Source organism: Lacrimispora xylanisolvens (assembly GCF_002934545.1).
In the GTDB taxonomy this organism is placed as follows: domain Bacteria; phylum Bacillota; class Clostridia; order Lachnospirales; family Lachnospiraceae; genus Lacrimispora; species Lacrimispora xylanisolvens.
Window position 1 is genome coordinate 1 of the sequence record NZ_PTJA01000006.1, and the last position, 57,671, is coordinate 57,671.

Sequence of the window (57,671 nt, forward strand, 5' to 3'; positions counted from 1 at the left end):
TCTTGTATGCTTTATTAAGTGAACCCTTTTATAACTAAAACATATCAAAATCTTTTCTAAGTTATTCTTGACATATCACCAGAATGCTTATTTTAAAATAAAAACATCCCTGTTCTGTTTTATTTTACAGAACAGGGACGTTTTTAACTTTAAGAACAGCTGGAGATTTTCCTAAGAAAATCCTAATATGTGATTGATTTTTCCTAAAATCAGGCGGGAAGTGATACCACAAAGGTAACTGTTTCCGATTCACTTTGCACAGTTATTTCTCCGCCGTGCAGACGGACGATTTCATCAGCAATGGATAACCCCAGCCCGGCACCTCCGGTATCTGTTTTACGGGCATCATCCAAACGGTTAAACTTTTCAAATATTCCAGATAACTGATCTTCTGGAATTGTGGGTCCATGGTTTTCAAATGTAATAAGAATAAATTCCTTCTGCTTTTTTGCTGAAATTGTTATTTCCGTATCCGGGTAACTGTATGCAGCAGCATTTTTCAGAATATTGTTAAATACACGGGCCAGTTTTTCCGGATCTCCATAAACCGACAGTGTCTCATCTCCATGAAGTACTGCATAATTTCCCCTTGCAGACAGAACCGGAAAAAACTCATCCATAAGCTGGACCAGCATATAGTATAAATCAACCTCCGCTTTCTTCAATTTAATCTGCTGGGTATGATACCGGGAAATTTCAAAAAATTCGTTAATCAGTTTCTCCAGGCGGTTGGCCTTTTTTAAAGCAATCCCCACATATTTTACCTTTTGTTCAGAAGGCATATCAGGCGCTTCCTCCAGCAGGTTTAAATAACCGATTACGGTGGTGAGAGGCGTTCGAATATCATGTGCAAGATACATGATCAGTTCATTCTTTTTATTTTCAGCCTCTTTTACAGACTGCTGGCTGAGAAGAACCGACATTTTAATCTGATTCATCTGTTTTTCCACCTCTTTTAGAGGTTCCGATAATTCAATGGTGCTGTCATTTTGCTGATATACCGTTTTAGCAGCATTGACTACTTCCTCCAAATAAGCCCATGGTTTTTTCCAGTAATGATAAAATATACAGCAAAAACCAGCAACCAGATAAAGACAGTAGATCAGTTCTATTCTTAAATGAAGCCACTGGAATAATGAATCAGAATATTTACTTAAACCATAATCAGCCAGAATTGCCAGTATATAACCTCCCAAGGTATAGAGAAGTAAAGAAATACAAAGTTTCACCCCAAGCTTTTTTTCCATACTGTTAACTTTCATTGCCATCACCTTCTGTTTTTTTATATCTTGTATCCCACTCCCCATATGGTTTTGATGTATTTGGATTCCTCACCCGTATCTCCCAGTTTTTCACGCAGATGCCGGATATGAACCGTTATAGTATTATTACTTTTGCTGTAATACTCGTCCTGCCAGATATCACGAAACAACTTCTCAGAGCTTACTACCTTGCCCATATTTTCCAGCAGAATACGGAGTATGGAAAATTCAGTAGGCGTCAGCCAGACAGGTTTCCCGTTAAGCAGACATTCGTGGGTATTGGTGTTTATTTCAAGTCCCGAGTGACATAAAACCGGAGATGATTCCAATTCTTCTTTTGCCCCATTATACTTTTTATATCTTCGCAGCTGTGCCTTTACTCTGGCTATTAATTCCAGCGGTCGAAAAGGCTTTGTAACATAATCATCAGCTCCTAATGTCAGACCTGTGATTTTATCAACTTCCTCATCCTTTGCGGTGAGCATAATAATCGGATAGGTATCATGCTCCCGAATTTTCCTGCAAAGTTCAAACCCGTTTATGTCAGGCATCATAACATCTAAAATGGCAAGGTCTGGTTTCGTCTTTTCCATGCAAGCCATAGCAGCCCTGGCAGAATAAAATTTGTATACCGTATAGTTCTCATTGTTTAAATACACCTCGATCAGATCAGCAATTTCCTGCTCATCATCTACCACAAGTATTTTGTCATTCAAAACCGGCTACCACCTCTCAGATAATTTTAAGAATTCAAAGCTATTCTATTATTATATCAAATACAACTGCTTTATTTATAATTTTTTGCATTAGAATTACCTAAGATTTTCATAAGATTATCTCTTGTATATTCCAAATTTTATTGCTTTCTTTGGGCAACCATCCACACATTCCAGGCAGTTAATACATTCTTTACTATCTACACGTCCTGATTTAACCATCTCAGCTATATCCAGCCCCATTGGACAGATTTTGCTGCATTTACCACAGGAGACGCAGTGATCGGGTTTCGCTTTCAACCGGAATCTTGGTATATGAAGAGCGTCTGCAATTGTTTCGCCAATTACCATAAACGGAGCCATCCAGCAAAGGCTGTGGCACATTCCACGTTTCCCAGTCATTAAAGTGAATAAATAGATGATGGACATTACAATTACATAAATGATAAGGTATAGCGTATTGATGTCAATGAAATACAGAAAATCTGCTTTTAGGGGACGATTATGTATCCAAAGAAAAACGATGAATGAAAACCACACCAGCCAGACCATATACTTGGTCAGATTCTTCCACCTGCTGTTCCAGTGGCGGTTGTTAGCACCGGAAATATAATCCTGAACAGCTCCTCCGGGGCAAAGCCATCCGCAGAAAAGCCGGCTTCCAATGACCGAAAATATCAGGAGAAAACCAAAAATCATGGCACTTCCATTCAAAACACCTTGTGTGGCAGATAAAACAATTACAAAAGGGGATAAAAGAAAAAATGTCATTGGAAACATTAAAGCAGAGAAAACCAATATCCCTTTGCGAACTCGTTGTCTCATTATAGTATACTCCTTTTTAATAATCCGCCTGCTATTGCTATATTGGCAGTTACCGGATCTATTTAATATATTTTAATGATATAACATTATGATATGTTAGTCAATACAGATTTTTAATAGCTTGTATTAATTTGCTTTTAATAAAACAGGCTGGCCTCCTTGTTCCGGAGTCAGCCTGTTTTACATATAAAAGTAAAAGCTATTCACTTTCAATAATTTCTAATATTTCTTTCATGGATGCCTGAAATTCAGTATCCGAGGAGTTTTTAAAGATTAACAGATCATCGTTACAGTCTGGATCATCTAATTCTTCTGGTATGTCAAAATTAACACCTGCAATATATTCTTCCCAATGGTCCAGCTTCCACTGGTCCCGGTCACTGTTTCGCTCAATCATCCTCTGCCTGCATACTTCCACATCCGTCTGAACCCATATTACGGTAAGCTTTGCATCTTTTTCTGCCAGTCTTTTCCGCAGGGCATTCATATACCCGGTATCTCTTATTTCTCTTGTAAATGGAGCGTTAATCAGAACAATATCATCATAGTCCAAAGCTTCCATGGCAAGATCAACGATTGCCATATACTCATAATCCCGGATATTCGCCTCAAAAAAATCAGAACTTCTGTTGTATTCCTGACCCGCTGCCACAAATATCTGCTTGGATAAAACGATCAGAGTATCTTTATCAAGATAAACCACGTGCTTTAAATTCCTGGCAAGCTGTTTGGATATATATGTTTTTCCGCTTGCCGGAGGGGATGTTACTAAAATCAGCCGCTTCATATTTATCACACTCCTGTCCTGTTTTCATTTATTTCCTCTGCCATTCGGTATCCTACTCCCATTTCCGTTAAAATATATTTAGGGAATCCCGGATTTGATTCAATTTTTCTCCGGATATTTGCCATATTAACACGCAGAGTATGGCTGTCATCGGCATAAGCTCCCCATATCTCCTTGATAATATAATCATGGGTAAGCACTTTTCCTGGGTTTTTTGACAGCAATGCAAGGATTTTATACTCTACCGGCGTCAGATGAACCATATTTCCCTCAAGAAGAACCAGCCGTTTTCCGAAATCAATTTCAAGATCACCAATGGTTATCTTCTCAGTTCCATTTGATTCCCCTCCCATGCTTTGGGGGCTGTGGCGAAGCGCTGTCCGTATGCGGGCAAGCAGTTCCGATGTCCCAAATGGTTTTACGATATAGTCGTCAGCACCGTAATCAAGTACTTCTACTTTCTCCCTTTCATGCCCCCGGGCGGAAACTACCACCACCGGTATTCTGGACCACTCCCGTATGTTCTTTAACACATCCACACCGTCCATATCCGGAAGCCCTAAATCAAGGAGAATCACATCAGGATTATAAGAAGCTGCCATTGAAAGCCCTGTCTTACCGGTGTTTGATTTTGCAACCCGATACCCGTTGGAATTTAAGATTGCTGTAATAAAGTTGCAGATGGCATTTTCATCTTCTATAACCAGAACCATTGGTTTAATATCCATACGATTCACTTCCTTCCAGCGGTAAAGAGAATTGGAAGACTGCTCCGCCTTCTAACCGGTTATACGCTTCCATCGTACCGTTATGTGCCTTTATTATTGTCATGCAGATAGAAAGACCGATCCCCATGCCCCTGGAAGAATCAGAGCTTTTGTTTCCGTTTGGTACATAACTTGTAAAAAGATAAGGATAATCCTCGTCTGCAATTCCTTTTCCATGGTCAAGCACCTGAAACATGGCATTCTCTCCTGTCTTTTTTAAAATGACTTCTACAAAAGAGTCATCCGTTGAATGTTTAATGGCATTTTCCAGTAAATTAATGAGTACCTGCGCAATCAGGGTTCCATCCATAGGAACTTCCAGCAGCTCATCGGGCACACGGACAATCATTTTACGCTGTGGGAACCTCTTTTTAATCCGTCCAACAGCTTCAGCGATCACTTCCTCAGCGGCTTCCGGACTTTTTGTTACTTTGGAGGCACTCTCATTAATACGGGTTACGGACAGAAGATTTTCCACCATACGCAGGAGCCATTGTGCCTCCTCCTGAATATCCCCATTCAGCTTCTCACAGGTTTTCTCATCAAGAGTATTCTTATTATCACGAATGGCAGAGCTGGCACCAAGAATTCCGGCAAGAGGTGTACGAAGATCATGTGCAATTGCCCGCAGTAGATTGCTCCGCATTTTTTCTTTTTCTGCCTCGACAATGATACTCCTCTGTTCATCTGACAGGCGCTGGCGTTCCAGGGACATGGCCACCTGAGAGGCTATCATGCGCAGAAACAGCCGGGTATTGTGATCCAGTGTGCCTTTTAAACAGGAAATACCCAAGACAGCAAGCACCTTTCCCTGAGAAATAACCGGCATGTAAAATGCAGAGGCGCCCATAAGTGTATCCGTTCCGGCTCCCGCCCGTTTCTGATTAAGAAAAACCCAGTGAGCCACAGCCTTCTCATCTGCTGAGTTAAGTACAGAGCCATCTACATCACCCGGTCCCTGCATCATACTCCCATCGTCTCCCAGTTCCGGGTCAGTAGCAAAAAATACAACGGAACGGCCAAACAAATTAACAATGTATTCATTTGTCAGGGCAACGATCTGTTCAAGTCCTCTTGTTATAAGAAGCTTTTTGTTAATTTCATAAAGAACCTCCGTTCGGCGTTCCCTTTGTACTGCCAGACTTGCCTGTGTCTTAATTCTCACCGTCAGAGTACTTGTAATCAGAGCTGCCAGCAGCATGATGAGAAATGTAACAGAATATCCAGCCTGTATGGTGTTAAAAGTGTAGTAGGGTTCCGTGAAAAAGAAATTAAAGGCCAATACGCTTATCACCGACGCAATCACTCCATATACATGCCCTGTGGTAATCCTTGAAATGATCAGGACGGAAAGAATATAAGCCATTATAATATTCTGATCACCGATATCCAGCCTCCGAAGTCCCAGACTCAGAACAGTGGCAGCCGTTAAAAGGCCCATAGTCTTAGTAAAATCCAGCCAGGTAAAGTTGAATTTTTTAATGGGGATTGTTTTGCGGGGCTTTTTATAATTCCGGCGGATTGTGGTGCCAGGTATAATGTATATCTCAATATTGGGCAGAAGTGAAATCAGCTTATCCTCAAAGTCCAATTCAAACAGACTGCTGATGGATTTTTTATTCCGGCTTTTTCCTACGACTATGTTGGTGATTCCTGACAGCTTTGCGTACTCGGAGACCGTTTCCGCAATATCATGACCAGAAAGAGTAACAACTTCCGCGCCCAGTTTTTCAGCCAGATCCAGGTTTGTACGGATTGTTTTTTGCTGCTCTTCTGTCAGATCATTGTTTTCAATACGCTCAACGTAGAGAGCCACCCAATGTGCATGGAACGCATCCGCCGCCCGCGCCGTCCACCTGATACATCTGGCGGAGGAGGGAGACGGTCCGATACAGACTAACATCTTGGTATTGGCCAGTTTTTGAGATAACCGCCGTTCATTCTGATTTTCATTGCTGATTCTGTCAGCTGCTTTTCGCATTGCTATTTCACGCAGCAGCTTTAAGTTGGCAAGGGAGAAGAAATTGAGCATGGCAGTCTGTGCCTGATCAGGTCTGTAGATCTTACCTTCCTCAAAACGCCGGAGCAGCTCCTGTGGTTCGATATCAACAAGCTTTATCATATCGGCACGCTCAAAGATATAGTCAGGAACCGTTTCTTTTACCCTTACCTTTGTTATATCCTCAATCACATCATTCAGACTTTCCATGTGCTGAACATTGACCGTGGTATAAACGTCAATTCCTGCATTCAAAAGTTCCTCTATATCCTGAAATCGTTTTCTGTTTCTGACACCTTCCGCATTTGTATGGGCAAGTTCATCTACCAGAATCAGCTCCGGTCTGCGTCTTAACGCTTCGTCCAGATCAAATTCCTGAAGTTCTATATTGCGGTATAATATCTTTCTGGGCGGAATTGCAGGCAGCCCCTGCAAAAACTGCATGGTATCCGGACGTGTATGTGGTTCAATATAACCAACCAGTACGTTCTTCCCGCACCGGTACTGTTCCTGTGCATCGTCAAGCATGGCATAGGTTTTTCCTACTCCTGCCGCATAGCCGAAAAAAATTTTAAGCTTCCCACAATCTGTTTCCTGATGAGCCCTGATTTCATCTAAAATGGCATCGGGATCCGGACGCACTTCCTCTATTTCCATTATTTCTCACCTCCCTCCTATTATATCACCATTGTATTTAAATTACAGCAATCCATCAAGGGCTAAATTTACTTTCAGGACATTAACAGCCGGCTCACCCCAGATACCCAGAAATGGTTCTGTAGTATATTTTTCAATCAATTCTTCCACAGCTTCCTCACTTATATTTCGTTCCCTGGCAATCCGTGATGCCTGATACTGTGCGGCTTCTGGTGAAATATGGGGATCTGCACCGCTTCCCGAAGCTGTTACCAGATCCATTGGTATTTTTGCTGTATTATCCGGATCAATGGAATGCCACCAGTCTATCCGTTCCTGCACCAGATCTTTTTGCTCTTTCCCTACAGGCGAAAGGTTAGACGTACCCATAGGCCTTCCTATTAAATATTCCGGCTTTGTAAACTCCTGGGCGATCAGTTCAGATCCGTACTCCTTTTTGGAACCATCCTTTAATGTAACTGTAATCATACTTCCGTTTGCCTGTTTTGGAAATATAATCTGTGCAATCCCTGTAATGGCTGCTGTATAAAGGATTCCGCACAATACTGTCATTACGCAGAAACAGATAAAAGCGGGTCTCAATAGATTTGTTTTTCCCATCATGGTTTCACCTCACACAATTTTCCCGGCAGTCAGCAGCATATCAATTAGTTTTATTGCAATAAACGGTGCTGTAATTCCGCCCAGGCCATAAATCAGCATGTTTCTTTTCAGCAGCTTCCCTGCAGGCAGTTCACGGTATTTTACGCCTTTCAGTGCCAGTGGGATGAGCGCTATAATAATCAGCGCGTTATAAATAATTGCCGAAAGAATGGCAGTTTTTGAACTGGTCAGTCCCATAAAGTTTAAGGCAGCCAGCTGGGGGTAGATCCCAAAGAATAAAACAGGGATTATGGCAAAATATTTCGCCACATCATTTGCCACACTGAATGTGGTCAGAGAACCTCTTGTCATCAGCAGCTGTTTGCCTATCCGTACAATATCAATCAGCTTCGTAGGACTGGAGTCCAGATCCACCATATTGCCTGCTTCCTTCGCTGCCTGTGTACCCGAATTCATTGCCACGGCCACGTCTGCCTGAGCCAGAGCCGGAGCATCGTTGGTTCCGTCACCGGTCATGGCAACCAGATGCCCTTTTAACTGATAGTCACGGATGAGTGCCAGCTTGGTTTCCGGTGTTGCCTCTGCAAGAAAATCATCCACTCCCGCTTCAGCGGCGATTGCCGCAGCAGTCATGGGATTATCGCCGGTAATCATGATTGTTCTGATTCCCATTTTACGTAAATCTTCAAAACGTTCCTTCACGCCATTTTTCACAATATCTTTCAGATAAATTACACCCATGACCTGGCTGTTTTTTGCAACAACAAGGGGGGTTCCTCCTGCACCTGCAACACGTTTTACAATCTGCTGGCATTCCTCCGGATAAATACCACCCTGTTCCGTCACAAATGCCTTTACTGATTCTGCCGCGCCTTTCCGGATCTGGGTTCCCTGATAGTCAATGCCGCTCATCCTGGTTTTCGCTGTAAATTCCACAAATTCTGCATTCAGCCGGGAAAGTTCTCTCCCACGTATTCCAAACCTTTCCTTAGCCAGAACCACAATGCTTCGCCCTTCTGCCGTTTCATCGGCAAGAGAAGAAAGCTGGGCTGCGTCTGCCAGTTCCTGCTCCGTCACACCATTTACCGGAATAAATTCACTTGCCTGGCGGTTTCCCAAAGTGATTGTTCCGGTCTTATCCAGCAAAAGTACATCCACGTCCCCTGCGGCTTCAATCGCCCGGCCGCTCATTGCCAGTACATTCGCCTGATTTAACCGGCTCATACCGGCTATGCCGATGGAGGACAACAGCGCACCGATGGTAGTGGGGGCAAGGCAGACCAGAAGGGCGATCACATTTGTGATGGAAATAGCCGAACCCCTGCCGGCCTGAAGGCTTGCAAATCCTGAAAAAGGCAAAAGAGCCGCTGTTACCACCAGAAATATAATGGTTAAAGTCACAAGCAAGATCTGCAGCGCGATCTCATTGGGTGTTTTTTTTCTGGAAGCACCCTCTACCATGGCAATCATCTTATCAAGAAAGCTCTCTCCTGCTTCCGCTGTCACCTCAATTACAAGCCAGTCAGATACCAGTGTGGTTCCTCCTGTCACCGCGCTTCTGTCACCGCCTGATTCACGGATAACAGGAGCCGATTCACCGGTAATTGCACTTTCATCCACAGATGCAGCACCGTCGATTACTTCCCCATCCATGGGAATCTGCTCTCCCGCTTTTACATATACGATATCCCCTTTTTTCAGCTCAGCAGACAGTACTTCTGTAAATTCTTCTGCATTCCCTGGGGATTTAAGCTTTCTCGCCCTCACATCCTTACGCGCCTTACGAAGAGTATCGGCCTGAGCCCGCCCCCGCCCTTCTGCGATGGCTTCTGCAAAATTGGCGAATAAAACGGTAAACCACAAAATCAGCGATATGGCCAGAATATAGCCTCCGTTCTCATCTTTGACTCCCATAAATGACAGGATATAAAGAACTGAGGTGAGAATTGCCCCCATATAGACTACCAGCATAACGGGATTTTTCACTTGTATGCCGGGAGCCAGCTTCACAAAGGACTGTTTCAGGGCATCGGCTAAAATATTTTTATTTACACTTTTCTTTTCCATATTGATCACCTCACTCTGTTACATCGTAAAATAATCGGCAATCGGTCCCAGAGCTAAAGCCGGTAAAAAGCTCAGCGCTCCGATGATAAAGATTACTCCGATTAAAAGCCCTGCAAACATGGTATCACTGGTTGATAATGTTCCCTCACCGCCAGCAACCGTTTTCTTCCCAGCCATATTACCGGCGAGGTAAATTGCAGCAGTCATGGGTATAAAACGGGCAAGCAGCATGATAATACCACCGGTTAAATTGGTGAAAACGGTATCCGCATTGAAACCGGCAAAAGCGCTGCCATTGTTATTTCCCATTGAAGTGAAGGCATATAAAATCTCAGAAAAACCATGAGCACCTGAATTGGTCAGCCACGACGAAGCGGCAGGTATGGAAACTGCTGCTGCGGTACCAATCAGTGTTACCAGGGGCGGAACGAGCACAAGCAGACAAACCATTTTCATATCATAAGGCTCCACCTTTTTCCCTAAATATTCCGGAGTCCTGCCCACCATCAGCCCTGCAATAAATACGGTGAGAAGAACAAATGCCAGCATTCCATAAAGACCGCTGCCCACACCGCCAAAAACAATTTCTCCCAGCTGCATCAGAAACATTAAGACCATGCCGCCAAGGGGGGTGAAGCTGTCGTGCATGGAGTTTACGGAACCGTTTGAAGCGGCAGTAGTCGCCACCGCCCATAAGGATGAGGCACCTGCTCCATGAATCACCTCTTTCCCTTCCATGCTGGCAGAAGCTGCTGCTCCCGAAAAGTATGGAGCGGAAACCTGCTCACTTGCTGTTACCCCAATCAGGGAAACAGCAAAGAAAAACATCATGACGATATAGATAACTCTTCCCTGGCTGCTGTCCTTTACCGCTTTTCCAAAAGACACGCAAAGCGATGCAGGAATCAGAAGAATGGACAGCACCTGAAGAAGGTTTGATAATGCCGTGGGATTCTCAAGGGGAAATGCCGAATTGGCTCCAAAAAATCCGCCGCCGTTTGTTCCAAGCTGTTTAATGGCAATCTGACTTGCCGCCGGTCCCAGGGGAATGGTCTGGACCGCCCCGTTTTCCAGCATGGCAACCTGTTTGTAAGGTCCAAAGGTCTGAACCACGCCCTGTGAAACCAGCACAATGGCAAGAATCATGGACAATGGAAGCAGTACATAGAGCGTAGTTCTGGTCAGATCCACCCAAAAACTTCCGATTGTCTTTTTCTCTTTTGAAACAAAACCTCTGATCAGGGCAAATACTACCGCAATCCCCGTTGCCGCAGAAACAAAATTCTGAACGGTGAGCCCTGTAAACTGGGTGAAATAAGTCATACCTGTTTCACCGGAATACGCCTGCCAGTTGGTATTGGATACAAAGCTTGCAGCCGTGTTAAAGGCCAGATGCCAGCTTGTGCCTTTTATTCCTGCCTGCTGAAACGGCAGTACGCCCTGGAACAGCTGAATCAGCCAGAGGAAGATAAAACCGATTCCACTGAATACAAGGACAGAAAGAGCATATCTCTTTGCCCCCATTTCTTCGTCACTTTTCACTCCCATGAGTTTATAGATTCCATACTCCACAGGTGCAAGCACTCGGGTCAGGAATACGTTCTGACCCGTCATCACCTTATAGATATAAATGCCCAGTGGAATGGACAATCCAATAAGAAGAGAAACGTATAAAATATCCTGAAGGATTATCATCTTCATAAATTTTCACCTCGAAATAAAATATAGAATAAGTAAATCAGCAAAGCCAGACCAATACAGCCTGATACTACCAGTACGATTTCCATTACTCTCATCTCCTTTTTTGTTATTTGCAATCATAATAATATCAGAAAAGATGTCAAGAATGTGTCAATTCATCATGATTGGTATCAAGAAAGTGTCAAGATAAAAACGGAGCCAATAACAGAACAATAACAGAAACAGGCTGACTTCGAAGAAATGAAGTCAGCCTGTTATTTTCTATATAAATTATAGCATATCCTGTAGATTTTTTTGCGCAGAATAGATGGACTTGTTATCGTTAAAGACATAAGCCACGCAGCATACCAGGAAAAAATACGGCACATAAGAGTATCCAAAAACCTCTGCTCCTATAAACACAGGAGCCAAAAGAGTATTGGTAGCACTGCCGAAAACTGCCGTATATCCCAATGCTGCAGCAAACTCAACGGGCAGGCCAAGTATCACCGCCAGGGCAGCTCCAAGTGTTGATCCAATGGAAAACAGAGGTGTAACTTCTCCTCCTTGATATCCTGCTGCCAATGTAATTATTGTTAAAACAAGTTTTAAAACCCAGTCCCACTGGTATATCTTATCGCCATGAAAGCTTGCTGAAATCAGGTTTGTACCAAGACCGGAATACCGTCCCATTCCTGACAGCATGAGTAAAATCACCAGGATCGTTCCTACTATGGCTATTTTACTGACGGGACTCTTAAACCGGTTATTTAATTTGTCCTTCACCAGTTTTAAGCCATGAGCAAACATTGCACCCACTAAGCCAAATATAATCCCTGATAAAATTATTTTTATAAGGAAAACAGGATCCAGCTGTATCTGTGTCTGAAGATTATAATGAAATTTTTCCAGACCCAGGCTGCCGGAAACCCAGGTTGCCACAAAGGCTGCAATTACTGCTGGAAATAGAGCCGTATACTGCAAAGAGCCCGCGATTAAAACTTCAAGTGCAAAGAAGCACGCGGCAATGGGTGTCTGGAATAATCCTGAGAATCCAGCGGCCATACCTGTTACAAGAAATACCTTTGGATCGGAAACCATGTTCAGTTTACGGCCAACCCAGTGAGAAACGGTTGCACCAATCTGTACCGCCACACCTTCACGTCCGGCGCTGCCCCCAAAGAGGTGGGTCAGCCATGTGCCGATTACTGTAAAAGGGATCAGCCGCAGAGGAATTTCATCTTCCTCTCCATGACCTACCTGAAAAATCAGCCCCATTCCTTTTACACATTTTCCCCCAAACAAAGAATATGCTTTTGCTATGATTACTCCTGCTGCCGGTAAAAATATTATAAGAGGAAAAAAATAGCGTTCCCGGACACCCGTTAAATATATCAACATTTTACCAAAGCCTGCATCAAGAGCCCCTACTACAGCTCCAATTATTACTGCGCATATCCCAAATATAAAAAGTTGCCTTATATTTTTCAACTTTTCTTCAAACATAGTAATTTTACTCCTTAACAAAAAAAATAACTGATCACTTCCGTATATTTAACATAAATATACAGCAGCCATCAGCAAAGTGCGGTTTGAATCCAACGATCCAGGGAGAGCTTCATTCCCAGTCCAATAATAGTACTAAGTTTACTTTCTTTTTCAGACCTTGTCAAGTACACTCCTGTAAATAACTGCAGAAAAACGGTAGAATCCTGTTTGTAAATGTGGTATGCTCTGATAAAGTAAAAATGAAACCGCCTGAGTATAAAGGAGATTAACGTTAATGATTTTTGAGATAACTGATACCATTCATGAAACCGATGAAAAATATATTTTTGAAGGCTTGCTGGAATATAATTTAGAAAGAATTGAAGACAAAAATCCCAGGGATCTGGGAATCTATCTTCCAGATGAAACAGGCAGAAAAATTGCAGGGTTAATCGGCAGCACCCATGGAAACTGGCTTTTTGTAAAGTATCTCTGGGTAAGCAAAGAGTTGCGTGGAAAGCAGATCGGAAGTAAAATTTTAATCCAGGCGGAAGAAACCGCAAAAGAGCGTGGGTGTAAGTATTCATTTTTAGATACATTTAGTTTTCAGGCGCCTCTGTTTTATGAAAAACATGGATACAAAGAAGTCTTCACATTAGAGAACTATCCAGTAACGGGAAAGCGCTATTACTTCACCAAATCTCTATAAATAACAATAGTACGGCAGGAAATCCCGTGGCACACAGCACCGGGATTTCCTTGCGTCACAGAAGTGTCCTTTTTTGTTACTTTACCAATCCTTTATTTTTAGCATAATCACAGACAAATAACGTGAATGCAAATATCAATAATATGAATGCTGACAATAAATCCCATATATCAATTATAGGTTCAGATATCATTCTTGATAATATTATATTTATAATTAACATGAATGGAATGGATAACAAAAAAGTTATTCCACCAGCAACTAATTTTCTTTCTCTTAAGCGATTGAAAATCACAAATAAGAGCCATAAGTACGCTGTCGAAATAATTGCCATAATTGCACCAACTGAAAAAATAGCATTAACTTTTATAAGGCTTCTCAATATAAATAAATATGGAATGATAAAAATACTTACTGATATCAGGCTTCCATAAATTCCCTTTCTCCCTGATATAATAATTGGGAACGATACAACCCAGGTAAAAATAATGGAACTAATCGGAATAAGAGACCACGTTAATTCACCAGATATTGCAATATCACAAATGGCGCACACTATTATTCCTATTAAAAGAGCTATTGAAAACACAATTGAAATAATTATATTTATACTCATGTTGTTTTCATCTTTTCTTTTTAGTGCAATTAAATTTTCATCTGCTTTTTTCTCATAATTATCCGTAACAACTACCTCCCCGCTTAATAAATCATTAACTGTAATACCTAATATTTCACAAAGTTTTAACATTATAGACGAATCTGGCATACTTTTTCCAGTTTCCCATTTAGAGACAGCTCTGTCTGTAATATTAAACTTTTCTGCTAACTGTGCCTGAGTCAATTTTTTCTCCTTACGACAGGTAGCAATAAATTTTCCTATTTCAACCTGATTCATCACAGTGCTCCTTTCCTCTCAAACTTTACACCTTTCGCTGGTGATATAAACGAACCATAAGTTGATTTATGGTAACTCAACCGATGGTTGGGGAGTAGTTTTCTGTAAAGTCCGCTCTTTATTCTCAGTTTAGCATATAATCATTCAATCTTAAAGAATTATATTAGCATCCAAAATCATAGATACTTACTGTTCACTGACAAAGGCCTTGTTTGAATTGCTTCTGCCCTGGGCACGGTAGGACTGTCAATCGGACTCATCTCTCCTGCTACCGGGAATGCTACCCTGGTGGTGGAAATGCTGAAAGGCTGATTACTTAAAAGCCGCCAGGATTTCAACTCCCTGGCGGCTTTGCTGATCATGTAAACTGAATTTAAACATCCGGATCATGCAATATGACCGGATTTCCCTTGGCATCCACGATTTCCATACTTCCCGGCTCACACATTACGTCCAACGGAATTTTAAAATATCCATTTTCATTCATTGGATATTCTTTTCCGTTAATTCTCCATACAGAGCCTATTGGTGCACCGTATTCTAAATGATTTGTAAGATTAATTGCTTCAATCCGTGACTGTGTCTCAGGAATAGTATAAAGCCGGTCATTGTGTCCAAGATAAAAATCTCCACAGTTGCCTCCATTTATATGTATTGATACTTTTCCAGGGGTAAAACCATAATCTTTCAATGTATTTATTACCCAGTCATTTTGGTAGAACAATGATACTCCTACTGTATTTGCATTATCTGCAAGAGATGCAAGCAGTTCTACTTTTGAAGAATCTTTATTAACCATGGATGTACCATTTAATATATGTTGAGAGAAAGAGGAGGAACTTAAGCCATATTTGCCACAACTAAAAGTGGTTATTTCCCCATTTTTATCAACAAGACGATAGTAATTTCCTGGCTCTAGAGTAAGTTCATTGTCATTTGCTCGAATTGTAACATATTCATCTTCACCAATTTCAGACGAAACATCATCAGCTGATATCCTAGTCCCATCAGGAAGTGTAAAAACCCTGGAATTATGATCGAAACTTACTGCCCCATCAGCCATATCTATTTTTCTTCTATTAGCAGCTTTTTCGGCCTGTGATATACTTTTTTTGCCATGTTCAGAAATTTCAATTCTATCCATCTTAACACTTTGAGTTGTTCCTTGCTCTAAAAGCTTATTATGTGTTCTATAATCCTGGAGTAATTGAGCACGCCCAGGATTAATTCTTATGTCTGCTATGACTCATCACCTCCAAAATGCACTGTTTTCCATGGTTAGCGGATATGTATAATATAACGTTAATGTCGGATTTACCTTTCTATCTCTACTACTTCCAACATATTTTATCTGCCAGGTCTGCTTTAATCTATACTGCTGTGTACAAGGAGTATTATAACCATTAAAAGTCACATCTCTCCAAGAAACAAATTCGTTACGAAATGCCATACTTTTATATGCTGAGGACACTACTCCAGATAAATCTACATTTCGTACAATTGCATTCGTAGGTAACTTTTCCGTAGACAAATAGGCTGAACCTGACCAATTACTGTTAGAAGGCCCTAAGGTTATGGTTCCAAATTTATAAGTATATGACTTTCCCATACATATTGGTTCACCAATAGACATTCTATAATTAAGTTTTCCATTCCAAGTACTGCTATATACTTTTACGTAATATGTTCCAGTATAAGGTGTATTAATCATAATATTTACACCTCCTCCACCGACTGCCCTATAGGTATTACCAGAGATTACATTCCCCTGTTCATTACAAATTTCTACAATAGAGGAATTTGTACTGGAGTTATAATGTGAAAACACAAGATAATTATTTTGGTTTGCTTTTAGATCAATTTTAAACCAATCAGTATCATCAGCGTTATCTAAATAACCATCTATTATATATGCCTGACTATCATCTCCTGTAGCATACTGATATACAGTCTTGTTATCACGCATAATAGTTTGTGCCTGGTCTATGGTTTCATTTGAATTGGCCTCTTGATAAACCTGCGCATGTGCAGTTACAGGAGTCAGCAACATGATTCCCGAAAATGCGACTGCAAATAAACTTTTCCTTAATTTCATTCTTTTACCCTCCAAAAAATATCATACTTATGTTGATGGTTTCTTTAGAATATTCCATAATTTTGCTAGCAATTAAAGTTTAAATCTTTTTCTCACACTTTTCAATCCAAGTGCCAAAATTATACACGTTAGGTTCCAAAATTCGCACGTTAATGCTTAATAATACCGAAAGTGCCGTTTGTATGACTATAATGTGACAGGGAACGCCACATCGAGCATCCCCTGTCAGCACATGCACTCTTTTAGAAGCTTGTACCGTTTAAAATGTTTCTGGTATTGACTTCATGATTATAACCGTATTCCTTATTTGTAATTTCTAATCACTCCCAGATCCCAGTTAATCTTCTGATAAGGACCTGATAAGTTGTTGGTACCCTGGATAAGAAAATCAACACGATTAATATCATTGATCTCCATCTTCTGATTATATCCGGCACGGATGAATTCACCGTGAGATACATTGGTGGTCCACCTGTCCGCTTTATATTGTAAATTTCCTCTCCATGCCCATTTCTCAGCCACTTTGCTCCACGGACCTCCGGCGCTGCCTGACTGCCATAATTCATAATACCGGCCATCCTTTTGATCTTCAATTACAAGATAGTATTTACCATCTGCCAGAGACTTATAGACATTTGCACCTTCGAACGTGTCTGATATGGCTACGGATGGAGATCCCCAGCCTGTCGGGAAATTAGAAAGTGAAGTTCTTCGTACATATAATTTACCGGAACCATCACTTGGAGTATTATACATATAAGCATAAGAATTATCACAAATCACAAAATAATCCCACCCCATGTTTCCGGAAATGCCAAAGGATTTAGGCCCTGACCAGGATTTTGGATCAGCAATATTGGTTGTTGTTGCGTATGCTGCTCCATGGGTTCCATCCTGATAAACCAGATACCATAGCTTCTTGGGTTCAAAGTAAAATACCTGAGGTGCACAAAAATAATTTTCTCCAATGGAACTCATATAGGTTCGTGCAGCATTTTTAAGACCTGAAATCGTAGAGGCTGATGTATAAAGCATCTGCCATCCACCGCCCTGATTGGCACCGGTATAAAATACATGATACTTTCCTCCATAATAAACAATGGTGGGATCCTTTGCGCCATAATAATCATAGGGCTTTGCTTGTCCATGAAAAATAACTCTCTCATCTGCATACCATGTTGGATTGGATACTGCTGTTGCACTTAATAGCTTCTTCATCATATACTCTCTCCCTTAATACATATTTCTGCCCTTTATCCCTGGTGATTTCCACTGGCTGTCCGACACAATTTCGCAAATCTGTGAATTATCGCCTCCCTCTATATGATATGCAATGGATACAGGAAGTGCTCCTTCTGATTTTGCAGTATTGTTTAAAATGTGATATGAATTTAAAAATGTGGTATACTCTACAATAAGCGTATTTTAAACAACATTTCGTTACATATTGACTAATTATAAGACAGGAGAAGAAAATGAAAATAAAACAAAAAAGTTTATTCCACTTTTTTTTACTGATTGCAGTTGCCGTTTTCATGAATGCAGTCCCGGTATTTGCGGCAGAACAGGCAATTCCATCAATCACTGTAGACGTCCAGTTAAAAAAAGATGGATCTGCCGTTATAACAGAAGTCTGGGATGTCCGCGGTGTATCTGACGGTACGGAATATTATAAAGCGCTGTACAACATGAAAGGAATGAGTGTTCATTCTCTTCTTGTATCAGACGAATCAGGAAAGCAATACAAAACTCTGGAAAACTGGGATACAAAGCGTTCCAGAGAAGAAAAAGCCGGTACCTGCGGCATATTAAAAACCTCTCAGGGATATGAACTTTGCTGGGGAATTGGAAACTATGGAGACCATCAATATACCATACAATATACACTGGATGGCCTGGTGAAAGATTACGGTGACTATGCCGGATTTTACCATCAGTTTGTATCAGAACTTTCAAGCGCTCCTGAATCAATTTCCATAAAAATCCAGATGCCAGATACACAATTAACCCAGGCCAACTCCAGAATCTGGGCTTATGGTTTTACAGGTCAGGTGAATATTGACCCGGATGGCAGTCTGGTTGCTTACTCTTCAGAAGCATTGGGAAAAAATGATTACGGAAATGTGCTCTGCCGCTTTGACAGAAGCTTATTTCCCACGGCGAAAGCAGGCGGTATGTCATTTGAAAAATTGCAGAAATCGGCTGATAATGATAAATCTGATATGGCTATGCCGATTCTCTTTTCCATTTTAGCAGCGGCAGCAGCTGTCATTATTCCAAGTATCTTTTTTTATTCCCGATATAAGCTGGCAGATGGAACCGTTATGAGGCTTCCTGGAATGAAACATATAGATATCAACTGGACCATTCCCTTTGGAGGCAGTATTCCTGCCGTATATTCCGCTATGCATCTGCTGCGCAGGGGTATTCCCTTAGATGCGCTGGGCGCATATCTTATCCGCTGGCAGGAAGCAGGTTATATCCGCATGGAGAATGGGGAAAATGAGGACGGAAAAAAGCTGAAAAAAGAAGAAGCGGTGGTATTCGGTCAGAATAAACCTCATGGAACTGAAGCGGAGAATTCCCTGTATCAAATCTTAGCCAGTGAAGCTGACGAAAATGGAATTCTTAGAATTTCTGATATTGAAAAGCGTTCAGAAAAATTGCATAAGAAGCTCACTGCCTGGGAAAAAGCAGTAAAACTGGAAGGCGACAATGAATTAATGCACTTAAATGCTGCCGCCAAAGACATAAAAGGTACTCTTCGTTTCACTTCTTCTGGCTTTGAGCAGGCAGTCAGAATACTTGGGTTTCAAAAATATTTAAAAGATATGGGTGGGCAAAAACAATATCAGACCTCCCAGGGCGCATTATGGGGTGATTATCTTGTCTTTGCCACCCTGTTTCATATGGGCGAACAGGTTCTTGAAAGTATGAAAACACTTGACCCGGTATATTTTAATTCCTTTGCAGGTCTGTACGGCTGCAATCCCTATAGTATGTTATATTTAATGACCATGACAAACCATGTTTCCAGTGCTGCAACCCCCAGTGCAAACATGGAGGGAACCGGAGGCGGAGTCAGCTCTATGGGCGGCGGCGGATTCTCAGGAGGCGGTGGAGGCGGAAGCCGGTAACAAGACCAGCTTTACCTATACCTCATCTAAAAATGCAAATGTAGTAATAGTCTCTCCATTATATTGAAATTGGTGGGAATAAGAGTGAACTCCAAAGTAAGTTCGAATATTCTCTTCGGTCATTACCTGAGCTGTGCATCCCACCCTGTAATCATGTTCGCCTAATAAGAAACATTTATCAGCAATTCTCATTGCATGATTTGGGTAATGAGTATTGATAATACATGCAATTTTATTTTCCAATACAACATTTTTAATTAAATTTAAAAGCCTGATTTGATTGCGAAAATCAAGATGAGCCTCCGGTTCATCAAGAACGAGAAGTCTGGGAGAATTTATTAAAGCGCGGGCAATAAAAACAAGCTGTAACTGACCTCCGCTCAGTTCATTACAAGATTGGTTCCGCAGATCATAGATACCCATTTTATCGAGTATATCGTCCGCAAGCGCATAATCATTTTTTCCGGGAGCCGCCAGATAAGTTTGATGACCGGCTTTCCCGAATACAACCATATCCCTTACGGAATAGGCAAACGAAACTTTATGTGCCTGCGGAACATACCCGATACCTTTAATTGGTTTATTGACCTGACTTCTTACCTCTTCTATCATGGAAAAGCCCTCGTTCCAGGGTAAAATGCCAACAATACATTTGATCAGGGTTGTCTTACCAATACCATTTCTGCCCATGACTGCCATAATCTGTCCACCATCCAAATGAAACATTATATTTTTTAATATGGGCCGCCCACTGAAATATTCAAAACAGCCATTATGTACTTCTAAGATCATATGAGCACCTCCTTTCGCGTTTCTTATTATCTCGTTTCTGTCCCCTTTCGGTAGATGACTGCAAAGAAAGGAGCACCAATTAAAGCAGTTAAAATTCCAATGGGGATTTCAGCCGCTGTAAAATTCCTTGCTGCGGTATCAACAAGTATCATAAATACAGCTCCCGCTAAGCAGGAGGTCGGAAGCAGATAACCATGGTTTACCCCCACAAATTTTCTGCAGATATGGGGAATTACAAGTCCTACCCAGCCGATCACACCAGAAACTGTAACACATCCTGCTGTTGTCAAAGCAGTAAATAGAATAATCAGCCATCGTGTACTGTTTGGATTAATACCAAGTGTATAACAATCTTCATCACCAAGAGAAAGAAGGTTAATTTTCCACCGCAGCAGAATCAGCCCCACAATTCCGGTTACAACAGGAATAAAAGAAATTTTTATATCGTGGTAAGTGGCATTTGCGAAGCTCCCCATCTGCCAGAATGTGATAGCAGGAAGTGTTTGTGCTGAATCAGCCACATATTTGATTAATGAAATCAGAGCTGTAAAAATAGATGAAACGATAATTCCGCCTAAAATAACGTATAAAATGTTGATATGGTTTTTCGTTCCTGTAAAAAAGTACACCAGAAAAACGCTTATCAATCCAAAAGCCAGAGACAGTACCGGAGTGAATAATCCGGAACCATTTCCCAGTAAAATCCCCAATGCTGCTCCAAAACCAGCACCAGAGCAGACTCCTAGTAAATCCGGACTTACAAGAGGATTTTGAAACGTTCCCTGCAAGGCGGCACCTGATATGGATAATCCAGCACCTACAAGTCCTGCCAGTATAATTCGAGGAATACGAACCTGAAATAGTACGTGTTCAGCAGTTTCCAGGGTATTGCCTAAAGTCTGATCTGTTTTTTTCGTTATTATATCAAATAAATCTGACAGACTGACTGAATATTGTCCGACAAGTAAAGCAAAAATAGAAATGATAATCAAAAGCAGAAAAAGAAAGATGGTTACGTTGTTATATTGATTGTTTCTCTCTTTGTTCATTTTTTAGCAGCTTTCCTTAAATTTAAAATAGTATCAATATCAGCATCGAAAAGAGTGATGTCGTAGTTGCGCTTATAATAATCTAAAACAAAGGTTTTCATACTGCTTTCATCCAAAAGATCCGGGTAAGCTTTTGAAACCAGCCACAACGGCATCAGCGGCGAATCCGCACAAGGTGTTATCCATGAATAAGTAGTTCTTGGAACGTCATACACCTCTTTATTTTTCCACGCATCTAACAGTGACCAGTCCTGTCCCTCTATGGAATTGTCTAAAATTGATTGTGCTGGAGAATCGTGAAACACAATTATCATGTCAGGATTCCATTTGTAAATCTGTTCCATGCTGACTTCAGTAGTTCCTTCAATATCCACAGCGGCATTGGTTACGCCAGCCTTGGCAAAAAAACTATGTGCATATGAATCCGTTGAATCGGTACCGCTTACCACAATACTGCCAGCAGTATTTGAAAATATGCAGAGTGCCGTTTTCCTTTTATGTTCCCTCTTCAAAAGTTCTGTCAGCTTTTCATTTGTTGTATTCCACTCATTTTGCAGATTGCTGGTCGAATTCTGCCCCAGAATGTCACGAAGCTGTTTGTCCCATGCGATTGAAACCGCTTCCGGATCATTCAGCTCTTTTGAAAAAAAATCAATGCATGGTATATCTATGTTTTCTAACCCTTTCTTCTGAAAATTACCATAATAGAAAATAATATCTGCATTAAGAGCCAGCAAAGATTCCTTGTTGATAGTAAAACTGCTGTCAACAAAAGAAGTGTCAACAGACTGCCAGTTTGGAAATACCTTTTTTACAATTTCCACATTTGACGTGGTAAAGGCACGCGCATTGATTCCTGCTATCGTGCCTGTATCCGGAATCGCATTTACTACAAACGACATTACTGGAGGACTAAGAACCACGATACGCTGGATATCTGCAGCAGCAGGTATTTTTACGGTGTTTCCCCCCAAATCCGTGATTGTACGCAGCTGTGCCGGTTCTAATGTGGCAGTTTGTTGGGCTAAAACGGATATATCTTTATTTGCGGAATTTTGACTGCAAGCCCCCAGAAACAGGCACATGACAATTGCGACTGCAATCGTTTTTATTTTATGTCTCATTTTCAAAAATCTCCTTCACGTATTTTTGTTGATACAAGGTATTTTATGCATGGTTGTGAATCAGAGCAATTGCCTGCTCTAAAAACCCCTTTATTAAATGGTAATTACAAATCTGCTCTCTCAACTCGATAAATGAACGAACTCCTTTCTTTGAATTTTATTATGTTAGTTTTAGCTAACTTTAAGTTAGTGTAGCATACAATTTAATTGTTTGTCAAGATAACAATAAGACAATTCATAATAAAAGATACCGCCGGATCTGGCGGTATCTTTTATATATTACTCTTTTTTAATCGGTAGCCATATCTCAAATTTGAAATCTTTGGCACCTCTGTCTCCCTCATTAGGAAAGCATTCCATATCCACAGATTCTGCATATTGATATCCTGAAGCAGGAAGCCACTCACTGAATATACGTTTCCATGCATCCTCCAATGTTTTTCCCACCGGACCTTCCAGTTCAAATACAGCCCAGGTTGATTCGCCTATCACAAAGCTTTCCATTCCTTCCGGCGGCACCTGATCCGTGATACATGCGATGGTATAATCCACGTTTTCCTCACTTAACACCTGAATAAAGCCGTGAACACCTTTTGGGGCACCATTGGATAAACCGATTAACGCTTCGTAAGTTCCGTCTTTAAAGACCTCCCTCCAAAATTTGTCCACAGCACCCGGATCATCCTCAGGTGCGTGAAAATGTCTCTTCATTCCTACAATTCTAAACGCTTCCTTTTTCTCAATCCTGTAATTCATCTCAGCATCTCCTTTAATAGAAATATGAAAGGTTATACGAGGATAAGCTTTTAAAGACTTCCCGTCACTGCGTGCCACAGAGGGAACCACTCCATGTATTGCCTGAAATGCGCGGGAGAAAGAATCCGGGGATTCATAACCATATTTAACAGCCAGGTCTATTACTTTTATATTGCTGTTTAGCAATTCAAATGCAGCTAATGACATTCGCCGGCGCCGGATATAGTCTGACAAGCGTATATCTGCGATATAGGAAAACATCCGTTGAAAACAGCTGATGGAACAGCAAGCCAGCTTCGCTACCATGGAGTAATCAATCTCTCCATCCAAATTGCTTTCAATATAGTCAAGTGCATGATTCATATCTTTTAAATAGTCCATCCTGCCTCCTTTCTGTGCCCAGTATAACAGGATTGAAATAATAAGACCCGATAAAGTAAATTGGCTTTTATCGGGTCTTTTATTCATGTCTGCAATTTAAACGGTTTTCTCTTCCGCTTGTTCTGATTTGACCAGGGGCTCTTCTTCCGAAGTAACAGCAGACGGCTCATCCATATGCTGCAGGGATACGCCAAGTTTATCCAAAGTAATAAATTTCAGCAGTGTATCCATTACAGTTCCGGTTCCGCCGGCTCCATTTCCGTTTTCTCCGCTCCCCATCTGTACCACTGTTTTGGGAACGATATCAACAGTCGCATTTTTAACAGCATCAGCCAGCTTATCCGTAATCTCCTGAATGACCCGGTATTCTGCGCCGCCATAAGCTTTAACCTGTGCCTCAATGGCCTGGGCTTTGGCTAATCCCACATTGGATTCCTTGGAAGCTTCCGCCTCGCCTTCCAGCTTGATTTTAGATGCATTGGCTTTCGCAAGAGCAATGATCTGATTGGATTCCTGCTCTGCACGGCTTGCAAGTGCTGCACCATTGTTACCCTCAATCTCAATCTGAATCTTGGATTTGGTCAGGAAACTTTGCTGTTCAGCTACTGCCTGGGCTTCACGCAGGGATTTCTCACTTTCCGCCGCAGACTGCTGTTTTTGGTAGGTGACCTTTTTTTCCTCTGCAATCTGACGTTCCCGAAGCTGCATCAGAATATTCTCAATCTGAGTGTCTGCTACTGTGGTTTTCGGTGTGCCGATCAAAACTTCCTCAAGCTGAAGATTATATTTTTCAAACTTCTCTTTCATTTCAAGGACTGCCCGTTCACGAATGGCACTACGTTCCTGAATCAGTTCGATGAGTGTCTTCGTCTGCGCCACATCTTTGAAATATGCACTGACCAGCGGATCAAGAGACTGGTTTACCAGCATCCCAATATCACCAAAGCGCTGAATGACCCATGGTGCCTGCTTGTAGTCGATATGCATAACGACGGACAATGGAAGGGAAGGCTCAAAGGCATCCTTGGTGATAATATCCACTTCCGTAAGATTTTCATCATACTTATGGTCGCCGGTTTCGGTTTTGTTCCACTTCAGGATAATATTGGTGGTGGGAACAAGTACTACTTTTCCCGCATCGGTATTAAACGCATATTTTCCAGGCATCAGAGGTTTTTCCAGTACGCCTTTGGAGCCTACGCTGACCAGTTCTCCGTGCTTATAATTTTCTCCCGAGGTATCCACTCCCTCGCTGCCAAAGAAAGAAACCACAACGCCTACAAAACCAATGGGAACCACTGTTTTAGGACGGAATTCAACCGTGGCAAAAAGACGATTGATATAATAGGTACCATCCGTTAAAATCTGGATCTGTTTTCCCCGCCTACCGCCAAGCTCCAGAAACTTCTCCGGATCCTGAAAACTGGCATGCTCCTCGCCCACATCCGGAGCGATGATCTCTCCCTGGGAAATAGGAGTTCCGTCATGCACCGTAACAATTCCCATCATGTCACTGGATTCATTGCCCCCTCTGCCCATAATCACTACGGGTGAAAAGCCTTCTCTTTCAGCCAGGGTTTTCTGCATGCTGACCAGTTCGTTACGCTCCTGCTTTAAATTGCTGGAAATGGATTTGATTGCGCTGGGCGTAATGACAATAAATTGTGCCAGGTTGATGGCATAGGTACCCTCTCTTAAGATTCCTCTCTGTGGTCCACGCTGTCCGCCATTTTTTAAGAATCCGGAAACATCCTGAAAATTGTTGGCTTCAGGCACAATCCGTCCCAGAGTCTGCACTGGGGAAAGGGGGGCACCGTCACGGGCAAACAGATAGGCAATCTGCCCCTGGGGAATCGTAATGAGGGGATATTTATGTATCTTATACATCAGTACGGATTTGAAATGGATACCGCCCCGCAAAAGTCCAGGTGCATACCCGGCTTCTCCGTTTAAGGCAATAATGGAATCCTTCAGTGATCCCTTAAGACTCCACCACTTTTCTACGACTGCTACCTCGTTTGAGTTGATCACTCTTAAACCAAGTATCTTAAATATAAACAGGTAAAGCAACACAATTGTTCCTACTGAAATTCCCGCCAATGTCAGCCATTCTTCCATGAGTAATTCCTCCTGTCAGCTAAAATTGATACTTTGCGCTCCATGATAAATGCCTCTTTTCTTCTGATTTTGGAAATCAGACCTGCTATGTTACTGTTATTCCATGAAAATAAAAAAATTCCTGATTGCCTTGGTAATCGTAACAATATAAATATGGGAAGACTTAGAAAAGTCGGCCTGCGATTGCGGGAGCAAGGGGGAATTGATTTTAGTTTAACATATTTTTTTGCAATCTGAAAGAAGACTTTTATTATTTTAATTCGTATTTTTACCAATTATAACGGTTTTAACCAAATGAAATAGCCTTTACTATCCGCTGATGGTCACCGTCCCCGCTGCTCCATCCACCGTTATCATCTGACCGCTCTGGATCGTTCGTGTTGCGTTGTGAGCAGCCATGACTGCGGGAATTCCATATTCCCGGGCAACAATACTTGAATGGCTGAGCGGGCCGCCAATATCCGTTACAATGGCACTTGCCAGAGAAAACAATGGTGTCCATGCCGGAGTCGTGGTTACGGCGATTAATACGCTTCCAGGCTTAAAGCCTTCAAAGTCTGCAGGGCTGTGCACGACACAGGCTGGCGCTGTAACAACGCCGGTGCTGGTGCCTATTCCCTTCAATATAATTTTCCCATCTTTTCGGTTCTGCGGCACATGTAACAAAGTATTTTCATTTTTCTCCGGCAATCTGGAGGGAGGTACATAACCCTGGAATTTCTTGAATTCTGCCTTTCTGGCGGGTATTCCCCCTTTCAGATCTGTTAAAAGCATATTTTTATCCAACTGAATTACCAGTGCATCCAATTCTGATTTTGTAAGCCAGTATATATCCTCCAATTGTAGAATGGCTCCGCCTCCCATAAGGCGTTTTGAAATCTCCCTGAACATACTTCGAATCAGCGGATGCCCCAAACCCATCAGATATATCGCATCTTCACGCATGGGAGCCGTTTCCTGCGCCCAGTTAAGCAGCTTTAAAAATAGTTTTTTGCGGGTGCCATCTATCAGCTTTAATGTGGCATCTTCTGCCTGTTTCCTCTGTTTTTCATATACTGACTGGCGTAAAAAAGGGCTGTCCCCTTTCCCTTCCATAAAGGATTTTATGGATTCCAGAGTTGGGGTAAGCATTTCCTGAGGTGTTGGATAGGAAAAATCAAATTCATACGCGGTGCGGCCATATTCTTTAAAATACAGATTGATTCGGTTTTTCCATTCCCCCCATACTTCCTCAGTGACTCCTGCTGGTACAGCTGGGGACATGGTATCTCTCTCTATATTTATTGTGGAATTGTTTTGCAGATAATGATTGAGGGAGTTATTTTTCTTTGCCCATTCCGAGATCTTCCATAGATTCTTTTCCGATTGCAGAGAAATAGTATCAAAACCAAGCAGGAAAACAGAAGTATTTGTTATACCGGCCCGGCGTACTGTTCCAGTAAATAATTTTGTAAATAACGCTTCACTGAGGGAAGCAGCGGGCAGAGTAAGCTGGATTCTTGTAAAATAAGTACATGCCGCGAAAAATACAGACTGAATTCCCTCCATCAATTGATGGGCGCTCATCCCATGCAAAGGTTTTTCTTCCCATTCTTTTACCACTGTGCCAAATTCTTTCCCCGCTGCTTTCCAACGAGGGATACTGTTGGTCAGCGTCTTTCGCAGGGCGCGGGGAGAAAGTGATTTTGCAGCAATCAGTAGCGGTTTTGATTTTGCAGAGAGATAGACATATCCATTGATCACTGTATATGCACCGTTCCGCGGCAGCAGTTTTTTTGCGCTCTTATCAAACATATCAGCCCATAAAAGTGCAGATGCACGGTTAATGATTCCAAGACCAAGCGTGGCAAACAAAGGTGTGACAGGATTTGGCAGGTGTTCTGCCAGACTCCCCTTTGTGTATATCACATCTTTTTCCGGCAGCACCCACTCCGGCGGCAGGACCGTAATCGGACGAGCCTGGACAATATACAATTTGTCTTTTTCCATTGCCCACTCTACATCCATGGGCATTTCATAATACGTTTCAATTTTCTTTCCAAGCTGTGCCAGCCGCACAACCTGATCCCCGGTCAGTGTATGTTTTTTCCTTAACTTTGCAGGAGTTGAAACTTCTTCCGTTCCATTTGAGGTGCGAACCGTCATGATCTCTTTATAAGCTGCCTTATATGAAACAATTCGTCCGGTATTCTTATCCACAATGATGGTATCTGGTGTCACTAAGCTGGATACCACCGCCTCACCAAGCCCCCAGGCCGCATTAATGACCATCTCCCTGCGTCTGCCATTAATAGGATTTTGAGTAAACATAACGCCTGCTCCATGGGAAAACACCAGCTTCTGCACTACGACAGCAATTGAAACCTGCTCCTGTTTTATATTGTTCTTCATGCGGTAAGCAATCGCGCGGGCTGTCCACAGAGAAGCCCAGCACCGCTTTACAGCATCAAGGACCTGGGACTCTCCCAGTATATTAAGATAGGTATCCTGCTGTCCTGCAAAAGAAGCCTCCGGCAAATCTTCGGCAGTTGCAGAGGAACGAACAGCAACTGGAATGCTTCCTAATCCGGCATAAGCTGATTGAATCGCTGCTGTCACTTCCTCTGGCATTTTTCCTCTATGAAAAAGCAACCCGATCTGGGCAGATGCAGCTTCCAACTGTGCGGAATCAGTAAAATGAATTTCCTCCAGCATTTTATTAATGTAAGGCTGAATATGGTTGATTTCAACAAAGTGACGGTAAGAAGCTGTCGTTACATGAAAACCATCTGGTACAGAAATTCCCGCCGTCAGAAGTTTTGATAAAGACATACCTTTTCCGCCAACCATTTCAATAGACGCTTTCGTTTGCGCAAGGGGAAGTGTGTATTCAATCATAATCCTTCCCCCCATTCATAATTCCGTGCAGAAATATATTCATTGTTTCATCCAGCATTTTTTCCATACTGGCAGATGGCCGGGACGTGTAGACAATTGCAATAACGGAATTTAGTAGTAAACGTGTCATAAGAGCTGCATCAGTCCTGCGAAAAACGCCTGCATACACTCCGTTTTCGATCACCGATTGAATACTATCCTGATATTTATAACGTGCAGCTTTCAGCCTGTTTCGATAACCTTCCTCTAAATATTCAGATTCCGCATTTAACCACATCAGCACAGAACGATACTGTTTTGGAACGGTAAGATGATTCAGCATGATTTTTCTTAGGCACTGCTCTGGAGATGATTCCTCAGAAATAATTTTGTGTATGATTTGTAAGTTCTCTTCTATTACCTTCTCAAATGCATATACAACAATCTCATCTTTGGTTTTGAAATAATCGTACAAACTGGACTTTCCCATGTTTGCTGAAACTGCAATTTCCCGCATCGATGTTTTCTGGAATCCATTTTCGGCTATAAGCCGCAAAGCAACACCAGTAATTTCTTCCCTACGCGCTTCCTGCTGCTGGGCTGAAAGCATAATACCTTTTGGCATGTGATAATACCTCCTTTTAGCGACCATTGGTCGCTTCTCATCTGTCTATTATATAGCGACTACCGGTCGCTTGTAAAGGATAATTTATTTTTTTAAACTATGTCTGTGCACTCACTATAAACTTTGATAGCTTTATCTAATAGTTTTACCAGAGTTATATTTAAGATATCTGCTTTACATCACCTGTGTTATAATCAGCTTAATCTAATGCGGAGGAGATTAAAATGAATCAGAGAATACCTTACGGAATCCAGAAAGATTTTTATATATTCAAAGATACTATGGTAGAAATGACCTGGAAGGAAGTACAGGCAGGGGCAGACTGTAGATCTATTGTTTTACTTCCATTAGGAATTGTGGAAAGCCACGGTCCTCATATGGATCTCTCTGCGGATTTCTATTTAAGTACACTGTTATGTCGTTTTTTAAAACAGGAGCTTTATGAAAAAGGGATTGAAGCACTTATTGCGCCTCCTGTGTACTGGGGGATCAGTAAAGAAACGGCCGGATTTGCTGGTACTTTTTCTATTCGTCCTGAGATTATGAAAGGATTGTTAACTGATATTTTACTATCGCTGAAAAACTGGGGTTTTAGACGGGTATTTATTCAGAATGCCCATGGAGATTCTGAACATATCCAGATAATTAGAGAGGCCATGGCTGCCGCAAACCAATCCTTGGATTTCAAGGTCTACTTTATGTGGGAATTAAATATTGAGGTGAATAATAATGTTGTATTCCCTCCGTTCCGTGAAGACCGGTTCAATCCTGACTATCATGCCGGTTCCATTGAGACTGCTCAGATGGTCACTTTTTTTCCTGATAAAGTTCGCGTTGATGTGGCAAAAACGTTGCTTCCCCAGGATTCTTTTAAACCCTTTGCTTACTGCGGCGATCCAGCCAGCTACGATTTAGAAATTAATATAGGAGAAACGGCATATGCAGATACTAAACTGGACAGCATTAAGATTGAAGCGATTTTAGAACGTGACGGGAGATAAAAGATGTATAATCTTATTTTATGTTTAAAAAAGAAGATCTTAGCGGACAATAAATTCCGTTAAGGTCTTCTATTTTTATTTATTCTGAATCTTTAGTAATTGAAGGAAATTATCTGCTAAATGGTTTAACTTATCCCTGCTTGTTGAAGTCCTGGTATATACCCGGATACCAAGTAATGTACAATGCAGAATTTCTCCCAATGCTTCCGCACTTAAACCGCATGAGAATTCACCGGACTCCTGTCCTTTTCGGACTAAATCTCCCATAAGCTTTTCTGATCGGGCGAATACAGCTTCTATCTTCTCTTCTACCTCTTTATCCCTGAGAGCCAGCTCAGTGGCAGCGTTTACGATAAAGCACCCCCATGGTCTCTCATTTGTGCCATGAATCATGATATCAAAGATACTTTTAATGCCCTCATTTGCAGTATCTGCCTGTGATATCACAGTTTTTAATCTCTCAGAGATACTGACACTATAGTAATCGATAGCCTTTAGATACAGCGCATGCTTGTCCCCAAACGTGTCATACAGACTTTTTCGATGAATCCCCATGTACTCTACCAGATCGCTCATAGAAGTTTTTTCATATCCCTGTTTCCAAAACAATTCCATCGCTTTCTGGAGAACCGCTTCTTCTTCAAATTCCTTGTTTCGCCCCATCTGATCACCTCCCAATATTAATATGGTAACATTTATTGAACCGGCGGCTTCCTGTCTATTCCTGATAAAATGTAACGGATACCGGCTGTCTTTCTGTAAAACGTTTGTAGCTATACTTGGGATATCCTACCATGACACAACCTGTAATCTGTTTTTCTTCCGGTATATTTAGTAGCTTTAGCATAGGAGAACCTTCACTTCGTGCACAAATTTCCAATAATCCTGCCCAGCAAGATCCCAGATCCAGAGAAGGCGCAAATAATTCAAGATAAGTTAAAGAGAAAATGGAGTTTTCTCTGCCATGAGAAAAGTTTTTATCCGCTAATGCCAGTATAATACTGGGAGCGCCTCTTAAAATTGTATCTACCTTATTTTCTCTGTATCCCTTTGTTATTCCATTCAGTATTTTACCATAAATTTCATGATTTTCAACCCAGTTTACATATTCTTCTACTATCGCTTCAATCTTTTCCTTATCGTCTATAATCATGTATGAAATTCCTTGTGTATTGCTGGCAGTGGGCGCTAAACTGGCCACCTCAACCAGCTGAAGCAACTTTTCTCTTTCCACTGGTTTATCCTTATAGGAACGTATGGAACGACGTGTCCGGATAAAATTCTTAGCTTCCTGTGGGCTTAATTTGGACATATGTCCAATAGCACTTTGCTGTGCAAGGGGTGATTTCACGTTGTCCATGGCATCCTTGGGACAAATGGCAACACAATGACCACAGGCAATGCAGCCATCCGGGTTCACTTCTACCGGACCAGATGACTCCATTTTTATAATTGCTTTTGGACATTCCTCTGCACATAACCCGCATTTAATACAGCTTTCTTCATTTACAGTTATTAGACCCATTTTAATCTGCTCCTTATGATATATTTTACGGTTTCAAATTATAGAACGATCGTTCTTAATTCGTCCTAAGTATATCTTTTCTAGAATGATTAGTCAAGTATTATTTTACCCATGTCCGGTTTTCTACTGCATCCCCATGCCCGAAATAAATCATGAGTCTGCCCATATTGGTAATTCTCTTTGCACTCTTTTGCATTTGTACATAATCTTCATACAATAACGAAATTCCCGGTGTAAAAAAATTCATTAATGCATCACCAGCCAACAGACTCTGGTCTCTCAGCTTTATTCCAATGGATCCCTGAGTGTGTCCAGGCAATTCGATTATCTCTCCATCGATTCCATATTTCAGCAGTTGATCCCCCTCCTTTAGCATAACGTCTGGCATAAAAGTTGGGATTTTTGCGTATTTTGCACTCATAACTGAGAATAATCTTATTATATTGCCTGGAAATCCTTTTGATTTCATTACACGGCATAAATTATTCTTTATTAGCGCTACATCTTTTTCGTGCATGGCGATAGGAACCTGCAGTTGATTTGCAAGATATGCTGCGTTTTGTATATGATCAATGTGACCATGAGTAAGTATGATAAGTGTTACGTTTTTTCCTTTGCACGCATTTAATATTTTTTGTTCATTTCCCTTTAATCCCGTATCTACAAGGATTGATGAATCATTTTCTGAAACAAGATAACAATTTGATCCTGCTTTAATTTTTACAATATCATACATATAAGTTTGCTCCCTTCACCCCAACTGCAAAACCAGTTATTTTAATATGGTAAGATTAATTATACATGTGATATGATGTTTTTATCAATGATACATTTTAAGCAAAAACCGAGAAAGGATATGCTAATGCAAAAATATATTGCCTTGTTACGCGGAATAAACGTTGGCGGTAAAAATAAAATATCAATGCCAGAATTAAAAAAGATGTTTGAAGCTTGTGGGTATGAAGATGTTATCACCTATATCAACAGTGGAAATGTTATTTTCTCCAGTAAACAGGAAGATAAAGAAGAAATTAAAAAGATCTGTGAATCTGCAATTGCCAGCCAATTTAGTCTAAACATCATTGTTACAATCATATCAGCGAAAGATTTATCCGCTGCCCTGTGCAATGCACCTGCCTGGTGGGATCACGATGAACAATCAAAGCATAATACAATATTTGTCATACCTCCCGCCACTGCAGAGGAGATTATCCATGAGGTTGGCATTGCCAAAGAGGAATATGAACAGGTGAGTTATTACGGACAGGTAATATTCTGGTCAGCACCCATAAAAACATTTTCTAAAACAAGGTGGTCAAAGATCGTAGGAAAGTCAGCATATAATAGTGTCACAATCAGAAATGCAAATACAGCTAAAAAGCTATTACAGCTTTCGGGTATGTAAAGGTCTGATAACCATCTCGATTTTCTTTACAAATGAACTTTCTTCTGATAATTGTGATATATTATTAATTGTTCAAGTTTTTAAACAGTTTGGAGGTGCCATGTGAAAGATACGTTGGAGGATATTGAACGATTAGAGGCCGAGTTTCATTCCTGTCAAAAGGTGTTAACTGCATTTGGTGATGAAATGCGGCAGCATATACTTTGTATGATGTTAAAAAGCGAGTGTTCCGGAAGCCGGGTTATAGAGATCGCCCAAAAAACAAATCTGTCCAGACCCGCGGTTTCACATCATATGCAGATTCTAAAAAATTCAGGTATCGTAAAATCAAGAAAAGAAGGGACCTGCATTTATTACTATCTTGATCCTGATGATAATACACTTGGGAATCTGATTACTTTATTTTCAGATATTAAAAAAATTATGGAAGACGTGCCGGATCGGAGTGGTGAATTAATATGATTCTTTATTTTACAGGAACAGGAAATAGTTTTTATATAGCAAAAAAATTATCACAAGCATTACAGGACGAATTATTGTGCATAAATGACAGAATTAAGAAAAATGACGTTACAAGGGTAGAATCACATAAACCACTTGTGTTTGTCTTACCAACCTATGCGTGGAGAATTCCTAAAGTTGTTGAAGAGTGGATTAACCGAACAGAGTTCTCACCAAATACAGATGCTTATTTTGTCATGAATTGTGGCAGCGATATTGGAAATGCGGAAAAGTATCTGATAAGACTTTGTCAAACTAAGACGTTCTCTTTTAAGGGTGTAAAGGAGATCATAATGCCAGAAAATTACATTGCTCTTTACAATGCCCCGGAAGCCCCAGAGGCAAAACGTATCATTCAGCATGCTGAGCCAGCCATTGAGGATTGTGTGAATGTAATTTTACATAATTCTATCTTTGAGAAACGACCCCCATCTGCTGCTGACAGGATTAAGAGCTCCATTACCAATCCTGTGTTTTATAGTTTTGTAGTAAAAGCGGATAAATTTAAAGCAGATGATAAATGTATCGGTTGCGGCAAGTGCAAGGTGGTATGCCCTTTGAACAATATTGAATTAAAAGAAAACAAGCCTGTCTGGGGTAACAATTGCACGCACTGCATGGCTTGTATCTGTAAATGTCCGGTTGAAGCGATAGAATATGGTAAAAACAGCCCAGGGAAACCACGTTATCAATGTCCTTTATAAAAATTAGAATAACAAAAACAGACATTTTCTAAATGAAATACCATGACAGGTAAATTTTCATTGTAGAAAACGTCTGTTTTTTCAATGTGAATCTTTAGCAGCACACGATCTCTTTAATTATCATGTCATCACCCTCTAAAATCTCCATATCACTGCTGCCGCAGTCAGGACAGGATAAATCACTGTAAACAGCATTGAATACTCTGCCGCACCCTTTGCACTTTACAATACCTGGAATGACAATAAGCTCCAGCTCTGTCTTTTCCATAAAGGTCTTATAGGAGGCAGCTGGCCAGCTCTGCTCTAAGTATCTGGGAACAATACCGGAAAGCTCGCCTACTTCAATGACAAGTTTGCTGACCTCTGTCACGTTCTGCTCTTTTACAATACGCTCAATGGTATGTACCATAGAGTTTAGTACACCAAGTTCATGCATGTTACCTCTCCTCTTCTGTTCAGCTTCTGTTGATGACGCTTTCTTTGAGAGTTGTGGCAGCAATCTTTCCAGTACGTACAATTGCATTTGTTGCGATCTTGACAGGAAGTTTTTCATAGGTATTGGGAACTGTATCATAAGTACGTTCCAGACTGATTGCATCAAATTTACATTTGGTCGTACATAAGCCGCATCCAATACACTTGTAACTGTCGATTTCTACTGTACCGCAGCCAAGGCAGCGTTCCGTCTCTTTCTTTAACTGTTCCTCTGTAAAAGTCATTCGTTCATCCTGGAATGTACCTTTTTTCTCAGGTGAATGGCCCGGTCTCTGACGGGGTGTCATATCAAAATCCTGTATCCCGATAGCAATGTTATTCTTGTCAAATGCGTGATATTCACGGCGGTCACGACCAAATACAAGAGACTGACCAGGCTGTACATAACGGTGAATGGAAATGGCACCTTCTTTTCCCGATGCAATGGCATGGATTGCGAATTTAGGACCGGTGAAGCAGTCTCCGCCTACAAACACGTCAGGCTCTGCTGTCTGTAATGTGAGGCTGTCGGCGTATGCGTTACCGCCTCGTCCCAGTTCCACCCTGCTGCCGGAAAGTAGTCCGCCCCATTCTATGGACTGACCAACGGAAAGCAGTACAAAATCAGCTTTTACAACAATGGTATCATTCTCATCATACTTCGGCGCAAAACGATGGTCTGCGTCAAAGACGCTGGTGCATCGTTTAAATTCCACTCCGGTTACCTTACTATCTTCCGTCAGAATACCCTTGGGTCCCCAGCCATTGTGGAAGGATACGCCGTCTTTTTTCGCCTCTTCAATTTCCTCTGGTAATGCCGGCATTTCACCAGGACTTTCCAGACAGTAAAGATGAATCTCTTCTGCCCCCTGTCTTTTTGCGGTACGGGCCACGTCAATGGCTACATTTCCACCACCGATCACAACTACATTACCGGATAATTCTGACTTTCTTCCAAGATTCACATTACGCAGGAAATCAACACCGGAAATAACACCCTGGCCTTCTTCCCCTTCAATACCAAGACGTCTGCCGCCCTGTGCTCCGATTGCCAGATAAAACGCTTCATATCCTTCTTCACGAAGCTGGTTCAGGGTAATATCTTTTCCAACTTCAACTCCCGTTTTGAAGGAAACTCCCATTTCCCGCAAAACATCAATTTCAGCATTAAGAACCTCTTTCTCCAGACGGAAAGAAGGAATACCAAGAGTTAACATACCGCCCAGTTTTTCTTCCTTTTCAAATACAGTTACCTTGTATCCGTCAATTGCCAGGTAATAAGCACAGGAAAGTCCGGAAGGACCAGAACCAACCACAGCGATTTTATTGCCCAGATTATAACGCATGGGCGGAATATAGCGAACCGATTCATCCAGTTCTTTATCCGCAATAAATTTTTTAATTTCATCAATGGAAACCGGTTCATCAATGTCTCCGCGGGTACATTCACTTTCGCAGCCATGGGGGCAGATCCGCCCGCAGACAGCTGGAAATGGATTCTCTTTTTTAATCAGCTCCAATGCTTCCCGGTAACGTCCGGAAGCAGCAAGCTTTATGTATCCCTGTACGGAAATATGTGCCGGACAGGCAGTCTTACATGGAGAAGTACCTTCTTCTGAAACATCTCTCCGGTTCTCCCGGTAATCCACATTCCAGTTGCTTTTTTTCCAGATATGGTCGCGGGCAGTCGGTTCTGCCTTTATGGTGACAGGTGTTTTGGAGCAGAGCTTTTGGCCAAGTGTTAACGCATTCACGGGGCAGTTCTCCACACACTGTCCGCAGGCCACACAATTTTCCTTCTTAACCCTGGCGGTAAAATTGGAACGTATGGAATCCGGGGTATTAAACAACGTTGCAAGACGCAGGGAAAAGCATGCGCAGCCACAGCAGTTGCAGATTGCCGCTGATTCTCCCAGTCCGTCGGTATGGGGCATTTCATGCATCAGGCCGTTATTTTCTGCGAATTTGATAATTTCCTTTGCTTCTTCCCGGGTAATCTGGCGGCCTCTGCCTGTCTTAATATAATATTCAGCACCTTCTCCCATCTGAATGCAGATATCTTTTTCCAGGTGACCGCAGCCCTCTTCAATCACACGGCGTGACTGGCGGCAGGAGCAGTCAGATACGGAAAATGTATCATACTTATCCAGATAGTAGGAAAGATGTTCCCATGGTTTTGTACCTTTAATATTCTTGATGGCTTCTTCCACAGGAATTACACGCATCATCGCCATTCCCTGAGGGAATTTGGCGGCCATGGGCGCAAGACGCAGCCTGGTGTATTCTTCAAACGCTTTTCCGATTTCCGGGTGTTGGTTTAGCTGTTCCCGGTTATTTACCATCATCTCCAACATGCCGGGAGCAAAGATATTTACAAAATAACGGTCTTTCTGATCTTCCTTATCTTTCCATACTTTGGCAACACCGGTGTAAGCCAGCTGTTCTAAAAGTGCCTTTGTTTCTTTCTTGCTTTTTCCGGAACGTTTTGCTATGTACTCGAAGGTACGGGGTTTGCGCAGTCCAATAATCATGGCAATATCAGCCATGTCATCGGTTACTACACAGTCCAGTGAATAGTATTCGGGAGAATTTTCATCGATTTTGTTCATGACTCCTGCAATACCGCCCACCATCTTAGCGAGCTTTACTATTTTCGGTCTTAATTCACTCATAATTCCCTTTCCCGCGCTTATATGGCGCTTTCAAAGTTTTTATCTATCTTATTTGTTATTCACACCAGGATTTTACCGCATTATGGAGCCAGTCGGTCCACTCTTTTATTCCTTCCTCTTTCAGTGCGCTGATGGGAATAATTATTGCATTTGGATTACGCAGGCGGATATTCTCTTTGCATTTTTCCAGATCAAAATTAAAATACGGCAATACATCCATCTTATTGATCAGTACCACATCGCAGATGGAAAACATGAGAGGATATTTTAATGGCTTATCATCTCCTTCCGGTACCGAAAGGATCATGGCATTTTTTACTGCACCGGTATCAAATTCAGCCGGGCATACCAGGTTGCCCACATTCTCTAAAATTACAAGGTCTAGACCGTCAGGATCAAGGCCCTCCAGTCCCTGGCGGGTCATTTGCGCATCCAGATGACACATTCCTCCTGTATGAAGCTGAATGGCTTTTGCACCAGTCTGTGATATGGTCCGGGCATCTACGTCAGAATCAATATCTGCTTCCATAACACCAATCCTTAAGTCGTCCTTTAAACCATTAATGGTACGAACCAGAGTGGTTGTCTTACCTGCGCCGGGACTGGACATCAGATTAAGAAGAAATACCTTTTTCTCTTTTAATTCTTCCCGAAGCTTTCCAGCCTGTAAGTTGTTGTCTGCAAAGACACTTGTTTTTATTTCCAGAACTTTAAAATCTTTCACGTGCCGCGCTCCCTTCTTTTTATTTGTTCCTCTGCTGTCCTTTTAACCAAAAGGTGCATGGTGGTTTCTTATAAGTATACTGGTTCAGTCATAACAATATTATTATAAAATATTCTCAGTGTACTGGCAATAATGCAAAAAATAACTGTGATAATCACATATAAATTTGTTGAATTTTAGTAAGAATGTATGATAAAATAGTGTCAATCTCTGGTATGACCAGAGCCAGAATAAGGGGGAGAATATGGAATTTCAGAAACTGAGTGCGTTAAGCTTAAAAGAAATGTTTATTCATCAGATCCGTGATTTAATTTTATCTGGACAAATGCCGGTTGGAAGCCGACTGCCTTCGGAAAGGGAAATTGCTAGACAGATGCAGGTGAGCCGTGCCGTTGTTAACAGTGGATTTTCCGAACTTGAAAAACAGGGCTTTTTAGAAGTCCATCCAAGGCAGGGTGTTTTTGTTGCAGACTACGGGAAGAACGGTAATATCAATACCCTGAATGCCATTATGGAATATCACGGAGATACCCTTGGTCAGGGTGAAATATACTCAATTATTGAAGTGCGGCGGGCATTGGAACATCTGGCAACTGATTCAATTGTAAAAAATTCATCAAATGAAGATATTCTGGGTCTGGAAGGTTTGCTGGAAGAGGTTGCAGCTGCAAAAACTATTGATGATACGGTTCTTGCCACCTTTTCTTTTCATCACAAACTTTCGGTTATCAGCGGGAACAGTATTATTCCTTTGATTTACATATCCTTTAAACCTGTTGTGACTCAGCTTTGGAAACGTTTCTGTCTGAAATACGGGAAAGAAGCGCTCTATGACAGCGTACTTTGTTTGTATAAATGTATGAAAGAACGAGATGCTTTAGCCGCGAGGAGGTGCACAGACAAACAGCTGAATGAAGCACTGGAAGGCGGGCATCAGATTTTTTAATCGACTCATTTAAAAGGCAGGACCGTTGCCGGTTGCCTGCCTTAAATTCTTTACTAAACTGTGTTATTGTTAAAACTGTCAACAATTACAACGATAATGTTATTGCTAAAGTTATCACTGAAGTTATTGCTAAAGTTATTATTTAAATTATCGATTATATTATCGTTTAAATTATCGATTATATTATCGTTGAAATTATCGTTGAAATTATCATTAAAGTTATCGTTGAAGTTATTATTAAAGTCATCATCAGATTCTGATGAACACCTGCAACCAGGCCTGCGCCCCCTATCGGAACCATTCTGTGAAGCTTCTCTGAATCGGCGTTCACACCATTCACGATTTTCATCACGATTAGACTCGAAACTACGTCTACAACATGCACATCTACAGCAACACATATAAATCACTCCTTTCTAAGTAGGATACACTATATTTTATGCTGGAGTTAGACAAGTCGTGATTATCGATACTTTACCGATATTATTCCCCCATTGTTCAGCCCGTTTTCATTGGCATTTAGCACCTTCATACACTTGTATAACCCCCTTAACTTTCACTAAAAAAGAACACAAGGCTTTTATTCCCTGTGCTCATATGGTTTCTTAAATTGTCTGAAACAGTCAATCCATTCATGCTTTAACATATGTTGTTCTGGATGCTGCACTTTTACGAAAACGTTCCGTTGGCTTTTTATCAAAATACCCACAAAGAAGAACTCCTGCCAATTTTTCATCAGGTTTCAGTACAAGACTTTTACTGATTTGAGGAGCGTACATATAGGATTGTGTTTTCCATACAACACCAATCTCCTTTTCCCAGGCTGCTAATTGAAAATTCTGAATCAATGCACTCACTGATGCAGAAACCTCATCCATAATCTTCTGATTGCGGTCCAGTTTTCCCACCACTGCAATGGCGACAGGAACCGTACGAAGATACGTTTTAAGCTTCTCTCCATATTCTTTTCTTTCCGGCAGAGAAAGTGCCTGAAGAATCATATCTATTAACCGCTCCATTCCATTTTCTGAAAAAACAATAAACCTCCACGGCTCAGGTATCCCATGATATGGCGCCCAGACAGAAGTTTCCAACAGCTCTGTTATGGTATCAAGAGATACTTTTTTATCATTGAATTCACGAATGGTACACCGTTCACGAATTATTTCACTTACAGTCATAAAGCAAAACCTCCTTTAATCAGTTTTTTCCGGCATCCTGTACGGCACACAAAGCAGTATGCCATCACGGGGATCCTTAAGAATTTCAGCATCAACGCCAAAGATATCCTTAAGCATTTGTTTGTTCATAATATCCTTTGGCGTCCCAACACACATTGGTGTCCCATGCCTGATTGCAATGATATTATGTGCATAGCGCGTCGCCTGATTTAAATCATGAACCACCATTACAATTGTTCTATGCTGCTCCTGGTTTAATTTTTTAAGGAGTTCAAGTACATCCAGCTGATGAGACATATCCAAAAATGTGGTAGGTTCGTCCAGGAATAGTATCTCCGTCTGCTGGGCAAGAGCCATGGCAATCCATACCCTCTGCCGTTGCCCACCGGAGAGCTCATCAACAAAACGGCTTTCCAGCTCTAAGGTATTCGTAGTTTTCATTGCCCAGGTGATTATTTCCCGGTCCTCATCTGTTATATTTTTAAAACCTGTCTTGTGGGGGAAACGCCCGAAGCTTACCAGGTCAAATACTGTCAATCCCTCCGGAGCCATAGGGTTTTGCGGCAGGAAGGCTAATTTCTTAGACACTTCCTTAACGGATTGGGTTTGAATTGATTTTCCATCTAAAAGCACCTGCCCGCTTTGGGGGGACAATAGTCTGGCAATGGTACGCAGGATTGTTGATTTTCCTGACCCATTGGCGCCGACCAGCGCAGTAATTTTTCCCGTCGGGATCTGCACATTGAGGTTTTCGACTACCACTGTTTTGTCATAGGAAATGCAGAGCTGCTCCGTCTTAATTCTATATTCGTTCACGCTTTTATCCTCCTGTATTTATGCAATTACTTTAACTCCCCTCTCTCTTTGCTGTTCGCAGCAGAAGATAAAGAAAGTAAGGAGCCCCTATTACAGAGACTACAATCCCGGTTGGCATTTCGGAAGGGAGAAACATACTTCTTCCGATGGTATCGGCTATAAGAACCAGCAAGCCGCCCACCAGTGCCGTAACCGGCAGAAGACGTTTGTGAACAGCCCCCACCAGTCTGCGTGATATATGAGTACTGAGCAATCCGACAAAACCTATATTACCGCCTGCCGCCACACAGGATCCGGCAAGAATTACAGAAAAGAGTATTGCAATCCCCTGCCGCTTCCGGACCGAAACCCCTAAACTAGCAGCCATGGAATCCCCTAATGGCAGAACATCAAGCGTGGAAGCCTGTGACAAAACAATTATAATAGATACTGTCACAAGGGGCAGCAATGTCACTACATAGGGCCACGTCACTCCCCATAGACTGCCAGCCATCCAATAGGCATAGGTCTGATATTCCTGCGGATTCAGTGACAAAGTAATTATGGTTGTAATGGCCTGAATTCCAAAATTTAAAGCAATACCAGTCAGCAGGAGCCGTGTGGAGGAGAGTCCTTTATTCCCATTTCTGGCAAGAAGATAGATTGTAAACGCCGCACCGATTGATCCCACCCAGGAAAGAATGGACATTCCGGCTGGTGATGGAGAATTCTTTGCAAAACCAGCTATGTATACCAGGACCACCAGCCCTGCTCCGGCATTGATTCCTAATATACCGGGATCCGCCATGGGATTACGGGTGACACTCTGAAGAATACAACCAGATACTGCCAGTCCTGCTCCCACCAGAACTGAGATTATAATACGCGGCATTCTTAATTGAAACACCAGGAAACTCTCCTTTACAGTCCCCTGATTTAACAAAGCCGGAATTACCCGCTGAAAGGGCAAATGAATCGTCCCTGTCTGTACCCCAAGAAAGAATACCACAAGGAACAGCAGAAACAGGCTGAATATAACAACAACAGCTCTTTTCTTCGCTTTCGCCTCTGCCGAAAAAACATATTTTTTCTCTTGCATATCGTATCCCCTCACCCCTTCTTGCGTGCAAGCAATAGAAAAAACGGTACTCCTATTGCTGCAATAATAGCCGCTGCAGGTATTTCATGGGGCGGGTTGATACTCCTTGCCCCTAAGTCGGCGAGCACCACAAGAAGGGCACCCAGGGTGGCAGAACATGGAATCAACGCCCTATAATCAGTTCCTACAAGCTTTCTTGTAATATGAGGAATAACTATGCCGATAAAGCCTATATTTCCCACCATAGCAACAGATGACCCCGCAAGCAGCGTAACAGTGAGAAAGCAAAGCAGTTTCACGGTTTTTGTATTGATCCCCAGACTTGCAGCAATATCCTCGCCCATGCTCAGTGCCGTAATTGAGGGGGACAGCATCACAGACATTGCCATTGCCAGTACAAAACAGATGCCCACAATGATCACCTGGTTCCATCTGGCACCGGCAAGCCCGCCGGCATACCAGAATGCCAGATCCTGTCCAATCCCGCTGCGTATAATAAGACCTTCACTGAGAGCAGTCAGAAACGTGGTGATTGCGGTGCCGATAAGAATAATCTGAAGCGAATTTGTTTTTGTCAGCAGATTGATACCAATTACCATCGCCATGCCCATGCCGGCTCCAAGAAAGGACATAAATGCGATACCAGTAAATGACAGCGACGGCATGAAGACAAAGCAAACTGCAATCATGATCCCGGCACCTGCATTAATTCCAAGGATTCCTGAATCCGCAAGGGGATTTCTGGTAATCGCCTGCATAATCGCACCGCAGACAGCAAAGCCTGCACCAATCATTGCACCGCCAAGAACCCGTGGAAATCGAAGCTCGTGCATAATCTGATGGGATAAATTATTTTTATCAAAAGAAATGATACTGCTCCATATCGTCTTGCTGTCAATATCTGCCACCCCATACCTTATTGAAAATATCATAATTCCAAGCAGCAGAAAAATACCGGGAATGATAACCACAGCAGCAGGCACACGGCCTTTTACATAAGTTGGCGTTTTCTTTTTATTCATCGCCATATGGATTACCTTAACATCATATCTTCGATATTATCAAGACGAATATTCAGGGCAATGGGATCAGAGCTTGCAAACCAGATATTGGCGTCCACAATCGCTGTGTTTTCTTTCTTTACTGCCTCCAGGCTTTGCCATACTGCAGATTTCTTTAGTTCTGCATATGCCTGCTGGCTTGTTTCATCGGGGCGGACAGCCAGTATTAAGTAATCCATATCAAGCTGCGGCAAAGCCTCCATGGAAATCGTTGCATTCCAGCCGTCTCCAAAATCAACTACACCCTCACTGGCAGATGACCAACTCATATCACGGTAAAGATCTTTAAAATAGACCGAAGCAGGATTGAGAATTTGCAGCTCCTTGCCCTGTACGCGCATGTAAGCAACCTTTGCTCCCTGTGGATACTTCTCCTTTATCTCCTGCTGCAGCTTAGAAATGCGCTCATCATATTCTTTCTGCAGTGCAAAAGCAGTCTCCTCTTTTCCTACCAGCTGGGCTACGGTATGAAAGGTCGCCCAGTCATCGGTCGCTGACTCTAATAAAACGGTAGGGGCAATTGCTGACAGCAATTCATATTGCTCCTTGTGAACTGATGCTATTCCAATAATTAAATCAGGCTCCAGTTCCATCAATGCTTCCAGATTAAGTGAATCGGTTTCACCAAGATCAACCGAACCAGCCAGATTACTTTTAATATAATCCGGGAATCCGCTCTGAGTTGCAGTGCCCACTGGAATCGTATCCAGCGCAGCCAGATAGCCGGTAATACCAATCAGGGCGGAGGCGATTCGTTTTGGGTTGGCTGGTATTTCTACCGGTCCCATAGCCGTTTCAACCATAACTTTATCAACTGCGGCGCCTGTAGTTTCGTCTGTTTCCGATGTCTGTTTGCTGTTCGCGCAGCCGGATAAACACGCTACAACAAGAATAAAACAGAAAACCAGGGAAAATATGCGTTTCATATGTATACTCCATTCTATGCATTCCAGAGTGTTAGTCTTCGCTAACCTTTCGCTATTTTAGCATAGACTAACCGGATCGTCAATCAATTATTATTTGCTCTTTTGAAGACTATATTAAAGCAGTATGCCCACAAACATTGCTTCCAGATCTCTTTCAAATATGGTATCCTCAATAAAAAGCATGCACAGTCAAGCGGTATCCCTGACAGACATGGTATACTGCAGGAAAAAAGGAGGTGCTTAAATATGCACGCATGGGAACAAATACAACAAACAGTCAATTATATTGAAGATCATTTAAATGAGGATATTAATATTGAGGATCTGGCAAAAACAGCTTGTCTGTCTCCGTTCTATTATCAACGCTTATTTAGCCGCCTTGTCAAAAAACCGGTCGCTGAGTATATCAAACTCCGCCGTGTGGCAAAGGCAGCAGACTGCTTACTCCAATCAGACATAAGAATCCTGGATATTGCATTAGAGCTTGGATTTACCTCTCACGAACACTTTTCCCGCACATTTAAAAACACCTTTGGTCTGACTCCAGATGAGTACCGCAAAAACCCACAGACTCTCAACCGTATGACAAAACCCCAGCTTCTGCTTCACTACACACTGGTAGATGAGGAAGTGCCGCTGATTACCGATGGTATTGTTCTGGAAATACACAGAGAAGAACTGAAAGAACCAGTTCATTATATGGGGTTAATAAAGGATGTACCAATCCATCATATAGACGGTCTCGGAACAGAGTCCGGAATAGATCCGCTTGCCTCACTTTGGGATGACTTCCATAAACAAAAAACTGTATTGACCTGTGTTTCTGAGGAAAAAGAGGAAATTGGGGTCGCATACTCCAGTTTAAAAGAAGGGTATTTTAGCTATTTTGCCGGTATGCCTTATGAGCACGCAGAAATTCCAAGCGCTTTTAAGAGCTGGGAATTACCTGCTGGAGAATATATTATCTGCTCTTTTGAAGCCGAGAGTTTTGAAGCACTTGTTGTGGATGCGCTTTATAAAGCCCAGCATTATATTTATAATACATGGCTTCCTAAACACAAATTGCAGACTGATGCTTTCTGCGCGGAACGCTATGCAAGCCATTCACCTGATACAACAAATATGGAGATCTGGCTTAGAAATCTCATCTGAACTGGTTTTAGCAAAACAGGAACAGCAAACCCCAAAAATAGTTGATATAATACAGTTACCGTACGGAGGAAAGGCAAGGAGATTATTTGGAATATAGTAAGACAATCGAACAAAGCATACACTTTATTGAAAGAAATATAAAAGAAGAATTGACAGCGGAACAAATATCACAGCAGGCGGGATATTCCGTATTTCATTTTTGCAGAATTTTTGCTGTCAGTCAAGGGATTCCACTTATGGAATTCGTCCGTAAAAAGCGATTATTGCTTTCCCGTGCAGACCTTCTTATTAGTAAAAAGATTATAGAAGTTGCACTTGATTACGGATTCGAAACTGCAAGCGGATATTCAAAAGCGTTTCGTAAAGAATTCGGTTATAGCCCTACTACCTATATTTCCAGAATGAGCGGCTGTGATGTGAAAGAAATTATAACAAATTTAGGGGGTATTATTATGAATCCTGTTATTATAAGAAAACCAGCTTTTCTGGTTGCTGGCTATGGAATTAACACAAGTATTGCAGAAAATTATACAAAGGATATCGCTGCATATTGGGATACCTATGATGGAGAAAATCTGGAAAGTAAAATGTATCAACAATTAAATCCGCCCAATCATGGGGAAGTTGGAATCTGTGTGCCTAACTCAGAAAATGGCAGCGCTGTTTATTTATTGGGTGTTATTGTTGATGACTTTGAAAAAGTAACTCCGGATATGATGACCATTACTGTACCGGAAGCAGAATATGCTGTTTTTACAACACCACCTGTTAAAGAAATTCTTGCAGCCCAGACAGAAGATCATGATCCGTTTTCAACCGCTATAAAACAGACATGGAAATACATTTTCAACGAATGGTTTCCTTCCAGCAATTATGAATTCGATGAAACAAAGATGGATTTTGAATTTTATGATGAGCGCTGCCATGAGACCAAAGATGCGGTAATGGAAATTTATGTACCTGTTATTCGCAAATCCATCTGACAGATCAAGTCTCTTATTTATTGAGTACTAACAAAAAGTGGGCTGCCTGTTGTTTCTAAGCCGCCCACTTTTTATTATAGCATCTGATTTTTCAGCCTGTTTCTTAAATCTAAGATTTTATTCTCGATTATCCCAATGGTTTTCTCAAAAGCACCATCGTCTTTCCCTGAAGGATCATCTAATCCCCAGTCCTCTCTTATTTTACAGGGAAGAACCGGGCATTTCACATTGCATCCCATGGTAATTACCACATCAGGACCTGGTATCTCATCTATTAACTTACTTTTCTGTGATGCCTCCATATCAATTCCATATATCTTTTTCATTAACCGGACTGCATCCTGATTGATCTGATCTTTTAATTGGGTTCCTGCCGAATAGCTTTCAAACACATCACTGGCAAGATGCTTTCCTAACGCTTCTGCTATCTGGCTTCGGCAGGAGTTGTGTACACAAACGAAGGCAACTTTCGTTTTATGATCTTTATTCATATCACTTTCACCTCTTTTATCTACAGCAGATATAAACTCTCGTCTTTTATTTCATCCGGTCTCCAGCTGATCACTGCAAAATTTCCATTGGAGTGGGCATCCACCTTATTAATCCATTGAATTTCATTACTGGCTTTTGCTGACAGCAAATGATTCGTGGTACCGGTACGGTAAAGGGATGAATTAATAACCCACCACTTTGCGGCAATGCCCGCCCGCTTTAAATCCGCCTCCAGACGCAGAGCTTCATATACCGGGGTAGTTTCAGCAAGAGTGACTATAATAACTTCTGTCTCACTTTTATTTCTTAATCTTGGAAGCAGTTTTATGGCTGAATCGGGAACATCACCCTGGGAGCGTTTTATCTCCTGGTTATAGCTTTGGGTTGAATCCAGAAGTAATAACGTATGGCCAGTGGGTGCGGTATCAATCACTACAATCTGGTCTTCTGCCCTGTCAACAATATCCGCAAAGGCTCTGAATACCGCTATTTCCTGGGTACAGGGGGATCTTAAATCTTCTTCTATATATGCAAGATCCTCCTCTGACATCGTTTCCCTGGCTTTATTAAGTACTTCCTGCTGATATTTCTTTAACTCCTCTTTTTCATCAATATGGCTCATTGTAATGTTATCCGTTTCGCTCATAACAAACTTAAGATGAGCAGCCGGATCAGTTGTCGTCAGATGTACTTTTTTCCCTCTCTCTGCCAGACCAAGTGCAACAGATGCGGCTATTGTTGTTTTCCCCACACCCCCTTTTCCCATGGTAAATATGACTTTTTTCCCAGATAAGTATAAGTCGTCTATTACATCTTTCAGCCCTGGTATCATATCCGCATTGACTTTATCCCCGCTGACAACATCACTGTCTTTTTTCAGTAAGGCTCTTACGTTTTCCAATCCGGTTATGGGATAGGATCTGAGAGGTATGAAACGGCATTTCAGATTCATAAGTTCTTCTGGCATACCGGATAGCGCTGCCTGTTGTTTTTTATATAAGCTTTCTGAAATGGTATCATCATATCCCGTCAATAATCCGTTTATGATCAATTTCTGGTTTTTTACTCCAATATCTTTGAGTTCATAAGAGGCTCTCGCAGCTTCTTTTAACGGAGTCACCTCAGGTCTTGATACCAGAATTAAGGTTGTAAGAGCTCCATCAGATAATGTTTTCACAGCCTTTTTATAGATTTCCCTTTTGCTTTCCAGACCGGACAGCTGCCCTAAACAGGAAGCACCGTGGGTATTTTCACTGATAAAGCTGCTCCAGGCTGATGGGAGCTGGAGCATCCTTAATGTGTGCCCCGTAGGTGCGGTATCAAAGATAATAGAATCAAATTCATCCTGAATTTGTTCATCTGTAATAAACTTTGAAAACTCATTAAAAGCTGCAATTTCAACTGTGCAGGAGCCAGACATCTGTTCCTCCATATTTTTCAGGACAGCGTCCGGCAGCTGACCCCGATAAGGGGCAATTACACTTTCCCGGTACTCTGCAGCTGCCTCTATGGGATCTAAGTTGGCTACCACAAGACCAGGCACGCCAGCAATTGGGACGCCTTTATTGTTCAATTCTGTTTCAAATACATCCTGGAGATTGGAGGCCGGGTCCGTGCTGATCAGCAGCACCCTTTTTCCTGAATCAGCAAGGGATACCGCTGTGGCACAGGCTGCTGAAGTCTTTCCCACTCCGCCTTTTCCAGTAAAAAAAAGATATTTTGTAAATACTTCTTTTTCTATATTGAACGTTTCCACTAACAGCAACAACCCCCTCCAGAGCAGCCGCAGCCTTTTGATTTCTCAGTCTCTGCGCCACCTGCAATTTTGCCAACAAAATGTTCCGGAACATCCAGCAATTTTATAAACTCTTCATTTGATGGATATCTGCCGGTTATCGCTATATTTCCATCTACTGTAATAACTGGTAAACCATCTACGCCTTTTTCTCTGATAAAATCATTTACTGTTTTATTTGTCACAAATTCCTGGGGGGCATTTGTAAGATTAAAACGTCCCACCTGTACTCCGTTATTTTTTAACGTATTCAGTACCGTGGAAATCCTTAATAATTCCGGATCAACGGAAACTCCGCAAAGTCCTGTTGAGCAGCACATAGCTGGTTCAAATATCTCCATTTTTTTCATATTCTGATACTTCCTTTTCTAATATTATTTTGTTTCAAACCAATGAGTTGTTTTATTTGCAATCTTAACAAGTATGAGCATAATCGGTACCTCGGTTAAAACACCAACTACGGTGGCAAGTGCTGCCGGGGAATCCATGCCGAACAGGGCTATGGCAACAGCAACTGCCAGCTCAAAGAAATTGGAAGCGCCGATCATGCCCGCCGGAGCTGCTATATTATGAGGAAGCTTAAGCACTTTTGCGGCAAGATACGCAAGGAAGAAAATTAAAAATGTCTGTATGGTCAGCGGCACTGCTATGAGTAATATGTGCAGAGGATTATTTAAAATAACATCACCCTGGAAAGAGAATAAAAGTACAAGCATCAGCAGCAATCCGGCAATTGTTGCATGATCGAACCTGGGAAGAAACTGATTTTCAAAATAATCTCTTCCTTTTTTCTTACTGATATACATCCTTGTTAAGACACCTGCCGCTAAAGGTACCACAACAAATAAGACGACTGATAAAATCAGAGTATCCCAGGGGACAGATACCTTACTCACTCCAAGCAAAAATTTGACAATGGGTACGAAGGCAATTAAAATAATCAAGTCATTGGTTGCAACCTGCACCACGGTGTAGGCCGGGTTCCCTTTCGTCAGCTGGCTCCATACAAAAACCATGGCTGTACAAGGAGCTGCTCCTAATAAAACGGCACCGGCTAAATATTCTTTTCCCAGATTTGCAGGAATCAATCCTTTAAATACAACGTAGAAAAAGAAAGAAGCAATTGCAAACATGGTAAATGGTTTGATTAACCAGTTTGTAATCCACGTTACATATAATCCTTTGGGATTTTTCCCCACATACTTCACACTTTCAAAATCCACCTTCATCATCATTGGGTAAATCATAATCCAGATTAATATGGCTGTAGGAATCGATACATTGGCATATTCAAACTGACTGAAAAATCCAGGTATCGCGGGAAGAAATTTTCCGATTAATACGCCTGCAACCATACACAGGGCTACCCATATGGTTAAATATCTTTGGAAAAAACCAATCTCTGCTGATTTTTCTTTCTTCATTCTTCCTCTCCCTCCTGAGTTATTTTTGAATTGGCGCAGACATCAACGGTTTTGTACTTCTCGCATTGACTGCGGTCGGACTCATAGGTCGGTAATTCAACTATCTTTTTCTGCAGATACTCCCACAGCTCTTTATGTTCCTCTTTAAAACTGTCGCTGATTCCAAAATATGCCCATTGTGCCTTCTTATAACCGTATAAAATCCCGCAGTTTTTCAGTACCGTCAGATGTCTGGATGCGTTAGACTGTGTCATATTCAGACAAATTTCTATCTCACAGACACACATTTCCCGTTCCATCAGCAGAGTCAGGATTCGCAGCCTGCTTTCCTCAGACAGTGCCTTAAAAATATCTGTCAAACTATCACTCCTTTCTTAGTTAATATCTATATGAGCATATATGCATATACTATGCGGCATGAATTGGTATGTTACAAAAAAACATCAGTCCATCTGGTCATTCGCCGCATCGCATTTCGTATGTTTACAGATACAGTCTTCCTGTTCTGTAGAAATATTGGTCCAGTAATTTTTAATCTTTTCAATTAACTGGGTATTATTGCTGTAATGCATCCAGGATCCTTCTTTACGGCCTATTACAAGCCCGCATTCTGTGAGTATCTTCATGTGATAAGATAATGTGGGCTGTGTAATCTCAAAAGATTCCAGTATATTACATGCACAAAGTTCACCACAGGATAACATTTCCATAATTTTAAGCCTTGTTGTATCACCTAATGCTTTAAATACTGACGCATAATCTGCATACTGATCCATTGTCTTCTCCTTTTTATATGCTCAGAATTTATGATATAGATATTTATCTATGTCTTAATTATAAAAACATATTGATATTTGTCAATATGTTTTTATGTAATTCCTATATAATTTTATTTACGTACAAAAAGCGCAGGCAGCTCCATGAAAGCTTCCCGCGCTTTTGTGGTTATAATGTATTATCTATCTCTGTTAATACTCCCCAGAAGTTATTACAGAAAATTAAAGATTTGTTCCAAAGGCTCAACTGAACCTGTCTTCGGCTGGCTCATCGTCCCCATCAAAGCGGCATTGGGCACCAGAACCATAGTGGTTGTCTGATAACCTTTCTCTTTAATCTTAGCACAATCGAATTCTACCAGCAGCTCCCCTGCTTTCACATGATCTCCCTGTTTTACCAAAGCATGAAAACCATCACCTTCCAGTTGTACTGTATCGATGCCGATATGAAGCAATACTTCCATTCCATCCCCGGTTGTCATACCAATTGCATGTCCGGTTGGAAATACAGATACAATCTCACCATCAACCGGAGCATATAACTTTCCTTCTTCTGGTTCGATGCCAACGCCTGGTCCCATCACTTCTTCTGCAAATACCGGATCGCTTACGTTAGATAGGGGGATTACAGTTCCCTTTAAAGGGCTGTAAATTGTTTTTGGTTCACAGGTTATGCTCTTAATAACAGGAGTATCTGATTCTTTTTTCTCTTTGTTACCAAATAAATTATCTAAAAATCCCATTCGCTCAGTCCTCTATATAATTAGTCCAATGATTCCCAACGTTTTTTTAATACGAAAGCAGCACTTTTCGGCTGTCTTACCCGATTGAAAATCCCCTTTTTGTTCCCATTTACACGCATGATTCCCTCTGTTGTCTGGAAATCAGCAAAATTCCAAACCAATTCTCCCTGTACAAACTCAAACTGGTCAAATATTTCAAAATTCATATCCAGATATTCGTTCTGGTATTCCTGGCTCCACATAATACTGGGAAGTTTATGTTCTGCCGCCATGGTATCCGTGCCAAATTCAGTAAATACAAACGGTATATTCAAATTTTTATCTTTCCACTTATTCATTTCAATTAAGAAGGCTTCTCTTGCATCAACAATCTCTGGTCCTCCTTTGATATACCACCCGTAATAACGGTTCAGACAAATAAAATCACAAAGCTGGTAACACTTACACAGTTCCGGCTGACTGTTCTTTTCAAATGCCCCTGTCATTGGACGACTTTGAGGATCCAATGCTCTGGCGGCATCAAATACTGCAGTGAAATAATCTTTCGACTCTTCACTGGTTGTTTCCGGTTCATTAAACAGACTCCATGCAATTACACTGGGATGGTTTTTATCCCTAACAATCATCTCTTCCACTGCCTGAAGATGGTTCTTTAACAGAGTTGGTACCGTAGGTGTTTCAAAAAATCTGGTGAATTTACCGGTTCCTGCATCTGCGAAGTTTCTGGTGGATCTCATCATACCCACGGCTGGAACCTCATCAATGATCAGAAATCCTTCTTCATCTGCAAACTGATACCATTCTTCTGCATAAGGATAATGGCTGGTTCGAAAGCAGTTGGCACCAATCCATTTCATGCATTCAAAATCTCGCTTTAAAACACCCCAGTTGAAGCCACGGCCAATGACTTCAAAATCTTCGTGTTTTCCAAATCCTTTCAGATAAACTGCCTTGCCATTAATCTGAATTTCTTTTCCTGCTATTTTTACTGTCCTGATCCCGATTTTAGAGGAATACTCATCAATCAGTGTTTCTCCATCCCAGATACGCATCACCGCCTGATAGAGATAGGCTTTTCCCACATTCCACAAATGGGCTTTGGAAACAGTGACACTGCCTTTCGCGCCTGTGCTTTTCGCCACCTGCTGTTTATTCTCATCAAATAATTCAAAGGAAACTTCATGATCTCCATTGGTCATAATCTGATAATGAACAACGGCATCTTCTCCATTTAACTCATAATCCACACTGAAATCTTCGATGGATTCTCCGGGCTTTGAAACAAGCCATACGCTTCTCTGGATTCCAGAGTAATTAAAAAAATCGAAATAAGGCTTGGCCAGTTTTCTTCCATCACTGAGCACCATGGTAGCACCACAGGGAAGACTCTCTTCATTTAATTCGTTATTGGCCTTTACGACAAATGTATTAACCTCACCAAATTTCACATGATCCGTCACTCTGGCAACCACTGGCAAAAATCCGCCCTCATGAGTTGCTGTCAGACTGCCATTGCAGAAAACGCTGGCGCGGTGGGTAATGCTTCCGAAACGGATTTCCAACTCCTGTTTCTCCCATTCCCGTGGTACAAATACTTCCGTCTCATACCAGAAATCTCCGCAAAAATCCCGTTCTTCTTTTGTTGTAAAAAAGTCGGAAAAGCTTGCGGGAACCGGCATGGAGATGGGGTCTGGCAGCTTATGCTGCCAGCCCTCCTGCAGTCCTTTTTCCTCCGGATCAAACCGGAACTTCCACATACCATCCAACAGCTGAGCCATTCTCGCCTGATTGCTGCATGGGTATAATTCTGAAAAATTCAGCATCGTTCACTCTCCTGTTATCTATTTATGCTGCCATAATTCACCATTCTCTATTATACTGCATCTTTATAGAGAAAGAAATAAGTTAATAAAAATACTACTACAAAAGAAAATGTGATTGATACAACGATAGCCGGGCCCGCCATGGCAAAAAGGGCTGGAATCGTTAAAAGGTTGACTGGAACCTGTGCTGTACGGATACATCCTGTAACAGCTGCAATAATACCGCTTAATCCGTTAATGATGCACATTCCAATGAATATTTTACGGTTTTTCATTAAAACACCGTAGATACCTGGCTCTGTAACACCACCAATCAAAGCTGAAATAGAAGCAGAACCGGATACTAACTTCATATCTTTATTTTTTGTCTTTAAGAATACTGCCAAACATGCTGCCGCGATACCAAAGTTAGCACCAAATGTAGCTGGTGAGATGTAATCATATCCTAATACGGAATAGTTGTTCAAAATGATAGGTACAAATCCCCAGTGCAAACCAAACACGATAAACAGCGGCCATAAAGCGCCCATAGCAAATCCTGCAATTGCTGGAGAGAAAGCAAATACTGCCTGAATTCCTCCGGCAATCCCTTTACTCACGATATCAGTAACCGGTCCGATCACAATCAAAGCGACAGGGAACACAATAGCAAAATCCACCACCGGAATAACAATACTCTGAATTATCTTAGGAATAACTTTCATCAGCCCTTTTTCCAGTTTAGACTGCGCATAAACAGTTAAGAGAATCGGCAGTACAGAACTTGGATAGCTGATCAGTTTTACAGGAATTGAGAAAAATGTAACAGCAACTTCCTTATCAGCGAATAGAGCCGTCATGGAAGGATAACACATAGCGCAGGCAATTGCCATGGAAATAAACGGCTTCGCGCCAAATTTCTGTGCTGAACAATATGCCAGAAAAACAGGCAGGAAATAAAAAATACCGTCTGATGCAGCATATAGTATGGTATAAGTGGTAGAAGTTTTATCAAGCAGGGCCAGGGTTGTGAATAATACCAAAAAACCCTTTAAAAGTCCTGCACCGGCAAATGCTCCCATAAAGGGCAAAAATATACCGGAAATAAGATCTGTCATCTTATCCATAAAACTGTTCTTTTTGTTTCCTGATACTGAATTATCAGCCTCTGCTGATTCATCCTGATTCTTTTCCCCAATGGAAGTGCTCAGTAAAATCTGGTCATAAACATCTTCCACATCACTTCCGATTACAACCTGATACTGGCCGCCTGCCTGCATTACCTTAATAACACCCTGCATATTTTTCAGTGTTTCCGTATCCGCCTTGCTTTCGTCTTTTAACTTAAAACGAAGCCGCGTGATACAGTGGGTCAGGGAATTTACATTTTCTTCCCCACCAACATGTTCTACAATATCTTTGGCTAATTTTGAATAATCTGCCATTATGATACCTCCCTAAATTTTTTTATCAAAAAAGCCTGGTTATCCCCTATCATTTAAGAGAATAACCAGGCTTTGCTGAACTGAATCATAACACTGCCAAAATCTAACTGTTTTTTAATTGTGACAGATGAACTGCCAGATAAACCAACTCATCGTGTCCTGCTTTGTAATGATATTTATCTTCAATGTATTGACATACTTTCTGGCTGCAACGATATTCATCGGGGTAGTTCCGAAGCAGCTCTTCTAACATACGCGCCCCGCCATGCTCTTTATAATAATACTTTTTCATGACACGCTGGGCAAAGAATTTCAAATGGGTCATATATCGGTAATAGGGAAGGGAATCTTCCTTCACCTGAAAATTCAGTTCTGACATAATCAAATCATTGAGCTCGCTCACCATGACAATCATCTTTTTTGCATTTCCGCTTATCTGATTATGCCGGGCTGTTACAAAATGCATAGCCACAAATCCCGCCTCATCATTGGATAACCGGTAACCAAATTTAGACTCTATCAAATCCAGCATCTTTTGTCCCACTTTATATTCGTCCGGATAAAACCGTATGATATCATGTAAAATGGAATTGGGTACGACAAGCCCCTGCTGAAAATTTTCTACTGCATGATAAATATGATCGACCAGGGAAATATGAATGGTTTCATTGAGAGTCATATCAAAAACCTGGACAGCAAAATCAATGACATCCTCTGCAACCATGATGTATTCCTGGGGCACTGTATCAAGTATTTCCCGGAACTGACTTTTATGGTTTTTATCTTTCAGAATAAATTGTTTTTCAACCCGCTCCTGATCGATGGCATCGCCCATACGGCTTTTAAATCCAAGTCCGCTTCCAAGCAGCAGGACATCCTGTCCATTTTCATCGTTTGATATCACAGCATTTGTATTTAATATCTGCTTAATAACCATTTTCATAAAAGTTTCCTCGATCTCAATGTGTAAAAAACATAATGCTACAGATGGTTTAAAAACAAAAAAACAAGTATGCACCAAATAAAACAGATGCAGACTTGCCTAATTTAATAGTAACACTCCTGTAAACTACGTAAAGCTTATCACAGGAGTGCAGCAAAGGCAATCGGTATTTTAACCAATATTGATTCATATATTTTGTACACATTTACAGTTTTTAACCGTGTGTTTTGATTGTTTTTTATAACTTGATGGCTTTATCTGCAGCCATATTTTGACCGGAGTATATTTTTTGCGAAGTCCATGGCTGATCCTCATCTGACCAGAACGGATCCTCCTGCAAAAGCCCCAGAACCAGATATACTGTAGTACATAAATACAGACTTCCAGTATTGATATACCGCTCTCCCAAATCCGGCTGATAACCGCTGACACCGGTTTTCAACCATCCGTTTTCATCAAAAATACCAGGTCCATCGATGATCCGTTTCATCACCGCAGTCAGAGCACAGCGCACCTGCGCAGGGGTAAGTTCCTCTGGAAGACTGTGGTACAGTGCCATCTGCGATAAAGTCTGAAATGCGCCAAACCGGTAGCATACGGAACGCCCTACGATTGGATATGCCCCCTCCGGAGAAATCATTCTCTCCAAAATCGCTGCATACCGTTTTGAACGCTGCCAGACTACGGGCAGCATCTCCTGTTCCATATCTTTAAAGCAATTCATGATATCCAGCAACATTGGTTGTATGACAAAGCTGTTGTAATAATCAAAATGAAACACCTCTCCATCTCCGTAAAGTCCGTCCCCTTTATACCAGCCAAGCATCTTACGGACATGGTTACGGATCCGGTCCTTGTCATAATCTCCTCCCAGAAGATAAAGACCTGTCTCTACCATGGCGCTGAATAAGACCCAGTTATTATCTAACGGCTGAATCCTTCTGGTAATCATCAGGCAGCGGATCAGCTGTTCCTTTGTTTTACCATTCATATTCCCAACGAGACTGTTTTGTGCTCTTACCAGGGCACTGCATAAAAATGCTGCATCTACCAGAGGCTGTCTTTCATCTTCTTCTCCCCCGAATAACATATAATCTTTGGCTTTCGGATCAGTTGCGTTGGCCAGTGCCTTATGAAAAAGCTTCCTGCAGGAATCCTGCATCTTTTTTTCTTCTCCGGTGAGGCCCTCCAGTTCCAGCCATGGACTGATCCCATAAGCGGTACGCCCAAATGCCTCCAGCAATGCATTTTTATGGCAGCTGGGATTTGTATTGGGCAGGCGTGCCTTTAAACTGTCATTTGCCAGATTTTCAAGTACCGGCAGAGAGATTTTAAGCATTGTATTTAGCCAGTATGTTCTTACCTCGGTCTTCATGGTCATAATGTGATTCCTTTCTTTTACCAGATAAATAAATCTTTTTCGGCTAATTTTAAAATAGCCTCTATAAAATAATAATCAGCATAAATCATAGGGAAATTGTGTCTCGTATCGTGGTAAGCTGCAGAACAGTTCTCCAGAAGATTATCCATGTGAGGATTCCAGTTACAACGGCTCTCATCCAGTGCCTTTAAAAGACGAATGGCTGAGTGAATGTAAACATGCTTCTCAGATTCTTTGACATATTTGGAAAGTTCAATCATTGCGCAGGCGGAACAGGCTGCAGCCGTAGAATCTTCCCAGCTGCAGGTCTGTGGCTGGGCGAAATCCACAGGG

The 57,671-nt window shown here is 41.6% G+C and carries 53 protein-coding genes and 1 riboswitch (1 of these 54 running past the window's edge); of the genes, 9 read left to right on the plus strand and 44 right to left on the minus strand.

Annotated features, from left to right (window positions below; translation table 11 throughout):
- Window positions 1-209 precede the first annotated feature (209 nt).
- The 10 genes from BXY41_RS12100 to BXY41_RS12150 all read right to left on the minus strand — a co-directional run bounded on the left by BXY41_RS12100 (window position 210) and on the right by BXY41_RS12150 (window position 12,869).
- On the minus strand, window positions 210-1,262 hold the full coding sequence (locus tag BXY41_RS12100) for a sensor histidine kinase (protein ID WP_341457833.1): 1,053 nt from the start codon (window positions 1,260-1,262) through the stop codon (window positions 210-212).
- A gap of 20 nt (window positions 1,263-1,282) precedes the next feature.
- A complete protein-coding gene (gene vanR, locus BXY41_RS12105; RefSeq protein ID WP_104437116.1) occupies window positions 1,283-1,978 on the minus strand; it encodes a VanR-ABDEGLN family response regulator transcription factor in 696 nt (231 codons plus the stop codon).
- Window positions 1,979-2,095: 117 nt separating this feature from the next.
- A complete protein-coding gene (locus BXY41_RS12110; protein ID WP_104437117.1) occupies window positions 2,096-2,803 on the minus strand; it encodes a 4Fe-4S binding protein in 708 nt (235 codons plus the stop codon).
- A gap of 199 nt (window positions 2,804-3,002) precedes the next feature.
- A complete protein-coding gene (locus tag BXY41_RS12115) occupies window positions 3,003-3,590 on the minus strand; it encodes a P-loop nucleotide/nucleoside kinase family protein (protein ID WP_104437118.1) in 588 nt (195 codons plus the stop codon).
- Between the two features lie 5 nt (window positions 3,591-3,595).
- Entirely contained in the window at window positions 3,596-4,318 is a 723-nt protein-coding gene (locus BXY41_RS12120; protein WP_104437119.1) for a response regulator, read from the minus strand.
- Window positions 4,308-7,013 (minus strand): sensor histidine kinase, encoded by a 2,706-nt coding sequence (locus BXY41_RS12125; RefSeq protein WP_104437120.1) that lies wholly within the window; start codon window positions 7,011-7,013, stop codon window positions 4,308-4,310. Before BXY41_RS12125 ends, BXY41_RS12120 begins: the two co-directional genes overlap by 11 nt.
- A gap of 42 nt (window positions 7,014-7,055) precedes the next feature.
- Window positions 7,056-7,616, minus strand: a complete 561-nt coding sequence (gene kdpC, locus BXY41_RS12130) for a potassium-transporting ATPase subunit KdpC (protein ID WP_242980183.1) — start codon at window positions 7,614-7,616, stop codon at window positions 7,056-7,058.
- A 9-nt stretch (window positions 7,617-7,625) separates the two neighbouring features.
- Entirely contained in the window at window positions 7,626-9,683 is a 2,058-nt protein-coding gene (kdpB, locus tag BXY41_RS12135; RefSeq protein WP_104437122.1) for a potassium-transporting ATPase subunit KdpB, read from the minus strand.
- Window positions 9,684-9,701: 18 nt separating this feature from the next.
- Window positions 9,702-11,384 carry a potassium-transporting ATPase subunit KdpA gene (gene kdpA / locus BXY41_RS12140; protein ID WP_104437123.1) on the minus strand — a complete coding sequence of 561 codons (1,683 nt, stop codon included), beginning with the start codon at window positions 11,382-11,384 and terminating at the stop codon, window positions 9,702-9,704.
- A 270-nt stretch (window positions 11,385-11,654) separates the two neighbouring features.
- On the minus strand, window positions 11,655-12,869 hold the full coding sequence (locus BXY41_RS12150) for a chloride channel protein (protein ID WP_104437125.1): 1,215 nt from the start codon (window positions 12,867-12,869) through the stop codon (window positions 11,655-11,657).
- Between the two features lie 55 nt (window positions 12,870-12,924).
- Window positions 12,925-12,998: riboswitch (Fluoride riboswitch) on the minus strand.
- Between the two features lie 148 nt (window positions 12,999-13,146).
- Here BXY41_RS12150 and BXY41_RS12155 point away from each other — a divergent pair.
- A complete protein-coding gene (locus tag BXY41_RS12155) occupies window positions 13,147-13,560 on the plus strand; it encodes a GNAT family N-acetyltransferase (protein WP_104437126.1) in 414 nt (137 codons plus the stop codon).
- A 76-nt stretch (window positions 13,561-13,636) separates the two neighbouring features.
- Here BXY41_RS12155 and BXY41_RS12160 read toward each other — a convergent pair whose 3' ends face one another.
- From BXY41_RS12160 to BXY41_RS12175, 4 genes are all read right to left on the minus strand, one after another.
- Window positions 13,637-14,455, minus strand: a complete 819-nt coding sequence (locus BXY41_RS12160) for a helix-turn-helix domain-containing protein (RefSeq protein ID WP_104437127.1) — start codon at window positions 14,453-14,455, stop codon at window positions 13,637-13,639.
- Window positions 14,456-14,828: 373 nt separating this feature from the next.
- A complete protein-coding gene (locus BXY41_RS12165) occupies window positions 14,829-15,599 on the minus strand; it encodes a hypothetical protein (protein WP_104437128.1) in 771 nt (256 codons plus the stop codon).
- Between the two features lie 105 nt (window positions 15,600-15,704).
- A complete protein-coding gene (locus BXY41_RS12170) occupies window positions 15,705-16,550 on the minus strand; it encodes a pre-peptidase C-terminal domain-containing protein (protein WP_104437129.1) in 846 nt (281 codons plus the stop codon).
- Between the two features lie 303 nt (window positions 16,551-16,853).
- Window positions 16,854-17,771 (minus strand): non-reducing end alpha-L-arabinofuranosidase family hydrolase, encoded by a 918-nt coding sequence (locus BXY41_RS12175; protein WP_104437130.1) that lies wholly within the window; start codon window positions 17,769-17,771, stop codon window positions 16,854-16,856.
- 254 nt (window positions 17,772-18,025) lie between these two features.
- On the opposite strand from BXY41_RS12175, the gene BXY41_RS12180 reads away from it, so the two are divergent.
- A complete protein-coding gene (locus BXY41_RS12180; RefSeq protein WP_104437131.1) occupies window positions 18,026-19,687 on the plus strand; it encodes a DUF2207 family protein in 1,662 nt (553 codons plus the stop codon).
- 15 nt (window positions 19,688-19,702) lie between these two features.
- Here BXY41_RS12180 and BXY41_RS12185 read toward each other — a convergent pair whose 3' ends face one another.
- The 7 genes from BXY41_RS12185 to BXY41_RS12215 form a co-directional block, all read right to left on the minus strand.
- Window positions 19,703-20,479: an ABC transporter ATP-binding protein gene (locus tag BXY41_RS12185; protein ID WP_104437132.1), complete on the minus strand. Its 777-nt coding sequence runs from the start codon at window positions 20,477-20,479 to the stop codon at window positions 19,703-19,705.
- A gap of 26 nt (window positions 20,480-20,505) precedes the next feature.
- Entirely contained in the window at window positions 20,506-21,528 is a 1,023-nt protein-coding gene (locus BXY41_RS12190; protein ID WP_104437133.1) for a FecCD family ABC transporter permease, read from the minus strand.
- Window positions 21,525-22,652 (minus strand): ABC transporter substrate-binding protein, encoded by a 1,128-nt coding sequence (locus BXY41_RS12195; protein ID WP_104437134.1) that lies wholly within the window; start codon window positions 22,650-22,652, stop codon window positions 21,525-21,527. Before BXY41_RS12195 ends, BXY41_RS12190 begins: the two co-directional genes overlap by 4 nt.
- Before the next feature lie 279 nt (window positions 22,653-22,931).
- The gene (locus BXY41_RS12200; RefSeq protein ID WP_104437135.1) at window positions 22,932-23,789 is read right to left on the minus strand and encodes an AraC family transcriptional regulator; all 858 of its coding nucleotides are present in this window, start codon (window positions 23,787-23,789) and stop codon (window positions 22,932-22,934) included.
- A gap of 96 nt (window positions 23,790-23,885) precedes the next feature.
- Entirely contained in the window at window positions 23,886-25,907 is a 2,022-nt protein-coding gene (locus tag BXY41_RS12205; RefSeq protein WP_104437136.1) for an SPFH domain-containing protein, read from the minus strand.
- A gap of 309 nt (window positions 25,908-26,216) precedes the next feature.
- Window positions 26,217-28,784 carry a PEP/pyruvate-binding domain-containing protein gene (locus BXY41_RS12210; protein WP_104437137.1) on the minus strand — a complete coding sequence of 856 codons (2,568 nt, stop codon included), beginning with the start codon at window positions 28,782-28,784 and terminating at the stop codon, window positions 26,217-26,219.
- Entirely contained in the window at window positions 28,777-29,388 is a 612-nt protein-coding gene (locus tag BXY41_RS12215) for a TetR/AcrR family transcriptional regulator (RefSeq protein ID WP_104437138.1), read from the minus strand. Before BXY41_RS12215 ends, BXY41_RS12210 begins: the two co-directional genes overlap by 8 nt.
- Before the next feature lie 224 nt (window positions 29,389-29,612).
- Here BXY41_RS12215 and BXY41_RS12220 point away from each other — a divergent pair, with 224 nt between their 5' ends.
- Window positions 29,613-30,389, plus strand: coding sequence for a creatininase family protein (locus tag BXY41_RS12220; protein WP_104437139.1), 777 nt, complete (start codon window positions 29,613-29,615; stop codon window positions 30,387-30,389).
- A gap of 75 nt (window positions 30,390-30,464) precedes the next feature.
- On the opposite strand, the gene BXY41_RS12225 is transcribed toward BXY41_RS12220, so the two are convergent.
- The 3 genes from BXY41_RS12225 to BXY41_RS12235 all read right to left on the minus strand — a co-directional run bounded on the left by BXY41_RS12225 (window position 30,465) and on the right by BXY41_RS12235 (window position 32,650).
- Window positions 30,465-31,052: a TetR/AcrR family transcriptional regulator gene (locus tag BXY41_RS12225; RefSeq protein ID WP_104437140.1), complete on the minus strand. Its 588-nt coding sequence runs from the start codon at window positions 31,050-31,052 to the stop codon at window positions 30,465-30,467.
- Between the two features lie 55 nt (window positions 31,053-31,107).
- Complete coding sequence (locus tag BXY41_RS12230) at window positions 31,108-31,914, minus strand: nitroreductase family protein (RefSeq protein ID WP_104437141.1); 807 nt, start codon at window positions 31,912-31,914, stop codon at window positions 31,108-31,110.
- Window positions 31,915-32,014: 100 nt separating this feature from the next.
- Window positions 32,015-32,650 (minus strand): MBL fold metallo-hydrolase, encoded by a 636-nt coding sequence (locus tag BXY41_RS12235; RefSeq protein WP_104437142.1) that lies wholly within the window; start codon window positions 32,648-32,650, stop codon window positions 32,015-32,017.
- Between the two features lie 72 nt (window positions 32,651-32,722).
- On the opposite strand from BXY41_RS12235, the gene BXY41_RS12240 reads away from it, so the two are divergent.
- From BXY41_RS12240 to BXY41_RS12250, 3 genes are all read left to right on the plus strand, one after another.
- Entirely contained in the window at window positions 32,723-33,319 is a 597-nt protein-coding gene (locus BXY41_RS12240; RefSeq protein WP_242980184.1) for a DUF1697 domain-containing protein, read from the plus strand.
- 102 nt (window positions 33,320-33,421) lie between these two features.
- Window positions 33,422-33,781, plus strand: a complete 360-nt coding sequence (locus tag BXY41_RS12245; protein WP_146088574.1) for an ArsR/SmtB family transcription factor — start codon at window positions 33,422-33,424, stop codon at window positions 33,779-33,781.
- Entirely contained in the window at window positions 33,778-34,524 is a 747-nt protein-coding gene (locus tag BXY41_RS12250; RefSeq protein ID WP_104437144.1) for an EFR1 family ferrodoxin, read from the plus strand. The genes BXY41_RS12245 and BXY41_RS12250 overlap by 4 nt, the downstream gene beginning before the upstream one ends.
- A 94-nt stretch (window positions 34,525-34,618) precedes the next feature.
- Here BXY41_RS12250 and BXY41_RS12255 read toward each other — a convergent pair whose 3' ends face one another.
- From BXY41_RS12255 to hypB, 3 genes are read right to left on the minus strand one after another with little or no spacing between them, the layout of a single operon-like run.
- Window positions 34,619-34,960 carry a hydrogenase maturation nickel metallochaperone HypA gene (locus tag BXY41_RS12255; protein ID WP_104437145.1) on the minus strand — a complete coding sequence of 114 codons (342 nt, stop codon included), beginning with the start codon at window positions 34,958-34,960 and terminating at the stop codon, window positions 34,619-34,621.
- Between the two features lie 19 nt (window positions 34,961-34,979).
- On the minus strand, window positions 34,980-37,670 hold the full coding sequence (locus BXY41_RS12260) for an FAD-dependent oxidoreductase (protein ID WP_104437146.1): 2,691 nt from the start codon (window positions 37,668-37,670) through the stop codon (window positions 34,980-34,982).
- Between the two features lie 55 nt (window positions 37,671-37,725).
- A complete protein-coding gene (gene hypB, locus BXY41_RS12265) occupies window positions 37,726-38,394 on the minus strand; it encodes a hydrogenase nickel incorporation protein HypB (RefSeq protein WP_104437147.1) in 669 nt (222 codons plus the stop codon).
- A 244-nt stretch (window positions 38,395-38,638) separates the two neighbouring features.
- On the opposite strand from hypB, the gene BXY41_RS12270 reads away from it, so the two are divergent.
- Window positions 38,639-39,340, plus strand: coding sequence for a FadR/GntR family transcriptional regulator (locus BXY41_RS12270; RefSeq protein ID WP_104437148.1), 702 nt, complete (start codon window positions 38,639-38,641; stop codon window positions 39,338-39,340).
- 632 nt (window positions 39,341-39,972) lie between these two features.
- Here BXY41_RS12270 and BXY41_RS12280 read toward each other — a convergent pair.
- The 5 genes from BXY41_RS12280 to BXY41_RS12300 are packed head-to-tail and all read right to left on the minus strand — an operon-like array spanning window position 39,973 to window position 44,402.
- A complete protein-coding gene (locus tag BXY41_RS12280; RefSeq protein ID WP_104437150.1) occupies window positions 39,973-40,521 on the minus strand; it encodes a nitroreductase family protein in 549 nt (182 codons plus the stop codon).
- A gap of 15 nt (window positions 40,522-40,536) precedes the next feature.
- Window positions 40,537-41,337: an ABC transporter ATP-binding protein gene (locus tag BXY41_RS12285; protein ID WP_104437151.1), complete on the minus strand. Its 801-nt coding sequence runs from the start codon at window positions 41,335-41,337 to the stop codon at window positions 40,537-40,539.
- A 31-nt stretch (window positions 41,338-41,368) separates the two neighbouring features.
- A complete protein-coding gene (locus tag BXY41_RS12290) occupies window positions 41,369-42,415 on the minus strand; it encodes a FecCD family ABC transporter permease (RefSeq protein ID WP_104437152.1) in 1,047 nt (348 codons plus the stop codon).
- Between the two features lie 11 nt (window positions 42,416-42,426).
- A complete protein-coding gene (locus tag BXY41_RS12295) occupies window positions 42,427-43,443 on the minus strand; it encodes a FecCD family ABC transporter permease (protein WP_104437153.1) in 1,017 nt (338 codons plus the stop codon).
- Between the two features lie 5 nt (window positions 43,444-43,448).
- Window positions 43,449-44,402: an ABC transporter substrate-binding protein gene (locus BXY41_RS12300; RefSeq protein ID WP_104437154.1), complete on the minus strand. Its 954-nt coding sequence runs from the start codon at window positions 44,400-44,402 to the stop codon at window positions 43,449-43,451.
- A gap of 246 nt (window positions 44,403-44,648) precedes the next feature.
- Between BXY41_RS12300 and BXY41_RS12305 the strand changes: the two genes are divergently transcribed.
- Together BXY41_RS12305 and BXY41_RS12310 are read left to right on the plus strand one after the other, a co-directional pair.
- Window positions 44,649-45,554, plus strand: coding sequence for an AraC family transcriptional regulator (locus tag BXY41_RS12305; protein ID WP_104437155.1), 906 nt, complete (start codon window positions 44,649-44,651; stop codon window positions 45,552-45,554).
- An 86-nt stretch (window positions 45,555-45,640) separates the two neighbouring features.
- Window positions 45,641-46,537 (plus strand): AraC family transcriptional regulator, encoded by an 897-nt coding sequence (locus tag BXY41_RS12310; protein WP_104437156.1) that lies wholly within the window; start codon window positions 45,641-45,643, stop codon window positions 46,535-46,537.
- A 74-nt stretch (window positions 46,538-46,611) separates the two neighbouring features.
- Here BXY41_RS12310 and BXY41_RS12315 read toward each other — a convergent pair whose 3' ends face one another.
- The 12 genes from BXY41_RS12315 to BXY41_RS12370 form a co-directional block, all read right to left on the minus strand.
- The gene (locus tag BXY41_RS12315) at window positions 46,612-47,028 is read right to left on the minus strand and encodes an arsenate reductase ArsC (protein ID WP_104437157.1); all 417 of its coding nucleotides are present in this window, start codon (window positions 47,026-47,028) and stop codon (window positions 46,612-46,614) included.
- A gap of 20 nt (window positions 47,029-47,048) precedes the next feature.
- Window positions 47,049-48,785 (minus strand): arsenical pump-driving ATPase, encoded by a 1,737-nt coding sequence (gene arsA / locus BXY41_RS12320; protein WP_104437397.1) that lies wholly within the window; start codon window positions 48,783-48,785, stop codon window positions 47,049-47,051.
- Window positions 48,785-49,174, minus strand: coding sequence for an arsenite efflux transporter metallochaperone ArsD (gene arsD / locus BXY41_RS12325; protein WP_104437158.1), 390 nt, complete (start codon window positions 49,172-49,174; stop codon window positions 48,785-48,787). Before arsD ends, arsA begins: the two co-directional genes overlap by 1 nt.
- 24 nt (window positions 49,175-49,198) lie before the next feature.
- Window positions 49,199-50,248 carry an ACR3 family arsenite efflux transporter gene (arsB, locus tag BXY41_RS12330; RefSeq protein ID WP_104437159.1) on the minus strand — a complete coding sequence of 350 codons (1,050 nt, stop codon included), beginning with the start codon at window positions 50,246-50,248 and terminating at the stop codon, window positions 49,199-49,201.
- Entirely contained in the window at window positions 50,245-50,607 is a 363-nt protein-coding gene (locus BXY41_RS12335; RefSeq protein WP_104437160.1) for an ArsR/SmtB family transcription factor, read from the minus strand. Before BXY41_RS12335 ends, arsB begins: the two co-directional genes overlap by 4 nt.
- Window positions 50,608-50,691: 84 nt before the next feature.
- A complete protein-coding gene (locus BXY41_RS12340) occupies window positions 50,692-51,024 on the minus strand; it encodes an ArsR/SmtB family transcription factor (RefSeq protein ID WP_104437161.1) in 333 nt (110 codons plus the stop codon).
- A gap of 212 nt (window positions 51,025-51,236) precedes the next feature.
- Window positions 51,237-51,767 (minus strand): PTS sugar transporter subunit IIA, encoded by a 531-nt coding sequence (locus tag BXY41_RS12345; RefSeq protein WP_104437162.1) that lies wholly within the window; start codon window positions 51,765-51,767, stop codon window positions 51,237-51,239.
- Window positions 51,768-51,787: 20 nt separating this feature from the next.
- The gene (gene uidA, locus BXY41_RS12350) at window positions 51,788-53,590 is read right to left on the minus strand and encodes a beta-glucuronidase (RefSeq protein ID WP_104437163.1); all 1,803 of its coding nucleotides are present in this window, start codon (window positions 53,588-53,590) and stop codon (window positions 51,788-51,790) included.
- 50 nt (window positions 53,591-53,640) lie between these two features.
- Window positions 53,641-55,014, minus strand: a complete 1,374-nt coding sequence (locus tag BXY41_RS12355; RefSeq protein ID WP_104437164.1) for a PTS transporter subunit EIIC — start codon at window positions 55,012-55,014, stop codon at window positions 53,641-53,643.
- A 103-nt stretch (window positions 55,015-55,117) separates the two neighbouring features.
- Window positions 55,118-55,957, minus strand: coding sequence for a PRD domain-containing protein (locus BXY41_RS12360; protein ID WP_104437165.1), 840 nt, complete (start codon window positions 55,955-55,957; stop codon window positions 55,118-55,120).
- Window positions 55,958-56,195: 238 nt separating this feature from the next.
- Window positions 56,196-57,338 (minus strand): DUF2264 domain-containing protein, encoded by a 1,143-nt coding sequence (locus BXY41_RS12365; protein ID WP_242980185.1) that lies wholly within the window; start codon window positions 57,336-57,338, stop codon window positions 56,196-56,198.
- A gap of 17 nt (window positions 57,339-57,355) precedes the next feature.
- Window positions 57,356-57,671: the 3' portion of a glycoside hydrolase family 88 protein gene (locus BXY41_RS12370; RefSeq protein WP_104437166.1), read on the minus strand. It continues 818 nt past the right edge of the window; 316 of the gene's 1,134 nt are visible here — the last part of the coding sequence; the start codon falls outside the window, past its right edge; its stop codon occupies window positions 57,356-57,358.

Excerpts from the sequence above, each read along its gene's own strand:
- BXY41_RS12100 (WP_341457833.1), bottom strand. The coding sequence starts at position 1,262 with ATGAAAGTTAACAGTATGGAAAAAAAGCTTGGGGTGAAACTTTGTATT.
- BXY41_RS12110 (WP_104437117.1), bottom strand. The coding sequence starts at position 2,803 with ATGAGACAACGAGTTCGCAAAGGGATATTGGTTTTCTCTGCTTTAATG.
- BXY41_RS12115 (WP_104437118.1), bottom strand. The coding sequence starts at position 3,590 with ATGAAGCGGCTGATTTTAGTAACATCCCCTCCGGCAAGCGGAAAAACA.
- BXY41_RS12120 (WP_104437119.1), bottom strand. The coding sequence starts at position 4,318 with ATGGATATTAAACCAATGGTTCTGGTTATAGAAGATGAAAATGCCATC.
- BXY41_RS12125 (WP_104437120.1), bottom strand. The coding sequence starts at position 7,013 with ATGGAAATAGAGGAAGTGCGTCCGGATCCCGATGCCATTTTAGATGAA.
- kdpC (WP_242980183.1), bottom strand. The coding sequence starts at position 7,616 with ATGATGGGAAAAACAAATCTATTGAGACCCGCTTTTATCTGTTTCTGC.
- kdpB (WP_104437122.1), bottom strand. The coding sequence starts at position 9,683 with ATGGAAAAGAAAAGTGTAAATAAAAATATTTTAGCCGATGCCCTGAAA.
- kdpA (WP_104437123.1), bottom strand. The coding sequence starts at position 11,384 with ATGAAGATGATAATCCTTCAGGATATTTTATACGTTTCTCTTCTTATT.
- BXY41_RS12150 (WP_104437125.1), bottom strand. The coding sequence starts at position 12,869 with ATGTTTGAAGAAAAGTTGAAAAATATAAGGCAACTTTTTATATTTGGG.
- BXY41_RS12155 (WP_104437126.1), top strand. The coding sequence starts at position 13,147 with ATGATTTTTGAGATAACTGATACCATTCATGAAACCGATGAAAAATAT.
- BXY41_RS12160 (WP_104437127.1), bottom strand. The coding sequence starts at position 14,455 with ATGAATCAGGTTGAAATAGGAAAATTTATTGCTACCTGTCGTAAGGAG.
- BXY41_RS12165 (WP_104437128.1), bottom strand. The coding sequence starts at position 15,599 with ATGGATAGAATTGAAATTTCTGAACATGGCAAAAAAAGTATATCACAG.
- BXY41_RS12170 (WP_104437129.1), bottom strand. The coding sequence starts at position 16,550 with ATGAAATTAAGGAAAAGTTTATTTGCAGTCGCATTTTCGGGAATCATG.
- BXY41_RS12175 (WP_104437130.1), bottom strand. The coding sequence starts at position 17,771 with ATGATGAAGAAGCTATTAAGTGCAACAGCAGTATCCAATCCAACATGG.
- BXY41_RS12180 (WP_104437131.1), top strand. The coding sequence starts at position 18,026 with ATGAAAATAAAACAAAAAAGTTTATTCCACTTTTTTTTACTGATTGCA.
- BXY41_RS12185 (WP_104437132.1), bottom strand. The coding sequence starts at position 20,479 with ATGATCTTAGAAGTACATAATGGCTGTTTTGAATATTTCAGTGGGCGG.
- BXY41_RS12190 (WP_104437133.1), bottom strand. The coding sequence starts at position 21,528 with ATGAACAAAGAGAGAAACAATCAATATAACAACGTAACCATCTTTCTT.
- BXY41_RS12195 (WP_104437134.1), bottom strand. The coding sequence starts at position 22,652 with ATGAGACATAAAATAAAAACGATTGCAGTCGCAATTGTCATGTGCCTG.
- BXY41_RS12200 (WP_104437135.1), bottom strand. The coding sequence starts at position 23,789 with ATGGACTATTTAAAAGATATGAATCATGCACTTGACTATATTGAAAGC.
- BXY41_RS12205 (WP_104437136.1), bottom strand. The coding sequence starts at position 25,907 with ATGGAAGAATGGCTGACATTGGCGGGAATTTCAGTAGGAACAATTGTG.
- BXY41_RS12210 (WP_104437137.1), bottom strand. The coding sequence starts at position 28,784 with ATGATTGAATACACACTTCCCCTTGCGCAAACGAAAGCGTCTATTGAA.
- BXY41_RS12215 (WP_104437138.1), bottom strand. The coding sequence starts at position 29,388 with ATGCCAAAAGGTATTATGCTTTCAGCCCAGCAGCAGGAAGCGCGTAGG.
- BXY41_RS12220 (WP_104437139.1), top strand. The coding sequence starts at position 29,613 with ATGAATCAGAGAATACCTTACGGAATCCAGAAAGATTTTTATATATTC.
- BXY41_RS12225 (WP_104437140.1), bottom strand. The coding sequence starts at position 31,052 with ATGGGGCGAAACAAGGAATTTGAAGAAGAAGCGGTTCTCCAGAAAGCG.
- BXY41_RS12230 (WP_104437141.1), bottom strand. The coding sequence starts at position 31,914 with ATGGGTCTAATAACTGTAAATGAAGAAAGCTGTATTAAATGCGGGTTA.
- BXY41_RS12235 (WP_104437142.1), bottom strand. The coding sequence starts at position 32,650 with ATGTATGATATTGTAAAAATTAAAGCAGGATCAAATTGTTATCTTGTT.
- BXY41_RS12240 (WP_242980184.1), top strand. The coding sequence starts at position 32,723 with ATGATGTTTTTATCAATGATACATTTTAAGCAAAAACCGAGAAAGGAT.
- BXY41_RS12250 (WP_104437144.1), top strand. The coding sequence starts at position 33,778 with ATGATTCTTTATTTTACAGGAACAGGAAATAGTTTTTATATAGCAAAA.
- BXY41_RS12255 (WP_104437145.1), bottom strand. The coding sequence starts at position 34,960 with ATGCATGAACTTGGTGTACTAAACTCTATGGTACATACCATTGAGCGT.
- BXY41_RS12260 (WP_104437146.1), bottom strand. The coding sequence starts at position 37,670 with ATGAGTGAATTAAGACCGAAAATAGTAAAGCTCGCTAAGATGGTGGGC.
- BXY41_RS12270 (WP_104437148.1), top strand. The coding sequence starts at position 38,639 with ATGGAATTTCAGAAACTGAGTGCGTTAAGCTTAAAAGAAATGTTTATT.
- BXY41_RS12280 (WP_104437150.1), bottom strand. The coding sequence starts at position 40,521 with ATGACTGTAAGTGAAATAATTCGTGAACGGTGTACCATTCGTGAATTC.
- BXY41_RS12290 (WP_104437152.1), bottom strand. The coding sequence starts at position 42,415 with ATGCAAGAGAAAAAATATGTTTTTTCGGCAGAGGCGAAAGCGAAGAAA.
- BXY41_RS12295 (WP_104437153.1), bottom strand. The coding sequence starts at position 43,443 with ATGGCGATGAATAAAAAGAAAACGCCAACTTATGTAAAAGGCCGTGTG.
- BXY41_RS12300 (WP_104437154.1), bottom strand. The coding sequence starts at position 44,402 with ATGAAACGCATATTTTCCCTGGTTTTCTGTTTTATTCTTGTTGTAGCG.
- BXY41_RS12305 (WP_104437155.1), top strand. The coding sequence starts at position 44,649 with ATGCACGCATGGGAACAAATACAACAAACAGTCAATTATATTGAAGAT.
- BXY41_RS12315 (WP_104437157.1), bottom strand. The coding sequence starts at position 47,028 with ATGAATAAAGATCATAAAACGAAAGTTGCCTTCGTTTGTGTACACAAC.
- arsD (WP_104437158.1), bottom strand. The coding sequence starts at position 49,174 with ATGAAAAAAATGGAGATATTTGAACCAGCTATGTGCTGCTCAACAGGA.
- arsB (WP_104437159.1), bottom strand. The coding sequence starts at position 50,248 with ATGAAGAAAGAAAAATCAGCAGAGATTGGTTTTTTCCAAAGATATTTA.
- BXY41_RS12340 (WP_104437161.1), bottom strand. The coding sequence starts at position 51,024 with ATGGATCAGTATGCAGATTATGCGTCAGTATTTAAAGCATTAGGTGAT.
- BXY41_RS12345 (WP_104437162.1), bottom strand. The coding sequence starts at position 51,767 with ATGGGATTTTTAGATAATTTATTTGGTAACAAAGAGAAAAAAGAATCA.
- uidA (WP_104437163.1), bottom strand. The coding sequence starts at position 53,590 with ATGCTGAATTTTTCAGAATTATACCCATGCAGCAATCAGGCGAGAATG.
- BXY41_RS12355 (WP_104437164.1), bottom strand. The coding sequence starts at position 55,014 with ATGGCAGATTATTCAAAATTAGCCAAAGATATTGTAGAACATGTTGGT.
- BXY41_RS12360 (WP_104437165.1), bottom strand. The coding sequence starts at position 55,957 with ATGAAAATGGTTATTAAGCAGATATTAAATACAAATGCTGTGATATCA.
- BXY41_RS12365 (WP_242980185.1), bottom strand. The coding sequence starts at position 57,338 with ATGACCATGAAGACCGAGGTAAGAACATACTGGCTAAATACAATGCTT.